Origin of the sequence: Clostridium sp. C105KSO13, assembly GCF_001517425.1 — a bacterium.
Classification (GTDB): Bacteria; Bacillota; Clostridia; order Lachnospirales; family Lachnospiraceae; genus Muricomes.
This window is the reverse complement of sequence record NZ_FBWL01000150.1, coordinates 1-48,261: the sequence shown is the minus strand read 5'-3', so window position 1 is coordinate 48,261 and position 48,261 is coordinate 1. Positions and strand designations below refer to the sequence as shown.

The window sequence follows — 48,261 nt, the reverse complement described above, 5'->3', positions numbered from 1 at the left end:
AATTTGTCTTAATTGCTCCTTTGCAATAGCCATAATAATAGGCTCCTCTCTGATAAGAATATTCATATTTAATTCTTACCAGATTGGAACCATTTATTACCAAAGACACAAAATTTATGACACTACCGTCCCAGTGAAATTTCAACCGATAAATACGGGGAATAGCAGCAGATGCACGGAAGGGCACCTGCTTACCATCAATCTCAATAGTCTGAATCATACTCATTATGCAGTACCTTCACTTTCCTCAGTCTCAGATGAATTGGGAGTGACCGCAGGTATATAGACAGCCTTGTACCAGTCGTTATAAACAGCGGCGCTTGTGGTATTGCCGGTCTTGGCTTTTACCATTCCTCCCGACAGGGGAGTAGCGTTAATTGTCAGCGTCTCTGTCTGTACCTCACGAGAGTCCTCGTTGGTCTTACCTTCGATACCCGGTCGGGAAGCTGCACAATTATAAAGCACATGACGAATATGCCTCTGATCGCCATCAAACTCGAATAACAGTGCAAAGGAAGCAAGCTCTACATCGGCGTTTTCAATCAATACGCCATTGTCGTCCAGTTGCTCTTTCAAGGCCTCTGTGCGAAAACTTTCCGGAATCATAGCAAACTCCAAATCGCCGTCATAGCCCATATTGTTATTGATGACATAGTAAGCGATACCGTCGGCATAGAAGTTTTCCGGCTCGCCATTGGCATCCAGGGAGGTGGAAACAGCGCCGGGCATTGGTGTTGGTGTACCATAAGAAACGCTACCATCCTCGCCAATACTGAGTAACGCATAATGGGTGTTTTTAAGGTTGTATTTCACCTTGTTATTTTTATCTGCCATTTGTCAGACCTCCATTTCAAAAGTGTATAGGATCTCATAAAGCTTTTCGCTCTCGATCCAGGTTTCGGATTTGTTATAAAAAATGCCATGCTCATCCAGCACGGCCTCAACAGCTGCTTCCATCGATAAATCCTTCAAATCGGTATACAGCTCAATATGAACGTTATTTACTTTGTAATAAACCTTGCCATCTGCAGAGAAATTGTTGCTATCAGGTAACAGATAGCAAATAAATGGTGGGTCAGGCGCTTCGCCCTCGGCAAAATGGTCATAAGCAAAAGGCATCTGAATTTTACCTAATATTTGTAGGATCTCATCCATGTTGTATTATCCTTTCAAGGCCTTCTCGATATCGCTTTCCAGCTGTTTCATACCAAGTTCTTCCGCAGGAGCAATATGCGCTTTACCAGATACCCGGCCGCCACCTCGCTTGGTATGGCCGAATTCTAGAAGATGTGCAAGCTGATAGCGGTTTCTTGAATACACGGTTACTTCCAGCGAGTTGGCGGTTTCTTTGGTGTTATTCACAGACCAACTCTTGGAATAAGTACCGCTGTTCTTAGGAGCATGTTCCTGTATTTCCTTTCGGACTGTATTTCCGGCTTTTTTTACAGACTTTTTCACATCCTCAGTAGCAAGGTCAGCATATTCAGTGAGGCCTTCCATGATGGCATCAGCCATCTCACTGATAGAGACACTTCTCGACATATCACAACCTCTCTTTCTCGCATTTAAATTTCAAAGCATGCTTCTTTAAATTTAAATGGTCAATTTTTACAATGTTATAGACCTCTTCGTTCCAGAGAATACGAAAATTGGTGCTGGAGACTGCCATAGCCTTTTTGCAGAAACGCACTGTAAAGCTAATATCCGAATGGTCAACAATGAGACCAGCGGCAGTATCTTCTGCAGAACTTTTGCCTGCCGAGTCGCTGATGGTTGCAAAGCAGGAATAGAATTCGCTCCAGCCATTTGTGTGATTACTTATTTTATCAACGATGACACCATTTTTCTGGAAATTGATTCGCACATTCATAGCCGCAATATCCATTAAAATCCCTCCTTGCGAATACCAAACAGAAGCGAGCGAAGTGTAAGGGTTAAGTCGTGGTGGTCAGCCTCCTCACGATGTTCGTATAGATAGGCAGCAGCGTACATCACGGCGATTTTAGCATTGCCTTCGGCAGCAAAGGTCTCCATATCATCAGTACGGGCCACATCCATGCAAAGCTTTAACCCACTTTCGAGAAAATAAGATAGTAAACTGTCATCATCATCAAAGTCCACGCGCAGATAGTTTTTAATTTCTTCTAATGTTACAGGCATTGTCTCACCTCTCGCATAAAAAGGCGATGCTGTGGTTAAGCGTAGCATCGCCTTTTCGTTGTTACTGTTTAACCGGCAGAGCCGGACTTCATCTTAAGAATTTTAACTGCTTCAGGAAGTACCAGCTTCCCATCTACACGTTCCTTGGCAACGAAGCCGATCATACCATTACCGGCAAAAAGCTCTTTAAGTTCAGCGAAGGAACGAGTACCACGGTCGCCGATGTTGTAATAGCTGAAATCACCAAAGGCGATAACAGGCTGATCAGAAGCAATGGTAGGAGCATAAGGAGAAGTCAACACTTCATAACCGAAAAGACGGTCTGGTTCACCAGCCTGTGCAGACGGCTGCCATAAATAATTACCGTTGCCATCTTTGAGCTTACGAACAGCAGCTACAGTTTGGTCATTCATGATAAACTTAGCCTTTTTACGGTAAGGGCGCTTTAGAGAATAGACTAAATTGATGATTTCATCTGCCGTGATTGCGGTAGCGGAAGCAGCCGTAACACCAATTTCTCCACCGCCAGTCTCAGCAAAGATTCCCAGCGGCTTGCCAGTTCCATCGCCATTCAGGAAGGCGTCTTCCTCAGCATTTGAAAGTGCCTTGGAAAACATATCGATAATATGGTTTTCAAGCTGGAAGGCGTTGTCATAAAGCAGTTCTTCTGTTACCTTTACAGCAACATGGAGTTTGTGTGCATCAAGGTTAATTTGTGCGAAGGTTGCATCACCAAAGGTCAGAGCCTCACCTTCATCAATCCAGGCAGCGGCAGGTTTCGTTGCGGCAATGTTGATTTTACGCTCGCCGCTGGTCGTAATTGTAGTAGCGAGACCACGGAAGATATTTTCCTCAGTTAGGGCATCAACCAGGCGATGGTCGTATTCTTCCGGGACAAGATAACCGCCATCGGCATCAACACCTTCCTGAAGCACATTACTTACGTTGCGGAAGTTAGAACGAAGGGCAGACATCATTGCTTTCTTATATTCGTCAGAGGAACGACCGGTTTTTCTTTCTTCAGTGTTGCCGGCAGTAGGCTTATGTGTAATTGGAGTTTCCCATGCTTTGTTACGCTTTTCACGCGTTTCTAAAATTGTACTCATCATTAATTACCTCCAATTTTTTATTAGGTTGAGCCTGTCCATGAGGGCGTCGGCTGAGATGTTGCTGTTGATTGGTTCTGTTTTTTGCTGAATTTTGCATTTGGCTGCAATCTTGTCAATCAGTGAGTTAGTTACAGCAGCCTTAGAAAACAGCATGGAAGTCTGTGGGATTTCCACATTATCACTATCTTCACAGCGTCCGATCATGGCGTCTGCAAAGCCCAGCTCGATTGCTTTGTTTGCATCCATCCAGGTTTCCGCATCCATGAGATGAGCCAGCTTAGTCCGAGACATTCCGGTTTTAATTTCATAAGCGTTGATAATGGATTCTTTTACTTCAGCCAGCATGTCAATGGCCTTTTGCATTTCTGCATGATCACCCCATGCAATCGTCGCGGGATTATGAATCATCATCATGGAAACCGGCGACATTAAAACCTTTGTTCCGGCCATAGCAATGACTGAGGCAGCAGAAGCGGCGATGCCATCTATTTTCACAGTGACATTACCCTTATATTCCATCAGCATATTGTAGATTTGAGCTGCGGCCACACAGTCGCCGCCCGGAGAGTTAATCCACACTGTGATATCTCCGGTGCCAGCAAGCAGCTCATCTTTGAAAAGCTGTGGTGTTACGTCGTCATCAAACCAGCATTCCTCTGCGATGGTTCCGTTCAGAAACAGCGTCCTTTCGGGCGCCTGCTGTGGAGTCGTCTGGTTCTTCCAGTTCCAAAACTTCTTCATCCGATTTTTCCTCCTTTCCGTTAGCGGCAGGTGTTGCCGCAAATATTCCTGCGTCCTCCAGTTTGGTCATATTGCCATTGATGAGATATAAGTCACCACCTTGTTCAGGAGGAATCAAGTCAAGGTTTTCTAGTTCTCGGATGTCATTTGCAGACATCCAGCCATTTTGCCTTGCAGTGGCGTAGCCGTTCATTCGGCTCTGATAATCACCACGAAGCAGGCCGTCAACATTGAACTTGATAAAGTAGTGGTTCTTGTCGGTTGCAGAAAGCAGTGAACGAACCATCGCCTGCTCCCAACGGCTGACCCACGGGTCGAGAGTGTATTTCACAAATTCCAGTGATTGCTGCTCGATATTAGAAAAGCTCGACTTTTCCAAATCACCAACCATGTGAGGCGGCACTCGGAAAATTCGAGCAATCTCATTAATTTGAAATTTTCTTGTTTCAAGGAACTGGGCTTGTTCCGGGCTGATGGAAATCGGTGTGTACTTCATGCCTTCCTCTAAAACAGCAACCTTATTGGCATTTGAGCTGCCACCAAAAGCGGTATTCCAGCTATCTCTTACACGCTGAGGATCTTTCACTGTTCCCGGATGTTCTAAGATGCCACCGGGAGTGGCACCATTCGCAAAGAACTTGGCACCATACTCCTCACAGGCAATGGCCATGCCAATCACATTCTTGGCCATAGCAATTGGTGAATATCCCACCAGACCGTCAAAGCCAAGTCCCGGAATATGAAGCACATCGGAGGGCTTGAGCTTTACAACAGTGCCGTTCATAGTGGGCGCATCGTCCTTGCTGGTGTTGTATTGGTAGTAGAGCCTTCCGTTTTCATCTCTGTCCACGGTCATGCGATTAGGCATAAGCGGATAGAGGGCGATGACTTCTCCTTTACCGTTACGAATAATCTGGGAATAGGCATTTCCCCACAAAAGCAGGTGGGTCATCAAGGTTTCACGAAAAACAAACGAGGTCATTTCTGGATTGGGTTCGTCGTGAAGCAGGAAATATAACGAGTGATTGCTTGCTTTTTCTTTGCCGCCTTCGTCGGTATAATGGAAAAGATGAAGTGGGAGACCAGCAATTGCTTCTGCCAGAATTCTCACACAGGAGTATACAGCGGTCATCTGCATGGCAGAGCGTTCATTCACGGGTTTTCCGGAGGTGGAGCCGCCCATAAAAAAACGATAAGAGCTGCCGGAGGTTGCATTGGTCGGCTTGTCTCTTGACCGAAATAATCCGCTCAATATACTCATATAGAATCACGCTCCTTTCAAAATGGCATGAAAAAAGCACCTATCGGCTGATAGATGCTTAAAATATTGTAGTGTTATTTATCGGTTCGTGTATAAAAGGTAGCCTTTCCTTTGCCGTGCCGTTCAATAAAATCTTCTTCCACCAGGCTTTTTAATGAATTTTCAATGGATGCCTTGCCGATGGTAGGGACAAGTTCCATTATCTCACTCTTGGTGAATTTGCCGATTTTTTCATTAATAGCATTTCGCACCTGTTCAAGTGCAGGAATTTTATCATCAGTTAGATTAATTCGGCTCTCAAAATCCCGATAGGCTGAAAGAATAATGCCAAGCAGATATTTAATAAATGGATTTGGATTGTTATTACCTTCATGCCAGTTGATACCGCATTGTTCCAACACATCATAGTACTTGGATTTTGTCTTTTCAATTTTGCTTTCAATACTGATATATCGGCCAACAACATATCCACATCGATAGAGCAGAAGAGTAGTAAGCAGTCGTGACATCCGACCATTTCCATCATTGAAAGGGTGGATACATAAAAAATCATTAATAAAAATCGGAATTAAAACAAGCGGATCAATCACGCAAGAGTCAATTACCTGACTAAAGCTTTCGCAGATAGCCTCAATTGCACCAGGAGTTTCGTATGGGTCTAAGGGCATAAACCGTACAGTTTGTGTACCGTCTGGAGCAGTTTCAGCAATTACATTTTGCGTATTTTTATATCTGCCGCCAATGCTTTTTTCGGAGTATTTGTAAAGGTCACGTTGCAGCTGCAAAATATAGGAAGAGCGAATCGGAATGTACTCGTAGCTTTCGTGAATTGTATTCAGTACATCACGGTAACCCATAATTTCCTCTTCATCTCTATTCTTTGGCGTGGTTTTATCCATACACAGCTGTTGGACTCTTGTGCTTGTAGTTACTATACCCTCAATTTTATTGGATGCCTCTGTACTTTGAATTTTAGCAATTTCAATCAGTTTATCCAATGCAGCTGGTTTTTGTTTTAAATATAGTTCCTGCCGCCCTTTGAACTCGTGAATTTGTGCGACCAATCCAAGAATTTCTGAATCCCACTGATGGTCTTTTAGTGTGGCATAATTAAAAGTTCTCATTCGCCTACCTCCATTCCTATTCGCCTAATCATAGCATTGATTTGGGCGAAAGTAAATGCCACGGGCGAAAAAAGCGCATAATTTAATATGGAAATTAGGCGTATTATTTCATGTTAGGAGTATTCATATATAGAATATCCAAGGCGGATAGAACAATACATCATATAAACAAAATGCCTCTGTCATCGTAGACAGAAGCTCCGGTATCGCTGCCACAGCGGATTGCACGGTCGAGGCCCATGATGGTTGCTACAGCACCGTCGATTTTTTCCGTGGATTTTTCTTTATCGGCTTTGATATTACCAGCAGGGTCAGTACGGATAAAGATGTTATCCATCATCCAGCGCAGTACCGGATGGCCGCCGTGTGCCAGCCTCTGTTCTAATGTCAGCTTCATCAGCTCTTTGGTAGGAGGAGACATGTCTTTGAAGCCCTGACCAAATGGAACGACGGTAAAGCCCATGCCCTCGAGGTTCTGCACCATCTGCACAGCTCCCCAGCGGTCGAAGGCAATCTCACGGATATTGAAGCGTTCTCCCAGCTTTTCGAATCTCTCAATGTAGCCGTAATGGACAACATTACCTTCCGTGGTCTGCACAAAGCCTTGTCGCTCCCACACATCATAAGGAACATGGTCACGCTTGACACGCAGGTCGAGTGTTTCTTCCGGTAACCAGAAATATGGCAAAACGGAATATTTATCGTCTTCATCCTGCGGTGGAAAGACCAGAACAAAAGCGGTGATATCAGTGGTGGAGGATAGGTCAAGACCGCCATAGCAGACCCGACCTTCCAACATTTCTTCATCGATCTTAAAGGAACAGGCATCCCATTTATCCATTGGCATCCAGCGAATTGCCTGTTTGACCCATTGATTGAGTCGAAGCTGCCGAAAGGCATTCTCTTCGCCGGGATTCTGCTGAGCTGATTCGCAGGCCGCTTTAACCTTGTCGAGACCAACTGTAATACCAAGGGAAGGATTCGCTTTCTTCCACACCTTCGGGTCAGTCCAAACATCAGCTTCATCGGCACCATAGATAACAGGATAGAAGGTGGAGTCATTCTTGCGGCCTTCCAAAATATCCTTTGCTTTCTGATGAGTCTCATAGCAAATGCTGTTAGTGTCAGTTCCGGCGGTGGTGATGAGAAAATACAGTGGCTGCATTCTGGCATCACCGGAGCCCTTGGTCATAACATCAAAAAGTTTTCTGTTTGGTTGTGTGTGGAGCTCATAAAAACAACACCGTGGATATTGAAGCCGTGTTTAGAGTAGGCTTCAGCCGACAGAACCTGATAAAAGCTATTGGTAGGCTGGTAGATGATACGCTTTTGGGAAGTAAGGATTTTCACTCTTTTATTTAGCGCCGGACACATACGCACCATATCGGCTGCCACATCAAATACGATGGTAGCCTGTTGGCGGTCAGCGGCACAGCCGTATACTTTAGCGCGTTCTTCACCATCCCCGCAGGTAAGAAGAAGGGCTATTGCATCAGCAAGTTCCGACTTTCCCATTTTCTTTGGTATCTCCACATAGGCAGTATTGAACTGCCGGTAGCCGGTTGGCTTGACAGTTCCGAAGACGTCTCGGATAATCTGCTCCTGCCAGTCAATCAGCTCGAATGGTTTTCCGGCCCAGGTGCCTTTGGTGTGACAGAGGCATTCAATGAAGCCAACAGCAAAATCAGCCATAGCTTTGTTATATACGGAGTCAGCTGCCATGAATCTGGTTGGCATCTATCCACACCGAAGATGATATTAAGCCCAGAGCCGTTGTCCCAGTTTACCAGAATGGAGCCGCTGTCATCGATTCCATAGACAGTGCCCTTGGTGCCGATGGGCGGTGCCTGCTGATCATCCATCTGGAGAAGCTCCACACGGGTACCAGTCGGGTAATGCGGGCGGATGCGTTCTAACTGCTCTTTACTCGGAAATCTCATCGCTTACTACCTCCTTTTTGGCTCCGGACTTGAAGGCGGAAGAGCCGGTCAGATTGCGGAGCAGGATTTTGCGCTCGGTCTTGAATTCATTTCCGATAAAGCCGAGCCGAAGAAGGAAGCAGCGGAAGGTATACTTCTCATTGTCCACCGGCTTTTCTGTAGCGCTGATGCGCTTCTGGTCTTTGCTCATCCTACAGAGTGCAGCAATGAAGTGGGTGTAGGCGTTAGTCTCATCAGGCTCCGGGAGAGTAGAAAACCAAGGGAAGGAAATAGTCTCTTCGGTGATGACAACGGGCGTTGCTTCGATGCCCAGTGCTTTCTTAATGAGGGTAGCTTTGGCGTTCAGCAGGTTGGTAAGGTTCCCGGCTGCGACCTTATCCAGCGGAAGGCTGACCGTCAAGCCGGTTGCTTCAGGGGTATCGTAGGCTGGGGGGCAATCCTCATCAGATTCCTCGCAGTCGATGTCTGGCTGTGGCTGGTCATATTCCATGTTTTCATACTGGAAGTCGTGCGCTGCAAGGGCTGTAAGTATACGCTCGATTTCTTCACTGTCGGCCATGTCATTGAAGGTCAGGTTGCCGTCTCTGGTGATAGTGAAGTAACTAACCTCGTAGGCGTAGGTCGGGGTCTTTTTGTAGACTGTTTTCATGCCGGTGATTTCTTCGAGGGCTTTTACAAAAGGTTTTCTGTCTTTCAAATTATAAGTGACTTTCATGTGGTGTTCCTCCTTCCAACTTTAGTACAAGCAGATGCCAACCACGTAGTCATATTAAATATTTACTGTTCTATAAGAAGTACATCTGGTGGTTGAAGATACCTTAATTTTTTGCAGTGTCTTGGTGATGTTCTTTATCCGCACGGAGACACCAACCAAATAGTTTACGCTGTTTTCACACAAAACATCTTTCAATGATGGCAATCTCAAGGGAGAATTTGAAAGAAGGTGAGGAAATGAAGAAAGCTATTAGTTTAAAGTTGTTAGTTTCGGATTTTGACGGTTGGTAACTAAAGTAAAAAGCAAATGGAGGCAAAACTTGAAATAATAGAAATTATGTCATCCTAATATAGGCAAAGTCTATTGTACATCTTACACATCTTATAAACATAATAATTTAATTACTATGCCCCCACGTCCCCAAACCTCCAGAAGCTTTGTAGTTTACCCGTTTCTTAGTGTAATTTAACAATTTCACAAAGCATTACTCAAGTACTTTGGATGATTCGCTTTTGTGCTTGCGGTATAGCGGAAAGGTATGGTTGAAAAATGTTAAGATTGAAAAAGTTCTTACCAATTATGATGGCTATTGTTATGACTTTTGGAATTAGTACAAATGCTTTTGCAGAGGAAAGCACTTCAAATGCAAATGAGCCTTCAAATGGTACAATTCAACAGATAAGCACTTCGGACTTTGATGAAGCGGAAAAAATTGAATCTCAGAAAATACAGGAAATTACAACGGATAATTTCAGTTTTCCACAATTGAATGTAGAGCCTGATTTAAAATTCGATAGTCAGAAAAAATCTGCTACTGCCAGCAATGCCGCGAGTGAGGCAGCTACAAATGGTATATGGCAGATTAATGACCCAGTATTTGTTGGAGATGGAAACTTAACGGGTTCCTACGACCTATATTTAGTTAATACTTCTTCCAATACAACTGCATTTTTAAAACTAGCTTCTAGCAGCTCAGAATTAATAGCCGTTTTATATAAGGTAGATGCTCAAGGTAATTTGATAAATACCGGATTTGGAGCATATGCAAATGGCAGTGATAATTTTGGAGTATTAGCAGCTGGCAATTATGCAATTGCAATCGGATCTTCCAGTGGAAATGTTACGGGCACATACACTTTAATGTGGAATTGCTCTAATCCTTCCGGAGCAAGCAGCATTATCGACAGAACAACAGATCTTTCGCGAGTCGTTTTATTTTATAGCAATAATGCAATTCGGAGTAATGGTACTAATATTATGACCGATTTAAAATGGGAAGAACATGAAACGTGGTATTTGCCTCTTGGATATAGTGCAAGAGATATGGTAATTGACAGTATAACATCAAGTGGCACCTATCTGGGTTCTTTCACAAGCAGCAAACCTTATACGGCCAATAATGCATTATTCATTGAGATATCAAGAGGTTCATATCTTTACTCTAATAGTTACTATAGAAATGATGAAGGTGAAGTAGTACATGTCATAGATTATACAGATCCTTCTGGTTTAAAGACTCCAAGATGGCTAGGGGATGCAGCTACAGATTTTAATTGGGGTAGTCACTATATTGTGATTGATCTTGATACGTTCCAAGTAGTGGAATTTTTAAGCCCGTTTAACTACCATTACACAAATGAAGGCGAAAGGGGTGTAGTATATGCAAATATCTGGTTTGGGCATGAAGCAGATGCCTTCTTTGTATAATTTTGCAAGACTTGGTCAGTCAAACTCTCGATTAAGTAAAAGCATTGGAGTATCATCTGAGACTACTTATACAAAAGAAGATGCGGTCATTTATCAGTATAATAGACAATACGATATTAACTTTACGATTGACGAGCTTGCAAGCGGCAAAGCTGAGGTAAAGGGCTTTGGGCTGCCAAATTCAGAAGATAATGATGCTTTTTTAAAGACAGTAGAAACCTTCCGCCAAAGTCTGGAGAAAAACGGCCTTGGGAATGAAATCAATTGGAATAGTGTGCAATATGACTTTTCTTCCACAGGTGTTGAACTAAATACCGTTGATCAATTCAGTAATAAAGCAGATTATATTGCCTCTCGCTATGCTGTATTGCAGGATCGCATTCATACCGATTATTCTGGCACAGAGTTGGAAGAGCAAATGGATAAACTGAATACCCTGTTTTCTAAGGCAAAAGAATTGCTTGCAGATTCTTATGTTGATGTAGTAGGCAGTTTTCTGGAGGAAAATGGTATAGGAGATGAAACCGCAAATTTAAGAGATAGTATTGATACTGGAATTAATAATCGTGTCAAAGAATATTCTGATTATATACTAAGCAATCGCAATTATGCCGAAATTGATTCGGATAGCGATAAATGGCTGCTTCAGGATGATGGTTATATGGCAGCGCAGCTACGGGAAAAGATGGATAATTCTCCTGTAATTGAGAAGACATCAGAAGAATTGAAAACAGCGGTGTATTCCCTGCGCGATCTCGAGGTTGCGGGTATCTATGTGCAGCAGACTTCGAAACAGTATGAATCCCTGGAGCATACAGGTTTTATCCGTAACGAGGAAGGCATTGGTCTTAATCTGGCAGTACAATCCATGAAAACCGATTACCTTACTAAAAATTCTGGTATCAGTAATAAGATGGCTTCCCTTATCAATCGTACGTTTGATGGATATATGGAAAACTATCTGGAAAAGATTGATGAGCAGTTAAAGAAAGATGCGAATCATTCGATGATTCCAAATAGTAAACAATTGTATGCTCCCTTAAATTATTCTGCAGTCTACGATGTTTATCAATACACAATGGATCAATACCAAAAGTCTGGTGACATACTGCAAGCTTTAGTGAGTGGAGCGCAGTATGGAAAAGAGCAGTATGATAAAAAAGTGGACAGCAGTATGGCACGTTATCAGAGCAATATACTCAACACATACACTTGGAATAATTTTTTCCAGAGCAGCCAAGATAATCCCTATGCTTTAAATATGAGTGATTTGCAAAAATATACGATAACAATTAATCATTTTAAACAGAGTATTGATAGTGGTGATATACAGAATGTAGATTTAATGCTTGGGAGTAATGGTGACATATCATCAGACCGGCTGAATTATTCAAATATTAACCAGTATGAACAAAATTACAATTGGGAGGCATATGCTTAATAAGCTATCACAAAAAGGGTTGCTTCCCAAAGAGGACAATAACAAAAAGACCTCCTGTTGTAGTGTAACTACGATAGGAGGTCTTGGAATGTCAGGGAAACAATCAAGTAGCCTATAGTCTCTATGTGGCATTTGCATTTAAAATATGATGCGAATTGACTTTGTGTCGGAACACCGATATAATGGAGGCAGGTGATGAAAATGACAATACAACAGCTTTTACAAAATATGCAGATGTCCCGCTATCGTTTATCTAAAATCAGCGGGATTCCCTGGGCAACTCTTTCAGATATTTATTCCGGAAAAACCAGGCTGAACCGATGCAGCGCCGGAACGCTTTCCAAGCTGTCCAAAGTACTTGGACTATCCATTGAGGAACTACTGGCACTGAAAACAGAGCCGGAAATAAACACAGTCACAGGAAAACCAAACAGAAAAACTTATCTGGAATCCGGACTGCCGGAGAGTGTCCAAAAAGCATTAAAAGAATATTTACAAGGAGAAAAGGCGCAGGTGCTCTATCTCGACTGTTTGTGGGGCGAATTATACGGAGCCATTAATTCCAATCTTTGGGCGGGCTTAATTACGGAGGAACAGGCAAGCTATCTGCGTGAAAAATATCTTGGTTCAGAGGGAAAGGAGAATAGCATATATGATTGATTTTACGTCGTGTGAGGTAAATAAATTCAGAGCTTACGGTGGAGCAAATGGAAATAAGATCAATATTCTTTATGAGGGCAATAGCTATATGCTTAAATTTCCGCCTGTCTCAAGCCGTAATAAAACCATGAGTTACACCAATGGATGTATCAGTGAATATCTCGCCTGCCATATCTTCGCTTCCCTCGAATTCAAAACCCAGGAAACATTGCTTGGGACCTATACTGATCCGCGTGGGAAGGAAAAGATCGTGGTGGCCTGCGGAGATTTTACCGAAAGCGGTAAAAGACTTATTGAGTTTGCCCATCTGAAGAATACCTGTATCAGCAGTGAACAAAATGGGTATGGCACAGAGCTCTCCTCCATCCTACAGGCAATAGACGAGCAGACACTTCTGCCTCCAGACCAGCTTCGGTATTTCTTTTGGGATATGTTTATTGCGGATGCGCTGCTCGGCAATTTTGACAGGCACAACGGCAATTGGGGCATTCTTGTAGATGAACAGTCAAAGACAGCTGAAATTGCTCCTGTTTACGATTGTGGTTCCTGCCTTTACCCGCAGCTTGCAGCCATGGATATGGAAACGGTTTTGAATAGTGAAGATGAGATTGACAGACGGGTATATGTTTTCCCCGCCTCGTCTGTTGAAGAAGATGGAAAGAAGATTTCCTACTTTGAATTTATTTCATCTCTGAAAAATCCAGACTGCACGGCTGCCTTGAAAAGAATTTCCGCACGGATTGATATGGAACAAATACGCAAGCTCATTAATGAAACACCGACACTGCTTCCAATACAAAAGGAGTTTTATAGTGTAATGATTTCAGAGCGAAAAGCAAAGATCCTTGATTATAGTATAGGACAGCTCATGAAACTGAACGGGCAGGAGCAAGAGGAAAATCAAAGCCTTGGTCAGCAGTTTACCATGTGACATAAATGCCCTATAAAAAGAAATGTGCTCTTTACGAGGAGAGTAAAATGGGAAAGAGAAAAATTCAAGGTCTCTACTGCAAAATATGTGGGCAGCGTAAATCGAATGAGAGCTTTTCAGGAACAGGACATGCAAATCATAATTGCAAGAGCTGTTCACGGTTATCCTCTGTGGAACAAGCGGAAGCTATTAAAATAAACCGTTTAATAAGCCTGCCTTGCCGCCGCCTTACTGAGGAAGATCAAAAGTGGCTGAAAAATCGCACAAAAGATTTTAGTGAAGAAGTACGGACTGTAGCACGAGAGATATATAAACAATGTTTTCCATATGCTGAAAGGAACAGCAGAAAAAAACAGCTTTCTGTCAGTGAACTGGAGTTTGTAGTGAACACCAGCGTTTGGGATGAGTTGGGTGATGAAATTCCGGTTCACTCTCGTTTTCATTTGAAGAAAGATAAGCCGGTAATTTCTATGCAGTCATTGTATGGTCCTCCTGAAAAGCTAAACGCAGAATTATGTCCAGGTGAGTTTAGCAAGCTGCTGAAAGCATTAATAAATTATTATGAGATTTTTTGCTGGAATGAGGATTACTCATTTAATGAATATGACGATGCAGATCATGAACTTGGAGCAGCCGAATCATCTGATTTAGATTTTTTTGATTGTGAGAAGACTACTGCTAATAATGATCCTACCTGGTGTGTGGTTATAAGGTATGGAGATGATACGGAACAAAGCATTATGGGATTACAAGAATATTTACCTGACAAAGTTGAAGAACTATTCTGGAATTTATTCCAATATTTTTATGAGGAAGAAAATGATTTTAAGGAGTAAGGCTGTTGTGCTTACTGTCCCGCATTTAAGTAAGAAATTGTAACGAATAAAGCCTTCAAAACTGAAAAGTAGTTTGAAGGTTTTATTGCTTACAATTTTAAAGAGTCAAAGTGTAAAGCAATTATTTTCCTAATCCTCCCATTACAACAGGAACATATTTGCGTGAAAAATTTTAAGGATCAGGGTAGTGTCCAAAAGAAAACATGTAGCTCATGGTGGGAACGTTATCCTGCGTTGCTTGCCGCAACGATTAATTTTGAGGTATTGTAAGGGGAGTTAAGGAGGAAAAAATATGTTTAGTGATAATCTTAAAAGTCTTCGTAAACAAAAGGGACTTTCACAAGAAGAATTGGCGGAACGATTACATGTTGTGCGTCAAACAATATCTAAATGGGAAAAAGGTCTTTCGGTTCCTGATGCAGACTTGCTTATTCGGATTGCTGATATTTTTGAGATATCAGTAAGCGAACTTCTTGGTGATGCAGTAGAAACTACCGAGGAAAAAAATATTATTGCACAAAAGCTGGAACAGCTTAATGCACTGTTGGCAGAAAGAAACAGACGTAATCGCCGTATTTGGAAAGGAATTGTGATTGTATTAATTTCTATTCTTGTGATTACATTATTGTTAATCGTATTGAGTATCCCTGTGTATAAGAGTTTTACGGTTGGCCCCGCCACTTCAGAACAAGTGGAACAAATAATAAATCCATAAATCAGCACTCAAACTATTTGTAGGAGTAGCTTAATTATTATTGGACTGCATACAGGTTAGGCTATGGCTCTTTGAGTCGGAAATCCGCCTATGGGCGTACGATTTCAAATGAAAATTGAACTCGGAAAGGCGTTTTTTAGAAGATAAAAGCCGCCTCCAAGGGGGTACCAGCGCCGAGGCCCATACTTTTTGTAGCCTCAAGGCATGTGGAGACGGTAGTCAAGTTGGTTAGAAAAACACCCGATACATATATCGACATTACCATTGATATGGATGAACTGGATTTGACTGCTTCGGAGGCGAAAGCAACTTATCAGAAAATTAAGGATTACATTAAGGAAAAGTATGATGTAAAGGTATCTTCTCTGTATATCGCACAGGTAAAGCAAAAGTACGGAATTATCGAAAGAGAGAATTACAATACAGCCAAGTCGGAAAATGCAAAACAGCCACAATGTCCGCCAGAGAAAGAAAAGTTGATTGAAGAAGCACTACGGCATTTTAAGATGCTTTCGTAGTTTGCTAAAAAGGAGGTTAATTATGGCAAAAGATTTGACAAATTCAAGGTTCATCTTTGGGTAGATTGGATGAATGTCCATTTCGCTCATGTAGCGGCGTGCTTTCCGGCGGCCACCATGATAACAACGAAGCTTCAACTGTGCTGACATCTGCCTGGCACCCCAGGTCGGATTATCTGTGTGAAGGTGATCAATGATCTCTTTACAAGCCAGTTCTTCCTCTGATACAGGCGTTCCTTTGTAATAAATGCTGGTGCGGTTGATATCCAGGAGCTTTGCCCCGACAGAAGCAGGTAATTCTTTAGTCGTCAAAAGGTTTTGGACTAAACTTACTCTCGTAGTCAGGTCCACAAACTTCTTCAGATTTTTTTTGAGCCAGTCAACCTGCATGGTTAACTGCCCAACCTTTTTGGCATACTCCGACTTCTCTTTGCGTTCTTCTGCAAGCGTATCTTTGAGGTTTTCCTCTCGCTTGTCGTCAAATGCTGCAGAAGCGTTGTTTAGGAATTCTTTCTTCCAGTTACGGAGTAAGTTGGGTTGAATATTATTTTCAGTTGCAAGGGTATTGAGATCTTTCTCTCCCTTAAGTAACTCAATCACAAGGTCTGATTTAAATTTGGCACTAAAGTTTCTTCTTTGTCTGGACATAGCAATGAATCCTTTCTTTCATACTGATTTTAGTATATCAGATTCATTAAAATCTGTCTGGGAAAGTGTCTTAATTTATGAGACCATTATACCAATGTATAAACAACTAAATTTGACAGTTCGGCATTAAGTTCAGTAAAGCACCAAATCGTTGGCAGGCCGTTATAAAACAGATAAGTGCTAAGAGCTCCGAAATCTCACTTTCTGTAAATACTTCTTTTAACGCACTGAATTCACTATCACTCATATGTATTTCTTTACTGGAAAGGTCTGCGACATGAGCCGCCAATTGTGTCTGGGCATCCATTATGATATCTGAAGGAGTTCCTTTGGCTTTGCAATACTCACATCCGTTATTAAAGGCCAAAGTGCGCCGAACCTCCTCTTTCAATTCTGCGGAAAATGTACTGCTGGAATAAAAGCAATCTTCCAGAGAAGTCCACTTCTCCAAAATGTTTTTATTATGTCCTAATAATTGCTGAAAAGGTGTAGACCCGTTCTGCGAAAAAGAGATCTTTTCCATTTTTGCTCCTCCTTAAAATAATATTTTAAATTGACAAAATAATTATAACAGGAATATAATTAAAAATATATTCCAAATGACATAATATATATATTATTTCATTCATTTTGACATATTTTATTTAGAAAGGAGTTTCAAATGAAAATTGACGAAATAGATGCACGGATTTTACATGAGTTGCAAACAGACTGCCGCATTTCCATAAGAGAGTTATCCAAGCGAGTGAAACTTTCGCCGCCTTCCGTTACCGAAAGGGTGAGAAGGCTTGAGGATAACAATATCATTGAGGGATATACTATCCGCCTCAATAAAAAAAATCTTGGCTTTACCATCGACTGTATCATTGAAGTCACAATGAGAGATGGACAATATAAGAAGTTTAAAAATTTTATTAAGGATTATAAGTACAGCGAATGGTGCTACAGAGTTGCTGGAGCATCGTGTTTTATCGTAAAATTGTCAGTTCTTTCTTTGGATGATATTGAACAGTTTATCAATGCTATATCCCCCTATGCTCTAACGGAGACATCCATTGTCTTTTCAAAGGCAGAGGTTAATGATAGTATAGATAAGTTTTTATAGTTTCCATAAATAACACCCTGTTTCTGAAAAACGGAAAAATGTATTCGTCTTACAGCAATATTACATAGCACGTATCCCATATATCTGTAGGTATGAGGTGCCGGGTATAAGACCCCAACTATTATTCTTTTGGCAGTTCTTCTGACCAAGGCGGGTATTTATCCAGTATCTCTGGATGGTTCAGATAATCGTTATTGGGCATGCTTTCCAGAATGTATTTCAGGTATGCATAAACATCCAGATCGTTGGCCCTGGCGGATTCTACTAATGTATAAAGAACGGCATTAGGGGCTGCTCCCTTAGGAGTATCGGCAAGGGGACTGAAGCCGTTATTGCAACTTGCTCTGGTGCAATGTAGCTTGGTAGCTTGCATCTAGCAAATGTAAATGGAGTAAAACGCTTGCAATTCTTACAATCATTATATAAGAATTGTAAGTTTTTTTGTATCCGTTATTTTATACATAATATTTATGTTGCTATTTTGGCTTTTTTCAAAAAACCCTATAGACAACCACACTATTGTGTGTTACTATATAGTAGTAGTAAGTAATACTGAATATATGTTATACGGAATAGCAAGGAGGGAATACATTGGAGAACCTTACGGAAATGCTCAAAGGTGTGCTTGAGGGCTGTGTCCTTGAAATTATAAGCCGCCATGAAACCTACGGCTACGAAATCACGCGGCGGCTGAACGCTCTCGGCTTTACGGACGTAGTAGATGGAACGGTCTATACCATCTTAGTGAGACTTGAGAAAAATAAGCTCGTGGACATAGAAAAAAAACCTTCCGATATGGGACCGCCGCGTAAGTTCTATACGCTCAACGATGCAGGGCGAGAAGAACTGCGGCGATTCTGGGGAAAATGGGAGTTCATATCATCAAAAATTAATGAGTTAAAGGAGAGAAGATAATGAATTTTTGGGATAAAATTACAGGAAACGATATGACTAAAGAATTGAAAGCTTTTGATTCCCGAGCCAAAAAGCTGCCGAATGATTATCAAGAGGCATGGGAAAAAATCAGTTTGAATCTTTGGCCGCACTCAGATTTCACCGGACGCAACCTCATGCCGATTCTTGATGGTGTGCTTGGTCTTCTCGAAGAGGCGGCAGCGGACGGTCAGAGTGTCCAAGAGGTTTTAGGTGATGACATCAAAGGCTTCTGTTCAGCATTGGCCGGCGAAGAAGGGGCAAATTCATATCGCGACAAATGGCGTGACCAGCTTAACAATAATATTGCTAAAAAGTTAGGTAAATAGGAGGATAAAATGAGAATACAAGATATTATCAAAGGCAAAAAAGAGTGGCGGTCGCACATGGCGCGTGTAAAAGTGCTCCCACAGGATTATCAGATTGTTTATAAAGAGATTCAAAAATATCTCTTTAAGGTCGGCCCTGTTGAGCTAACCGAAGGGACGGAACTGCTCTCGGGGATAGTCGAACTTTTTGAAGAGGGTGCGGCCTCGGGGAAAGGCGTGTTGGAAGTAACGGGCAGTGACGCCGCGGCTTTCTGTGACGAGCTAATCAAAGATTCCAAAACTTACGCCGACATCTATCAAGAATCTGTTGACAAAGGAGTTTACAAGGCCATAAAAAAGGTTACGGATAAAACAAAGTAAAGGGGGATATTGGGATGGAAAACGCAATTGAAGTTAAGCATATGCGAAAGTCTTTTAAAGACACAGAAGTCCTAAAGGGCGTCGATTTTGAAGTGAAGCGAGGTGAGATTTTCGCCCTGCTCGGCTCCAACGGCGCGGGCAAGACCACAATGGTTAACATCCTTTCGACACTTTTGAAACCTGACGGAGGAACCGCGAGCGTCTGCGGCTTTGACGTTTCGCGTCAGCCGGGCAAGGTGCGCGAAAATATCAGCCTGACTGGGCAGTTCGCCGCTGTGGACGAGATATTGACCGGGCGGGAAAACATTATATTGATCGCAAAGCTAAGGAGCGTTCCCAAACCAACCCAAGTTGCCGACGACCTGCTCAAACGTTTTGAGCTTACTGACGCGGCAAACAAACGGGCGGGTATGTATTCTGGAGGCATGAAGCGCAGGCTGGATATAGCGATGAGCCTTGTGGGGACGCCCGCAGTCATCTTTCTTGACGAGCCGACAACCGGACTTGACCCGGAGGGACGGCTTGAGGTCTGGAAAACTGTTAAGGAACTTGCTGACACTGGCGTGACGATTCTGCTTACAACGCAGTATCTGGATGAAGCGGAACAGCTTGCCGACAAAATCGCAGTCCTGAATGAGGGCAAAATTATTGCTAACGGGACGCTTGAAGAACTCAAAAAGATGTTCCCGCCCGGAAAAAAAGAATATATAGAAAAACAGCTGACACTAGAGGAGATTTTCCTCGCGATTATCGGTAAAGGAGGTCAAACAAAATGAAAAACAATACAGCCGTATTGACCGGGCGCTTGATGAAGCACATATTGCGCAGTCCGGACACAATTATCACGGTTGCGCTAACGCCGATTGCGATGATGCTTATGTTTGTCTATGTGTTCGGCGGTGCGGTAAAAATGAGTATGGGTGCTGATATAAATTATATTAATTACCAACTGCCGGGTATACTTTTGATAGCTATTGCGTCGGGCATTGCCTACACCGCCTATAGGCTGTTTTTGGATATGCAGAAAGGGCTTTTCTCGCGTTTTAATTCCATGCCAATCAGCCGTTCGTCGGTGCTGTGGAGTCATGTGCTGACCTCTCTTGTGTCCAATATGCTTACAGTCGTTATCATTTTCCTTGTTGCGCTTGTTATGGGCTTCCGCTCAAGCGCGGGAATACTTAACTGGCTCGCCGCAGCGGGAATACTCGCTCTTTACACACTCGCGCTGACATGGATCGCAGTTATTCCTGGTCTCACGGCAAAATCTATGGAGGGCGCGTCCTCGTTCTCATATATACTGCTCTTCCTGCCCTTTCTCAGTTCCGCTTTTGTGCCGACCAAAACGATGCCCAAAGTCGTCCGCTTATTTGCGGAGAATCAGCCCGTAACCTCAATTGTGGAGACGATACGCGCTTTGCTTAATTTTGAATCCGTTGGAAACAATATCTGGATAGCTCTCGCGTGGTGCGTCGGAATTATAGTTGTCGCGTACATTTTCGCGATGAAGGTGTATCAACGCAGGATATGAAAAAAGAGGCGAAGTACCGCATGTTCGTGATATTCTTTGGGTATTGCCATTAATTCGGGGCACTTCCGCAAAGACTTTAGCTTCACCAAACAAGGCACTCCACGGATTAATACGGCGGAGTGCCTCGTTCGTTTTTCAATCTTATTCATTTACATCTATCGACACGCTGGACTTGAATTCCACGATAAATTTATTCTCGTAGACAGTGACTTTTTCTTTTCATCACGCAGGCTGTAAATTTCGTTGCCGACCTTCTCATAGTCGCCCTGGGGGCTGGCCAGCTTCAAAAGCTCGGCTTGCTGTTTTGACAGTCGCTTGTCGATATCGTTAAGGGTCGCATTGTACGGAAAAACAGTCAAACAATGGAGAAGTGAGCATGAGGAGAAAAAGGGAAATATATAGTTTAAGAGGTAGAATAAATCAGTCGGCATAGAGGTGACATTTGTCTGAAGATAGAAGCATATGGCTCAGAAGCTTTGCGTAAAATAGTTCGTGAATTTCAAGGCGAAAATAGACAGCTGAAAGAAAAACTTACAAAAGCAAATATCAAGTTCCGTTTTCCAGTATTATATAATGGAATTGAAACAGAGGAACTGCGTTGGGACAAAGAAAGTACCGTGGAGACGGTATGTCTGAGGTGTCTGCGAATTAGCAGACAAGGTATCCTCACGCATATATCAATGCAATGTACAAGGGAGAACTTGCGGTGTGCAAAATTCTATGAGATAATAGTTGCGAGTATATTTGCCAAAAGCAACGCAGATGCTTGTAAAAACCTTGAGCACTTGGTAAACGAAGTTAAGAATTTATTTCTTTAACCATAGGAGGTTTTATATCATGGGAAGAATTTTCACTATTAGGCTCGGCGGCTGTGCAGTTTGCTGTTATCTGGTGGCTGGCAGTACAGACGGAATCTGCCGTTATGCTTACGATTTCCACCATCGTTGCCATGCTCCCCAATATGATAGTTGGTCCCTTTGCCGGAGTTTGGGTAGACAGGTATAATCGCCGTACTGTCATGATTGCAGCAGATGCACTGGTTGCATTCTCAAGCGTGATTTTAGGTATCGCCTTTTTGTGGTCGAGGCACCGCCAATTTGGTTCATGTACTGCATACTCTTTCTGCGCGGACTCGGAAACACTTTCCACGGACCTGCAATGCAGGCTGCCATTCCGACACTTGTGCCAACGAAAATGCTGAATGTTCCTGTTATGGCATATGTTCAGGAAACTACACCGCCAGAAGTTATGGGGAAAGTTTTTTCGTTAATGATGACGGCAATGCTGATGGCGATGCCAGTTGGTCTGCTCTTAGCCGGCTCCTTAAGTGATGTTATTGGTGTGGATACATGGTTTTTTTATTCTGGGATAGGTCTTATATTAACTGGGGTTTGGTGCAGATTTCGTACAAAGCCATATGATAAGGAGACTATGCTGCCGGAAGCGGAACTGGATAAATAATACCAACTCAAAAATAGAAATAGCATACACCGTTGCCGATGAAATATTCCAGCATAGAGAACTGAAAGAGAGGTCCACGTCCGACAGCTTTGCGCGGGACAGTATTGGCCTGTGGATGATTACTTTTATCCCGGAGAGCGAATTACCCATTTCCTTGGACGGGATGTCACGAAATAACACCATGGAGGAAATTTATGTTTAAAGAAAAAATTATGTTAGAGATGAAAGAGGTATTCAAAGAAATTCCCTTCGGTATAGATCATACTCTCAAAGTTTTGCAAAACGCAGAAGATATTATGAAAGGTGAAAATATCGGAGAGGAAGAAAAAGAATTCATCAGTATTATTGCTATACTACATGATATTGGTGCGGTTGAAGCACAAAAAAAATACGGTTCTATTGATGGTGTCTATCAAGAAAAAGAAGGGCCAGCAGTAGCCAGAGAAATATTACAAAAAGTAGGCTATGGTAAAAATATTGATCGAATATGCTTTATAATAGGCAATCATCATACTCCATCTAAAATTGATGGACTTGATTTTCAAATACAATGGGAAGCTGATTTGCTTGAGAATTTAACGGTTATGGATAAAGAAAAAGAACAGGACAAGATAAAGAAATGCATCAATGATAATTTTAAAACAGCTACTGGAAAAAAGATAGCCTATGAACGTTTTACTTTACATTAAAAGTAGATTTGCATTGATCTATGACGGGCAAGACCACGACAGTCAATCTCCTTTCAACAATGACAAAACAAGGCACTCAACGCGTCTTAATCTCGTAGAGTGCCTTGCTCGTTTTCAATTTTATTCTTCAACATCCATCGTCTGACCAGATTTACATATAAACATTCTTAATAATTTTTTCAAATATCTATTGACCTTAACGTAGCGTTAAGGTATAACATGGTTCTTGTAAGGAGGTGAAGCAATGTGGAATACACGATACAAAAATTAGCAAACTTGGCAGAAGTCAGTACTAGGACCCTTAGATATTATGATGAAATTGGGATTCTGAAGCCGGCCAGAATCAACTCATCCGGATATCGAATTTATGGTCAAAAACAGATCGATATTTTGCAGCAAATTATGTTTTACCGAGACCTAGGTGTACAACTAGAGAAAATTAAAGGTATTCTCAATGAACCTGACTTCGATGCAGTTAAAGCATTAATGGGACACCGTGAGAAACTTCTTGCAAAACGTGAACGAATGGACATATTAATTGCAAATGTAAATAAAACTTTGGATGAAAAAGAGGGGAGAGCCAAGATGTCTGATAAAGAAAAATTTGAGGGCTTTAAAAAAAGAATGATGGAATGCTAAGATTACAAAATCAATTTCACTTACTCGGAGCAATACCTTTGATCAGCAATTCTGTCCATTGAGCGGTATATGGGATAATCTTTTGATAGATGTGAGGGGTGGAGATACCTTCAACCAGGGCCTGTAAATAAATCAAAAGGAATTCATCCGAATATTTCAGATCAATCTTGCCTTCTTTTCGGCCGCGGTGGAATAAATCCAGCATGAGACTATAACTTTCTTTGGTGTATTGCTGCATCATCGAAGATAAGTCCTCATTATCCTTCGTCGTAATGAATTCCATTAAATCCAGATAAAACTGCTTATTGACTTTTTCCAGATAATTAATTTTGTTCTGGCTTATAGCAATCAGAGTTTCTTCGAAAGGTCTATTTTCAGCCATGATTTCGTGGGCTGTTTGTCCGATTTTATTTATGAAATCATTATAGACTTCATGTATCAGGTTTTCTTTAGTTCCAAAATACTTAAAAATCGATGTCTTACCAACATTGGCATTTTTAGCGATTTCATCCATTGTTAAATTTTCCATACCGGCATCTGTATTCATTAAATGGAAAGTTGATTCTAGAACTTGATGTTTCTTCTCCTGTGTTCGTTTTTCATAGCCGTTCATTCATAATTCCTGCTTTCTACTGATCATGTTTAAAGGTGTTTTTAGAATGCTTTTGGAACGTTTGATTCATTTCTTTCTTATGATTTCATTATATATTATCAGTTCTGAATTATCAAATAAATAATAATTATATTATGATATTTTAATTTGACTAGATTAATAAATAGATATATAATTGAATCTATAAATGACTTTTGGTTTAAAACAAGGAGTAATAAGCGATAATACGAATGATAATAATATTTTAGTTCGTAATGTATGTTTGGAATTTTAAACCTTGTTTTAAACTGGAAGGCACATTATAAAACTATTTCAAACTAATTATAGAAGGAGTTTTATTATCATGAAAGAAATCGTAAAAGTGCAAGGGTTACAAAAGAAATTTGGTAATTTTATAGCATTGCATGATGTGACATTCTCAGTAAATGCAGGAGAAGTTGTCGGCTTTATTGGACCAAATGGTGCGGGTAAGTCAACAACGATTCGTACTTTACTTGGGATTATCAATCGTGATGCCGGGGAGGTGAAAATTTTTGATAAGGATGTCTGGAAGGATAGCCTTGCGATACATGAGCGAATTTCTTATGTTCCGGGGGATGTGGCTCTTTGGGGCAGCTTAACAGGGGGCGAAATTATTGACTTATTTATTAAATTACATGGTGGAGGAGATAAGGGAAAACGTGACTATCTGATTCAACGTTTTGAATTAGATCCTAAAAAGAAATCAAAAAGCTATTCAAAAGGAAACCGCCAAAAAGTAGGCTTGATTGCGGCGTTGTCGGTTGACTCCGATTTGTATATATTTGATGAACCGACTTCTGGCCTTGATCCTTTAATGGAAGCTGTCTTCCAGGATGAAGTTGAAAAAATCAAGCATGCAGGGAAAGCAATTTTACTATCCTCACATATTTTAAGTGAAGTGGAACGTTTAGCAGATAAGGTGGCTATCATTCGTCAGGGAAAAGTTGTTGAAACCGGGACATTGGATGAATTGCGTCACTTAACGCGTTCTACAGTTACTTTGACAGCAGAAAGTGATGTGGCTAAGATGGCATCTGTTAAAGGTGTCCATGATTTCAAACAAAAAGGCAATCAAGCAACATTCTCTGCAGATAATGAATACATCAATGATATTTTGTCCGAAGCGGTAAAAATAGGTGTTAAGAAGTTTGAATCTGTTCCACCAACGCTTGAAGACTTATTTATACGTCATTATGAAGTCTAAGTGTCGGAAGGAGGAAAATAGGTTGAAAGAAAAATTTGCACGTTGGGGTGCACTATTTGCACAATATTTGAAACGTGATCGGAAAAAAATTATTATCTGGATTTTAGGTCTGGGCTTGTTTTCAGGTGGATTTATTCCGGCATTTGCGGAAATCGGCAAGGGACAAGGATTGATTGGGATGTATGAAACTATGAAAAATCCAGCCATGATTTCAATGGTTGGCCCGACACCGGCAGACACAGCGGCAGAGTATACATTAGGAGCCATGTATGCCCATGAAATGTTGTTGTTTTGTGGTTTGTTTGCCATGATTACGGCTGCTTTGCATGTTGTAAGCCATACTCGTAAGGAGGAAGATCATGGTCTAACTGAACTGGTGCGCTCCTTTAGGGTAGGTCGTCAGGCAAATTCTTTTGCTGTGATTGTCGAAGTTGTACTTATCAATATTTTATTGGCGCTTTTTACCAGCGTGGTTATGATTAGCTTTGGTGCAGATACGATTACGACTAAAGGATCATTTCTGTTTGGCGCATCTATTGGGATGGCTGGTATCCTGGGAGCTGTAATCACATTAGTTATGGCACAGATTATGTCAACTTCATCCGGTGCTACTGGTTCAGCTCTTGGAATGATAGGATTACTCTATATTGTCCGTGCCGGCACAGATGTGTCAGATGTTGATTTTTCGATGATCAACCCTATGGGATGGACTTATCTAACTTATCCATTTACTGAAAATAATTGGGTTCCTCTTATTTTTGCTGTAGTCTTTTGCATTATTGTAGTAATGATTGCCTTTGCCCTTGAAGGGGGGCGTGACATGGGAGCTGGTTACTTACCTGAAAGAGAAGGTCGTGCGTCAGCGAAAAAATCCTTACTGTCCGTACCTGGCTTGTTTATCAAACTTAACAAAGGCGTAGTGATTAGCTGGTTGATTGCCTTTGTAATCATGGGAGCAGCTTATGGTTCGATTTATGGAGATATGCAGACCTTCCTTAGAAGCAATGAAATGTTAACCCAGATGTTTACACAAGCTGGTATTTCAATTGAAGCATCATTTACCGGAACCATTATGATGGTAATGATTGGATTAGTTTCTATTTTGCCAATCACTATTGTGAATAAACTTTTTGCGGAAGAAACGCGGTTACATCTGAGCCAGCTTTATGCTACAAAAGTGACTCGGTCTAAACTCTATTGGACTAGTATCATTTTGGCAATTGCTGCAGGAGTAATTGGTATTTTACTGGCTGCGGGCAGTCTTGGTGGTACGGCAATTTCTGCAATGGGTGAGGGCTCATCTATGAAGATGGGCGATTTTATCGCTGCAGGCTATAACTTTCTGCCTTCTGTATTCTTTTTTAGCGGACTTGCAGCGTTGGCTTTAGGCTGGGCACCAAAACTGGGTAAAGTTATTTATGTATATCTTGGATATTCTTTTGCATTAAATTATTTTGGCAAAATTTTAGATTTACCGGAATGGTTTTCAAAAACAGCTGTACAAAGCTGGGTTCCACGTATGCCAATAGATAAGTTTGATGGAGTGATTTTTCTAACTATGACAGTCATTAGTATTGCCCTGATGATATTTGGCTATGTGGGATATTGCAGGCGGGATATGGTTGAAGGAGCTTAACTGGGTTAGTTGGTTTGTCTGCCTAGACTTTTTGCAAAAGTGGCCTAGTAAGCTTTCGAATGGTGGTCTACGGAGCATGGATTATTTTTTGAAGTACATTAGTTTATACTAGATCGAAGTGAGCACAAGGAATATTTGAAAGTTTAGGAGCACAGTGCCTCGCCCCTGACTTAAGTGCAAGGAGGATATGGAGATGAATGAAAAAGTTGTTATTACATCAAATGATTATGACCGTATAGATGGCAGAAATGCTTATAAATCTGACATTAAACGCTTAACGTTAGGCGCACCTATGCTGGAAGAAAATAAAGAAATGCAGATTGCAGCACAAATTTGGAAAGCTGATAAAGATGACAAATTGATTTTGGCTCAGGAGCTGCCTGTTCATCAAGTATTTGACATGATGATCCTTTTGTCCAGGACATTACTTTATTTCAAAGAGGCTTATAGATTTCCACTCTTATATGACCCGGAAAAGCCCACTGCAGAACGTATTGGAGTACAAGGTGGTGTATTACCCGTAGAGATATGTACTGATAATCAAAATATCGACGAAGATATCAAAGCATTTGCCCAGAGTCTGAATGATTTAGGGGAATTAATAGGGGAACGCCAACGAGTACTTGGCTGCATTTTAGAAGAACTGGAGTGTTATTAATATGAAACCGATATGTAATCAGTCACCTGCCAGACAACTGACTGAAGAGGAACAATCTCTTGTCTGGAAAAAACCGCCCTCACATATTGAAAGTGAAGCAGAAAGACGTATATATCAAGAAGCAGCAAGAAATTGGAACCGCGGAGAAATGAAAATCAGTACAATTTTGCTGGAAGGTGATGCAGGTTCTGGGAAAACCCAGCTTGCCAAAGCCCTCTCTGCTGATTTCCATCTGCCGTATACGAAGGTAACTTGTTTTGCAGATATGGATAAATCCGATGTGCTTGGTTCTATTCTTCCAGTATTGTCGGAAAAAGATGATAAATCAGATACTGTTGAATATCGATATTATCCGTCAGAAATTGTCCGGGCATATGAAAATGGATGGCTCTTGGAAATTCAGGAACCCACAGTTATTAGGGATGCTGCTGTTTTAATGGCTCTAAATTCCGCATTAGAACCAGATGGCAGTCTAAACCTGCCTACTCGTATTGTACACAGGCATCCTGATTTTATTGCTGTTATTACAACAAACCGTGGATATAATGGCTGCCGGCCTTTGAATGAAGCTTTGCGTGATCGAGTACAACATGCTGAAAAACTAGATTTACCCCCTAAAGCGGTTATGATAGAAAGAGCTGAAGCTAAGACCGGCTATCATTCTGAAAATGTTCTTTCTCTTTTAGCCGAAACTATTATTTTGTTAGATGAAACGGCCCGGGCTAATGCCATTAAGGGTGTAGCTGGGATGCGATCCTATATTTTTTGGGCTGATGCTGTTGCAAGTGGTGCTTCAGTACAAAGCACGCTATATTATAAGGTGCTCTACAAAATTACCACTGACCCACAGGAGCTTGCCATTTTAGAACAGGCACTGTTAAGTCATGGCCTGATAGATAAACTTGAGGAATTAGAGACGGTATCTCATTCTCCTGCAGATGGAGAGAATCCAGAAGTAATGGAACTTCATATTTCCGGTAATGGGGAATACTCTGCAGAAACAGATAAAGTTGATAAAAATGCAATCTGCCTGAGAAAATCAGCAGAAAGTGAAGGACATTCAGACACGAGCAGTGAAAAAAATACGGATGTTTCAAGCAATGATAATGGTGATAACGGCGCACCACTTTACCATGAGCTTAATCGATCCTTTACAAGCAAATCACAAAAAAAGGGATTTCGTAAACAGTTAAACAGGGAAGCGCGGCAAAGCACTCAGGGCACCTGCCATGCGGCAATCAAGCTTATTGTACATCGTCCGGAAACTACGCCCCAAAGCAGGGAGGAATATCACAACATGGCTGCTGACTTACTTCCGGTTATTCGGGAATTAATCCGCAAAACAAACCCGCTTTTGGAGCATGAAGTTTCTTCTGAATTTACTAAATCTCAGCTTTATGGCACAAAGTTCTGTGCAGATCGAGCTGCTATTCCGGACTTCCGCGTATTTGCCCGCAAGCGTCCTCCTGAGGAAGAACCATCCCTCGCAGTTGCTCTCAGGATTGATGAATCAGCATCTATGTCTGCCTTCGGGCGTTTAGAAGCGGCAAAACAGGCAGCAGTCGCTTTATATGAATTTTGTATGGGGTGTGGTATTCCGATAATGGTTTACGGTGATACAGCAGACCGCTCGAAACTGGAACAAATGTCTATTTATGCATACGTAGACTTTGAAAGTAAAGACCCGGATGACAAATATACCCTTATGAACATTCAGGCTCGCAGCAATAACCGAGATGGTATGGCATTACGTATTATTTCTGATAGATTGCTTCATGTACCTCAAAAAACCAAATTAATTATCAGCATCAGTGACGGGCAGCCTAAGGCTATGCCCGATTATACAGGTGAAAAAGCAGTTCATGATATGAAAGATACTTTACAGGAATTCAGGCGTAAAGGCATCCAATTTCTTGCTGCAGCTATTGGGCAGGATAAAGAGGCTATCTGTGAGCTTTACGGAGCTGAAAATACATTGGATATAACCGATTTAAAGCAGCTTCCGATAAGGTTGGTACAAATAATCACAAGATTTTTATAATGTTTTACTAAGAAAAAGGGCACCTGCCGTCATGACGGATGCCCTAAAATCTCTTATTGTATGCCCATACAATAAAACCACTTGCTAGGCGAGTGGTTCCCCTACCGGCTTTAGGCCTAGATAGAAAAGCCCCCACAGCTTGTATGCCTGTGTTTTTTCAATTATACTGTTAAGAGGAATTTGTTTTTTGGAGTAAAAAACAACAGGAGATACCGCCTTAAACTAATATCTGAATCTGAACCAATAAATGATTATGGAACAATATATATAGGGTTACCGAACTGGTTTAAAACAGTAATCCCTTTTTGCACTCATGGAGGCGGCGGGTTTGGGCAACAAGACGCTCCTAAAAAACAGAATCAAAGCACTTTATATTTCTAAGGCACTTCTTACGAATGATAAAACTGTAAATTATACAGAAAGGGAATTGAGAGAGGCTCTGCCCCCTGTGGTTTCAATCATAAATAAAACTACAAAAGCACAAAATAAATACGATAAAGGGACCTCACAATTCAATCGCTTTGAGCCTATAATACAGGCTATGCTCATTTCTAAAGCATTCATCGAGAGTCGAATAAACATTAAGAACACCAATGAATGAGATGAACCTTTATAATTTACAAGGAACGCTTTACCAGGTAGCAAGAGAGGTGTACTACCAGTTAAAACAGATATGGGTAAATCCCCAAAATGGACTGGAATTATGAATTATATTTGACATTTATGCAAGTAACAATTACAACACGAACATGAGATTAAGAAGATGAGGTGAAGATATGAATGAATGTCGCGATTGGACCAAAAACGATTCGCTTATGCTTGCTTATCATGACAACAGATGGTGCCAGCCTTGCCATGACGACACGGAGCTTTTCGCCATGCTTTGCCTTGAAGGGCAGCAGGCAGGACTGTCGTGGTCTACTATCATACATAAGGAAGCTGCGATCAGGAAGGCATTTGATGAGTTTGACATCAGTGCTGTTGCCCGCTACAACGATCAGAAAATTGAAGCGCTTCTGCAGAATTCAGAAATTATAAGGAGCAAGGCCAAAATCAAAGCTGCTGTGAGGAATGCTAAAGCAGTGCGGCAGATAATCTCTTCAGGTGAATTTAAATCATTCGATGATTATATCTGGCATTTCACGGAAGGGAAGCAGATTGTTCATCATTTGAAGTGTCTTTCAGAGATGCCTGCCAAAGATGAATTATCAGAAGCTGTAAGTAAAGACATGAAGAAACGGGGATTCAGTTTTGTCGGGCCTGTCATCTGTTATTCATTTCTGCAGGGAATCGGTGTGATAGATGACCATCTGGATGGATGTCCCTGCAAGACAGAAGGATAATTGTAAATTTCAACCTGTCGGAATTAATATAGGAGGAACAATTATCGGAAATAGAAATGAGGCTTCTTGATTTGCTGCCGGAAAGGTAAGAGAATAAATGAAATTAAAGAAAATAAGTGACAGGGTATTTTATTACCCACATCAACCGGAAACAGACCGTAAGTTGTTGTCACACTATCAGATATTCAATTTGAAAAAGAACTCTCTATTAATTTGGGCGGGTTGACTGCAAGGATTTTCCACGCAGAATCACCCCATTCAGAAGATACAGTGCTAATTTATGTGCCCGAAGAAAAAATATTGTTTTTGGGAGATTCAACAAGCGAAGATTTCTATAATAATTCATACATGAATAAAGCTAAATTAGAAATATTGATAAATTTGATAGAAAGCATAGAGTGCCAATATTGTATTTTAAGTCATGCAGAGCCATTAACGAAAGACGCGTTACTGCACTACTTGAAATCCGTATAAAAATTCATTATAAAAAATAGATATGATTATCAAAACCCCCCTCTTTATAAATGTAATTTTTAGAAACTATAAAATAAAAATTGCATTCTTAAGACAGTTCTGTTAAAATACACATAACAATAAAATTTAATTTTTGAAAGGCACATTTTTATATGGCTAAATTAAATGATATGATTAAGTTCGTAAGTGGTTCGCCACAGTTTAGGATTAAAGAAGTATTTGACACCAAAGCACCGCTATATACTTATTATGGACAACCAGACATTGAAGATGACCTGACCGGTATTGAGTCCGGCGGCAGTCACAGCAGACGAATACGAACCTTTGATAAGGTCAATACACTTTGTCGGGGAGATGTTGTCTTCAGCCTGATTTCAGGAAAATCTGCTATCGTCAGATGGTATCATCATGGATATCTGTACACGCAAAATTACGTTAAGCTGGTAACTGATGAAAAGATTGACTCAACGTATATTGTTTATTTGCTTAATGAGAACAACTTTATTAAAAGACAGTTTCAGGTGGGATTACAAGGTTCTCAAGTTCTAAAGTTTACTCTCAAACAGCTGAAGAGCCTTGAGGTGCCGGATTTACCAGTGATAGAAAAGCAAATAGCTATTGGTGAAATTTATTTTAATCAATTAAGAAGTGCGGCACTGAGAAAAAGAGATGCGGATTTAGAAACTGCAATAGTACTGGAAAAACTAAGAGGGATAAACGATCAATGAATGAGAACCAATTTGAAACGGAATTAATTCAATACCTTACAAGTGGTACAATTACAAATCAGAATCAGCTTGAAGGAATAGAGAATTTTCTTATGAAAGAATCAAATACTGACTATGTAGTGAAGACAAAATTGTGGAAGTATGAGCCACATATTAAAACCACAGAGCAGCTCTGGGATAATTTTAAAGAAATCCTGGAACAGCATAATCAAAATACATTGGATCATCCACTAAGCGTGGTAGAGTTTAATCAGATAAAAATGATTATCTCCAATCTTCAGACACCTTACGAGGCGGGGCAGTTCCTGTATGGTTTAAATGGAGTATCACAGATTGAGATTGATCTGGACGATGGACGTCATGTCTTTCTTACTGTTTTCGACCAAAAACAAATAGGGGCTGGAGATACAGTCTATCAGATTGTCAATCAGATTAAACGGCCGGCAGTTATTACGGGAAAGCAAAACAGAATTTTTGATACTACGCTTTTAATTAATGGTTTGCCCATGCTTCAGATTGAGGAAAAAAGAGATACCCGTGATGTGAATGAAGCTCTTAATCAGATGCACCAGTATGCTGATGAAAATCAATACAGGGACATTTTTTCGACGTTACAGCTTTTGGTAGCAATTACACCAAATAATGTGAAGTACATGGCAAATACTACATCGGATAAATTTAACAAAGACTTTGCCTTTAACTGGCAGCGCAAAAGCAACAATTCTATTGTGCGCAGCTGGAAAGAATTTGCGGACTCTATGCTTTCAATTCCGATGGCACATCAGATGGCAACAAACTACATGATTTTGGATGGGACAAAGAATAAACAAACACTAAAAGTTATGCGCCCGTATCAGGTGTATGCCACACAAAATGTCATTGAAGGCCTGAAGCAAGCTGATTTTGAACTTGGTATGAATAAAATTGGTTATATCTGGCATACAACGGGATCGGGCAAAACTATTACAAGTTTCAAAACAGCATGGCTTGCAAGCCGCATGCCGAAAGTGGACAAAGTTGTTTTTGTTGTGGATAGAATTGCGTTAACCAAACAGACAGATGAAAGTTACAGAGCTTATGATCCGGATGCCACAGAGGATGCATTTGGTAGTGTGCAGAACACAGGGAATACAACAGACCTGAGTCGAAAGCTTAAAAGTAAAGATAACAGTATCATTGTCACATCCGTGCAGAAATTAGATACTTTAGTAAAACGTAAATCCTTTAAGGCACCAAATAAGAACATCGTCTTCATTGTGGACGAAGCACACCGTTCAACAGGAGGGGAAACATTCAAAAACATCCAGAAAGCTTTTAAGAGATCTGCCTGGGTTGGTTATACCGGAACGCCTATGTTTGACGAGACCACTACCGGGCTTAGGACGGAAGACATCTTTGGGCCCCTATTACACGCTTATACCATTCGTGAAGCAATTGCTGACCGCAATGTTTTGGGCTTTAAAGTAGATTTTGAGACAACAATTGATGGAAAGCAGATGAAAGAAAAATATCTTTCTGAGTTTTACAGTAAGCACTACCCAAAATGGACAGAAGATCAAATTCAAAAGAAAATTAATAATCTCTCTCAGGAAGATATGGATGATGCGATTGAACCCAGTTTTTATGACGAGAATATAGATCACATTCAGCTGGTAGTTGAAGACATATTTAAAAATTGGCGTAATCGATCTAATGAAGGAAGATATAATGCTTTGTTTACAACTCACGTTGGCGGAGGAAAAGCAAGTACGCCAATGGCTATGATGTATTTTAATGAATTTCAGCGCGTTAACGCAGAAAATAGAAAGAACGGCGGTCAGACTTTGAAAGTTGCGGTTACTTTCAGCCAAAATTCATCCAACAATGACAGCATGCTTAGTACAAATCAAGGTTTATATAAAGCTATCAAAGTGTATAATGAAGAATTTGGCACATCCTTTGGGATGGATGATGTTTCGGGTTATACACAAGATGTAACCACGCGTTTAAATAAATCTGCTTTAGACGGAAAATTTTTGGATATAGTGATTGTGGTTGATCAGCTGCTGACAGGATTTGATGCTCCTGAACTTAATACACTTTATGTAGACAGAACATTGAAGGGTGCCGGATTAATTCAGGCATATTCCAGAACAAACCGTATTGCAGATATGCAAGAGAAACCATGGGGACGTGTGGTTAACTATCGCTGGCCTGCGCAAAATGAAAAACTAATGAATAAGGCCCTTGCCATTTATGCTAATAAAGATTCTGCTGATTTATCTGAGTCTGAACAGCGCGAATCTAATAAAAAAGAGGGGATTATTGCCAAGCCATTTGAAGATGTGTTTTATGAGGTAAAGCAATCCGTAGAAACCCTGCAGAGTTTGACCAATGGATTTGAACAATTGCCCCCCTCCGACAAACAGAAGGAATACATGCTTAATTTGCTTCGTTATTACAACAAAGGGGTGGCAAAACTAAAACAATACGGTCCGGGGGAAGAGAATGGCAAACAGGTTGGGTTTAACTATGACAACCCGGACGAGCTGATAGAAAAATTAGGAATGACTTCGGAGCAGGAGGTAGCGCTGACAACTGTTTTGACCAATGAACTTAAGACATATTTTGCCAAAAAGGAGAAAGTCCCATTTGACCAAATTGAGCTGCGTATGACTCATGTGAAGGATATCAAAGTAGATTATGATTATCTCACGGAACTTGTAGAACAATTGTTGAATCAGGTGCATGAAGGTAAAAAAGAAGAAGCCAAAGAGACACAGGATAAAATCAATCAGTTTGCGAACGGACTGGATGACCACAGCTATGCAGCTAAAATCGTGAATGCGGCAACTGCGATTGTTAAGGGGTACTACCCACCTGAGGGATCCGATTTCAAGTATCCTGTGAAATTAAACAATAGCGAAGAAGTTATTCAGCAGGCACACAACTTGAGTCTTGACAGAGTGTTTCTCGATTTTCGGGTGAAATGGGGAATAACAGATATCATTACAAGCGCACAGATGCGGGATTTGTTCAGCAGGCACCGGTACGGACTGCAGGATTTAGATGATACCGGGCAGATTCGGGATATCATAGCTCAGGCGAGTTCTGGCTATCTGACACTTGCTCATGCTGAAGAAGTACAAAAGCTGTCCAGAATTAAATACAGGAACGGCCTGCGTGCGGCAATTTATGAACTGGCAGATGAGCTGGCTGAGAATTAAAAGGTAGCAAAATAAAACACTGCAAGAAAATTTATCATCAGATAATGTGGGTTGACGAAAAGTGGTAAATGCAGAGAAGATACTTGCCATTTACCGTGGTATAATGCTCTTACTGTGTGAGATTTCTAGCCTAGAAAGATATATTAAGCACTTAGCGAGGCAGTTCATGAGATTAATATTTACGGCATAATTGAGGGGAAAATACAAACAAATTTAATGAAATAGTATAATTTGGCTGTGATCACTTTAGTTAGCGGCAGTACTGATTCTCAAAAGTGATGAAGAGCTACGTTCGGGCAACAGTTGTCCTGAAAACACACACAAAAGATGTCAAGAAAACATGAGGAGAACAGAAATGAGTGAAAACGAAGAAAATGTACCTAAAATAAGATTTCCGGGATTTAGTGATGCTTGGGAACAGCGTAAGCTTGGGGATATTGCTGATGTAACAAAACTGGCTGGTTTTGAATTTACAAAATACGTTACTTATTCTGATGAAGGTCAAATTATTGCCCTGCGTGGCCTGAACGTAAAAAATGGTCATTTGGTTTTAGAGGACGTGAAATACATTGACAGCAGTGATTTTTCAAAACTTAATCGTAGCAAGCTTTACAAAAACGATATTCTTTTCACTTACGTCGGAACAGTAGGTGAATTGGCAGTTGTTCCTGAAGATGATAAGTATTATCTGGCTCCAAATGTTGCAAGAATTCGAATGAACAAGGGTGCAAATTCACTCTTTGTAAGTCAAATGATGAATGGCAACGCATTCTACAATCGGATTATTTTCCCACTTATTGCAACATCATCACAGCCAGCATTAAGCATGGAAAATGTCAGGAAGTTCACTTTAAAGCTTCCTAGTGAAGAAGAGCAATCAAAGATTGCTGGTTTCCTAGGCACTTTAGATCACCTTATCACCCTTCATCAGCGTAAGTTGGCTGATGTGAAAAAATTGAAAAGCGGGCTGCTTCAAAAAATGTTTCCGAAAAATGGTGAAAATTTCCCGGAAGTCCGTTTTCCAGAATTTACTGACGCTTGGGAACAGCGTAAATTAGGCGATATGGCTGATATTATTGGAGGCGGAACACCAAGTACGTCAAATGAAGAGTATTGGGATGGTGAAATAGATTGGTATGCTCCTGCTGAAATTACTGACCAAATCTATGTGAACTCTAGTGAGCGAAAGATAACAGAAGCAGGATATAATAATTCTTCAGCAAAAATGTTGCCTGTTGGAACAGTACTTTTTACTTCACGTGCTGGCATCGGGAAAATGGCTATTTTGCACAAAGAATCATGTACTAATCAAGGATTTCAGTCTATTGTTCCTCATGAAAATGAACTTGATTCCTATTTTATTTTTTCACGTTCAGAAGAGTTAAAAAGATACAGTGAAATAGTAGGTGCAGGCTCGACTTTTGTGGAGGTATCAGGAAAACAAATGGCTGCCATGGATATTATGATGCCACCAACAATGGACGAACAGAAGAAAATAGGAGCATTTTTCGAAACGGTGGACAACCTTATCACCCTTCATCAACGTAAGCTGGAACACCTACAAGAACAGAAGAAAGCATTACTACAACAAATGTTTGTTTAAGAGAGGAAAACACAATATGAGCAATAATTTGCAAACAATTACAACAAAACTGTGGGCCATGGCGAATGAACTTCGTGGAAATATGGATGCTGCAGAGTATAAAAACTATATTTTAGCATTTATGTTTTATCGGTATCTGTCAGAACATCAAGAAGGATACCTGATTGAGAACAATGTCATCGATGTTGCTGAAGGTGAATCCATCAATAAAGCATATTTGGAACAGGCAAATGGTGATGATTTAAATGAATATCTGGCGGATATTTCTTCGAGTTTAGGTTATGCTATTTCGCCGATGGATACTTGGGAATCTCTGATACAAAAGATTAATAATAGTATGGTAATTCCAAGTGACTACCAGACACTTTTTGATAATTTTAATAAAAATGCTGAGTTAAACAAGGAGGCATTGAATGATTTTCGGGGAGTGTTTAACGATGTCAACCTTGGAGATTCCCGGCTTGGTTCTTCCACAAATGAACGTGCAAAATCACTAAACCGGATTGTGAAGCTCGTGGATAGTGTTGATTATAGAGGTGAAGACGGCCAGGATGTTCTTGGAGAGATATATGAATACTTAATCGGTCAATTTGCAGCAAACGCAGGAAAAAAGGGTGGGGAATTCTATACACCACATGAAGTTTCTAAGATATTGGCTAAAATTGTGACCGATGGTGTAGAGAAATCAGACCGCACCTTCTCAGTGTATGACCCAGCATGCGGATCAGGTTCCTTGTTGTTGACCGTTCAAAATGAACTTCCCGGTGGAGACCAGGCGGGAGCAATTAAATTTTATGGGCAGGAAAAGAATACAACAACTTACAACCTGGCTCGGATGAATTTGATGATGCATGGTGTCTCATTTAACAACATGACTTTGTCCAATGCCGATACACTTGAAAGTGATTGGCCGGATGGAAAAAATGCTGAGGGAATTGATCATCCGCGTTCCTTTGATGCTGTGGTTGCAAATCCCCCTTATTCTGCTCATTGGGATAATAGAGAGACAAAATTAAAGGATCCTCGCTTCAGTGAGTATGGCAAGCTTGCTCCAAAAACAAAAGCAGATTATGCGTTCATTTTACACAGCTTATACCATTTAAATGACAGCGGGAGAATGGCTATTGTCTTACCGCATGGGGTTCTGTTCCGCGGCGCAGCAGAAGGTTCGATACGTCAAACTATAATTGAGAAAAATTATCTTGACACAGTGATAGGACTGCCCGCCAACTTGTTTTACGGCGTATCTATTCCTACTACGATTCTAGTATTTAAGAAAAATCGTAAAACAAAAGAAATTTTGTTTATTGATGCGAGTAATGAGTTTGAAAAAGGTAAGAATCAAAACAGACTTACTAATGAAAATATTAATAAGATTATCAAAACTTACCAAGATCGTGTTGATGTTGATAAATACGCCCATGTAGCGGCGTTTGAAGAAATTAAAGAAAATGAATACAATTTAAATATCCCGCGTTATGTAGATACGTTTGAGGAGGAGCAAGCAATTGACCTTGATGAAGTGAATAAGCTATTAGAGCAAGACAAAAAAGAAATAGCTGCTCTTGAGACTGAGATTAATGAGCAGTTGAGAATCTTGGGTATCGATGTATAAGATTAATAAATCAGGAAGGAGCGTGTTAATTTTGAAACTTTTTCATGGAAGTAATATGAAGGTTGTAAATCCCCAAATCCGTTCTAATTTACGAGCTTTAGATTTCGGGGCAGGATTTTATCTAACTTCGAGCTATACTCAAGCGAATAAATGGGCAAAAACAGTCACAAGACGCCGAGGAAAAGGGAAAGCAACTTTAAATATTTATTCGATTGATTACAATGAGATATCGACTTTAAAAGTATTGAGGTTTGATACCGCAAATGGTGATTGGCTAGAATTTGTGGTAAGTAATCGTAAGGAATTGCTTAAGATTAATCCATATGATATTGTGATTGGCCCAGTTGCAAATGACTCGACTTTACCTGTTATTGATGATTACATGGATAGTGTATATACTAAAGAAGAGGCGGTCAGGCGTTTGCTGCCACAAAATTTGACAGACCAATATGCCTTTTTAACAGTAAATTCTTTGGAATTATTAACTTTTGAGGGGAGTGAGTTGTTGTGACAAATGTTGATACCAGAATTAGAGATTTTTTTGATCGTCATGTAACGCGTCTCATCATAGAAAAATATGGAATAGAGGAGATGCAGGCACTTCGTTCATTTATTGAATCACAAACCTATCAGATGTTGATCAGTCCGGAACTTGAGGTTTATAAACTGAGTCCAAGGATTGTATTCGACATGTGGGAAAGTGAGCGAGTGACAGGAGATCCACGTAACTCGCAATATTTAAGGAGTGATGAAGATGAGTAAAGAAGCAGATTTTTTCATCTACCTCATTGAGAGGTATGCTCAAGCTAAGAATATGACCGCTCAACAAGTGCTGAAGCAATGGGATTCACTTGGATTAACTGATATTATCTATGATATGTATGAGATATATCATGTTGAACGGTTGGAAAATGCATTTGATGATATTGATGATATGATTACGGGAAAAAAGGGCTGATGCTTGGGAACAGCGTAAGTTGATAGAAGTGCTTGATATACAAGATGGTGATAGGGGAAAAAACTATCCTAAAGAATCCGATTTTTTAGAGCGTGGACATACTATTTTCTTAAATGCATCAAATGTTACAACAAGTGGTTTTGCATTCCAAGATAATCAATATGTAACAGAAGAAAAGTCAAATAGCATGGGAAATGGTAAATTATATGAAGATGATATTGTTATTACATCACGAGGATCATTAGGGCATGTTGCGTGGTACAATACAGATATTGCTAAGGAAATACCATTTGCACGAATAAATTCAGGTATGCTAATTTTAAGAAATAAGAGCGATATTAATACTTCATATATGTATCAATTTATGAAGTCTGATAAAGGTCAAATTCAAATTTCTTTTATCAGTTTTGGAAGTGCTCAATCGCAGCTGACAAAAAAAGGCATGGAGAATTTGACAATTATATTTCCTAAATGTATTGAAGAACAAGAACGTCTTGGATGCTATTTCACCAACCTAGATCACCTCATCACCCTTCATCAGTGTGAGCCATGATTTCTGGATGATGGTTAACTTAATCCTGCCAAAGAACGCATTACTAGATCCACATCCTGGTTTTCCAGTTCCTGTATGATATGGAGATAAGTTTTCTGGGTGGTAGTCATGCTTGCGTGTCCCAATCGGCGAGCTACGCTTGCGATTGATACTCCTGCAAATAATAAAAGTGATGCATGTGTGTGCCGTAGGCCATGTATAGAAATTATTGGCACTTTTGACTTTTGACAAGCACGGCTCAATATGTTGTTTACTGTGGAATTATAGATCTTCCCTTTAGTATGTACGAAAATTGGCTCATCTTCCGGCAGTACTTTGAGTAGTTCGGAAAACTGAATTACCATTTGCCAGTCGAGCTGAATTTTGCGAATTGAAGACTGGTTTTTGGTGGGCAAAAATCCTCCGTTACCCTTATAATCCCAGGTTTTGTTGATGGACAACATTTGATGTGTAAAGTCAAAGTCTTTAGGTGTAAGTGCAAGAGCCTCTGAAAATCGCATGCCTGTTTTTGCTACGAGCAAAATAAACCAATCCCAGCTAATTTCTGGGGAAAGATTGAGACTGGTTAGCAAAGTATGAAGCTCAAACTGGTTGAGGTACTTCGGTTTCTTTTCCCGCGGCGTTTTTCCCTTGATGATGGCTTTGCGGGTCGGGTCACGTTTGATAAGTCCTTCATCAACTGCATCAAGTACTGCACCTTTTAATTGATGGTGAAAGTCCATTGTGGTTTGACGTTCATGTCCTGCTGCGTAGTCATTTAGCAATTGTTGATAAGAAATACGGGTAAGATCGCAGAGTTTAAGATTTGGTACAAGTTTGACGAGCCATTGCTGGGTCATCGAGTATTTAGCCATGGTGACCTTGCGGATTGCCCCTTCTTTATAGATGGTAATCCAACGTTTGTAATAAATATGGAAGAGCTCATTTTTGTTGTTTTCCTCTAACATACGAATATCCTCCTCAAAATTTATATTCGGCTCACACTGGTGAATGCTGGCATCAGCATAGCATGAAAAGGTTATTCTGAACAGATAGATCTGTGACTAGAGCTCACCTCCAAAGAGGGGCAAGCATAGGAACTGTGAAAATTGTGGAAATGAACATGTTAAACAAGCAAAGAATGCTCAATCAATAGGAAGATGTATCTATTAATGATACAATCAATACAGAGGAACACAAATATGAGATTCAGCGAGAGAGGAGAGAAGTTTATGAATGATAAAACTGTAGTATTAAACGCCGGCCTGGTAAATTATGATGGGAACGTTGATTACTCTAAAATTGCTTCTGAGGTGGTAATCTATGATGAAACGCCTGAAGATAAGATTTTGGAGCGGGTTGATGGTTTTACAATTGTTGTAACAAAAGAAATGAAGGTCAGCGGTGACATTATTAGAAAATTTCCTGATAGTGTAAAGATGATTTGTGAAGCCGGAACTGGCTATAACAATATAGATTTGGATGCGGTACGTGAAAAGGGAATTGTATTATGCAATATCCCAGCATACAGCACGAAACGAGTGGCGCATACTGCAATCCTTTTAATTTTAAATCTGGCAAGCTCAATGCAAAAACAGATTCGTATGCTTTCGAAAGGTAATCATGATAATTTTCATAAACACCTAATGGTAGATCACGTAGAATTAAACGGCAAAATATTGGGAGTTATCGGTTATGGAAATATTGGAAAGGAAATCATTAAAGTAGCTCAGGCACTGGGGATGAAAATTTTAGTATCCACCAGAACGCCAAGAAAAGATGCGGAGAATATTCACTTTACAACAAATGAGGAAGTTTTCAGGCAAAGTGATTTTATTTCCCTTAATTGCCCTTTAAACGAAGCAACAAGACATATGATTAATAAAGAAACTATAACAATAATGAAGCCGACAGCATTCTTAATCAATACTGCGCGGGGAGCACTGATTGATGAAAAAACATTGATTGAAGCCTTGCAGAATAAAGTGATTGCAGGTGCGGGATTAGATGTTCAGGAAGCAGAGCCGTTAGATGATGCAAGCCCACTATATACAATGGATAATGTGATCATTACACCACATATGGGATGGCGGGGGTTGGAAACAAGACAACGTTTGGTCTCATTGATTCAAGACAATATCACAGCTTTTTGCAAAGGACAGCCAATTAACAGAGTAGACTAAAAAGTCAGTTGGGCCGTCATTTGTATGAAATAAAGGAGCTTTGCACTGCTTACTTAATGCAAAGCTCTTTCTATACGCAGAAGTATTCAGGCTAGATAACCGGAAAGTTCAGCACGTAGTAACTGCGGATGGTTTCATCTGCAAGGTTTTCAATATCGTTCCAATTTTTTTCGGCGCTCTCATCGTATACACCAATGACATAAAAACCAGCATTCTTTGCTGTCTTGACAGCGTACAGAGCATCTTCATAAACAGCTGAATCGGCTGGGGATGCTCCCAGCTGTTTTGCTGCTGCAAGATACGCATCTGGTTTATCTTTGCCTGCACCCACTGTTTCGCAGGAGAGCAGGAAACAAAAATATTTCAGAATATCCAGACGCTTCAGGCAAGCCTCCATCAAAGGCTCTGCAGTCGCGGACACTACGCACATCTGAACACCTTTTTGATACAGAAAATCAAGATATTCTTTCACGCCGCTTTTTAAAGGAATGTTCTTGTGGTAATGTTCATCCATCATAGCATTCATTTCCATAGCGATGCTTTCGGGGGTGCCGTTCAGAGAGAATTCCTGTCTAAATAATGCCGCCGATTCTGTCATTGTCATCGGTTTAATTTTCTCCAGAATGTCTTCTGAAATCTGAGTAACACCTTTGCTTTCAAGAAACTCTTCGGCAAGGTGTTTCCAATACATCATAGAGTCAATCAATGTACCATCCATGTCAAAAATCGCGTAGTGTTTGTTCATGACGTTATGGGCTGCTTCTTCAGAAAACTTCATAGCAAATACTCTCCGCAAGTTGTGTTTCGGTTAAATTGAATACTGCATCAATGAGGTCTGTGCGAAAGGTGGCATTACCGGTTTTGTTTATCAGCCGTCTTTGTTCTGCCAATTCACCGCATACACCCATTACCGCCATTGCAGTGACTGTTGCGGTAAAAGGGTCCCCCGGCATAGCTCCGCAAAATGTTCCGACGAGAGAGGTCAGCATACAGCCACTCCCTGTGATGCGTGCCATAGTCCTACAGCCATTTCTAAGAACTACTGTCTGCTCCCCGTTGGTAATCAGATCCAGTGCGCCGGAAACTGCAATCACGCTTTTGATTTTGCGGGCCAGCGCTTTCGCCATTTTAACAGCAGCAGGAAGATTTTGTTCTGTAATGGCATCTCCGGCACTCGTATCAACGCCGCTGCCCGTTGACTGCCGGCCGGCAAGAAAGCAAATTTCAGAGGCATTCCCCCTAATCGCGGAAAAATGAACTTCATTTAGCAGCTCCCGGGCAGCCTCTCTGCGCAGCTGTGTTCCACCAGCCGCAACCGGGTCAAGCACAACAGGTTTGCCCAGGAAATTGGCTTGTTTTCCGGCCAGAATCATAGAATCAACGAAATCGATTGCCCCCATATTGCAGACCAAAGCCTGAGCTCCTTTCACCGATTCCTCGACTTCGCGGCTATCCTGAGACATGGAAGGTGAACCTTCTGCGGCCAAAATAATATTTGCACAGTCATTGACGGTAACAAAGTTTGTAATACATTGAACAAGCGGCGCATTCTGGCGCACACAACGTAAGGAATGAATATAATCAATCATTTTCCCCTCCTAGTTTAGCTCACTTATCATTCGTCTCAGGGTACCACTTCGTTTTAAAATCAATACCACAGCGACTCCCATTGCTCCACCTACTATGGCAGCTGGTGTGTAGAACGGTATGTAGTAGAACGGAGATTGAGCATCAAGACCATAAAACCATTTCATCAGGGGATAGGATGCCATAGCTCCCAAAAATCCGGTGCCGATTACTTCACCGATGAATGTCAGGTAGATATTTTGGGTTCTCCGATAAATCAAGCCTCCGAGAATCGGACCAAAAACCGCTCCGGTGACTGCCTGGATCGTGCGTCCGGATAACATTCTCAATATTCCACAGATCAATGCAGCAGCAAACCCGTACCAGGGACCTACAAGTACAGCGGCAAGCACATCCACAAAATGCTGAAACGGTGCCATAGCTGGAAAATACACAAAAGTGTTTAACACAAAGGACAGACAGGCCAGCATGGCGGTTAATACCATTTTTTTCGTAACATTATTTGTTTTCATTGTAACACTCCTTTGTTATACAGAGAAAACGGTCGATTACAGCGACGCTTCCCTGAAATAGATACAGTTCAGTTCTCTTCTGGAGAGCTGGAAGGTCGGTCGAAGCTTAACTGGCTTCCTCTCACGCCGGAATACGGCTTCCCATCGCTGTAATACAAGGCCTAAGGGCGCTCCCCCTTAAGTCCGGCACGGACTTACCGTGCATGTCGAACGCTCTCCTTTCGCAAAAAGTGCAACAAAAACAGGAGACATTTGATCGGTGCCTCCTGTAAAAAACGTTAATTGTAACGACTTCCTACGGCGGCATTACCCGCATCAGGTTAAAGGGTCGAAGTTGAAAACTTCCTCTCAGCCTGTATATACAAGCTCCCCTGTGTTTTATTGTAAATATGATTGTACACTCAAAAGTTTGTAATTGCAAGTGATTTTATAACAATGTTAAAAAAGAGTTGAAATAATAGAATGTTTGTTTTGTATAAAGGAATGCTAACCAGTAAGAAAATGAGCCTGGTATTGAAGCAGGATATGGCATGTGATATTATTAGTTCATTGAAGAAAGAGATAGTGTATATCATTCATTTCTGAAAACATTGATGAGCCGTTTGTCAGATTGGATTATAAAAGCTAGATTTTAGGAGGTAAGGGCAATGGAATATCGAATTGAACATGACACTATGGGCGAAGTGCGGGTGCCCAAGGAGCATTTCTGGGGCGCGCAGACTCAGCGCAGTCTGCAGAATTTTATGATTGGGGAGGAAACGATGCCCCGTGAGGTTATACGTGCCTTTGCATACCTCAAGAAGGCAGCTGCCTCGGCAAACCGGCATTTCGAAAAGCTTGATGAAGAAAAATATACGGTCATTACAAATGCCTGTGATCAGATTCTTGCTGGAGAGCGGTGGCAGGAATTTCCGTTGAAGGTCTGGCAGACCGGGAGCGGTACGCAGTCTAATATGAATGTCAATGAGGTAATCGCTCATTTGGCCGGAGGGGAAGTTCACCCTAACGATCATGTCAACATGTCCCAAAGTTCCAATGATACATTTCCTTCAGCAATGAATATTGCAGCAGTTCTTGCTGTGACGGAGCAGGTTCTGCCGGCTTTGAGACGTCTTACAGATGAATTCACCCGCCTGGAAAAAGAAAATGAGGGAATCATAAAGAGCGGACGTACCCATCTGATGGATGCTACGCCAATTGCGTTTTCTCAGGAAATCAGTGGGTGGAGAGGAATGCTGGAAGAAACAGAAAGCATGCTCTGTGCATCCCTAAATCATCTGCACAAGCTGGCTATCGGCGGGACGGCAGTAGGAACCGGTATTAATGCGCCCAAGGGCTTTGACGAACAGGTGACAAAACACCTGACAGAGTTAACTGGAGTGGAGTTTATTCCGGATAACAATAAATTCCATGCGCTGACGAGTAAGGATGCCTATGTATTTGCTCATGGTGCCTTGAAGGCTTTGGCGGCAAACCTGATGAAGATTGCAAATGATGTAAGGTGGATGGCCAGCGGCCCGAGATGCGGTCTCGGCGAAATCCAGATTCCGGCCAATGAGCCGGGATCTTCCATTATGCCGGGCAAGGTTAATCCGACGCAGTGTGAGGCGGTGACAATGGTGGCAGTCCAGGTCATGGGAAATGATGCGGCAATTGGTATTGCTGCGTCCCAGGGAAATTTTGAACTTAATGTATTCATGCCGGTATGTGCCTACAATTTCCTGCAGTCTGCAAGGCTGTTGGCTGATGTGATGGATTCATTTTGCACACATTGCGTGAAAGGCATCCGTGCAGATAAGGAGCGCATGGAAAGTTATCTAAACAATTCGCTTATGTTGGTGACAGCCTTAAGCCCGTCAGTCGGCTATGAGAACGCTGCAAAGATTGCAAAGACAGCTTTTGCCGAGAATATTTCTCTGAAAGAGGCTGCTATGAAAATGAAGCTGATCTCAGAGGATGAGTTTGACCGGCTGATGCACTATGAGGAAATGATTTAATACAGAAATAGAGAATTTGGAGTTATATCAATGGATAATCTGATTTTTTGCCTGAATGCTACAGTGCCCATTTTTTTACTAATGATTCTGGGACTTATTTTGAAGAAAATAGGATGGACAGATGATGTATTTGCTGAAAAAATGAATGAATTTGTCTTCCTTGTGCCGTTGCCGGTTTTACTGTTTGAGGACCTTGCAACGGTGGATTTTGCGGAGGTGTGGAATCTAAAGTTTGTGTTGTTCTGCTTTGTGACTACATTCATCAGCATCACTCTTGCCGCGGCAGTCTCTTTTTTGTGGCGGGACAAAAGTATTCAGGGGGAGTTCATACAGGCATCTTACAGGAGCAGTGCAGCTCTTCTTGGAATTGCATTTATTCACAATATATACGGAAATGCCGGAATGGCTCCATTGATGATTATTAGCAGCGTCCCGCTCTATAATGTTATGGCTGTGGTGGTGCTTTCTTTTTTTCAGCCGGATAGGAAGAAACTGGACAGGGGAGTTTGGATTGCCACATTGAAAGGAATTGTCAAGAATCCGATTATTATTGGAATTGCTGCCGGATTTCTCTGGTCGGGACTGAAGTTACCGCTGCCGCCTGTCATGGAGAAGACAATCTCCAACATTGGGGCAGTGGCAACTCCGATGGGGCTTATGGCTATGGGAGCAACTTTTGATGTAAGAAAGGCATTTGGAAAGGCAAAACCTGCCATAGTGGCAGCAGCGATGAAACTGGTTGGATTCACTGCGATTTTTCTGCCGCTGGCTGTCTGGATGGGGTTCCGGGGGGAGGAACTTGTGGCTATTCTGATTATGCTTGGCTCCGCATCGACAGTGAGTTGTTTTGTGATGGCAAAGAACATGGGGCACGAGGGGGTACTGACATCCAGTGTAGTGATGTTGACCACGATGTTCAGCGCACTTACGGTCACAGGGTGGCTGTACATATTGAAAAGCTTTTCAATGATATAAACATAAGATTAAGACAGCATTTGAAATGTGAGTTTTTAAGACCAGCCTATAATCAAACCATCTGGAATCTTCTAGTTAGGTACGGCTCACCGGGCGAGCTTGCAAATGTTGCTCTTTTCCTTGCTTCAGATGATTCCAGTTTTGTGAATGGTGTTCATTTTCTTGTGGGAAACCTGGGGGATCGAAGGAAGTAATGGTTATTACAAATTCCTATCCCATAACAGGTTTACCAACAGGATTTAAGGTTATTGGGAGGGGATATGCGGGCCCTATGCCGGTGCCCGTTATTATTATGATTGTTTGTTATGTGATTGGGTTTATTGTGTTAAAGTATACCAAATATGGAAGAAGTGCATATGCAATCGGAGGAAATATAGATGCAGCCAGGATTTCTGGGCTTCCTGTGGAACGCAATAAAGTTTTGATTTATATTTTATGTGGAGTAACAGCAGCCATGGCGGGAATCATTCTAGCATCCCGAATGTTTTCTGGGCAGCCAAGCGCAGGAACAGGGCTGGAGTTAGATGCAATTGCTGCCTGTGTTATTGGAGGTACAAGTACAACGGGCGGAAAAGGACGTTCAGCTGTATTTACAACAGACTGTGCACCACAATGGGCCCCTCCAGAATTCTGCAATTGGAGCAATTATAATAAGCTATTTCAGAATATTGCCGGATGGCTGATGAAGTATTGAGGAGAAGTTTGAAACAAAAAGGTAGCGGTTAAAGAAAAAGTAGGGTATAGCAAACAAGCCATCTTTCGCTGGCTTCAAAAAAGAAATATAGACACAACACTTAATTCATGGCAGGAGCGGCTTCATCCTTG

The 48,261-nt window shown here is 41.2% G+C and carries 49 protein-coding genes, 7 pseudogenes and 1 riboswitch; of the genes and pseudogenes, 35 read left to right on the top strand and 21 right to left on the bottom strand.

What is annotated here, in order from left to right:
* From BN3456_RS03525 to BN3456_RS03465, 13 genes and pseudogenes are all read right to left on the bottom strand, one after another.
* Positions 1-226: pseudogene (locus BN3456_RS03525) on the bottom strand (hypothetical protein); the annotation flags it as partial.
* The gene (locus tag BN3456_RS03520) at positions 226-834 is read right to left on the bottom strand and encodes a major tail protein (protein WP_089982766.1); all 609 of its coding nucleotides are present in this window, start codon (positions 832-834) and stop codon (positions 226-228) included. The pseudogene BN3456_RS03525 and the gene BN3456_RS03520, both read right to left, overlap by 1 nt.
* A 3-nt stretch (positions 835-837) precedes the next feature.
* Complete coding sequence (locus BN3456_RS03515; RefSeq protein ID WP_089982765.1) at positions 838-1,155, bottom strand: hypothetical protein; 318 nt, start codon at positions 1,153-1,155, stop codon at positions 838-840.
* 6 nt (positions 1,156-1,161) lie between these two features.
* Positions 1,162-1,542, bottom strand: coding sequence for an HK97 gp10 family phage protein (locus tag BN3456_RS03510; RefSeq protein ID WP_089982764.1), 381 nt, complete (start codon positions 1,540-1,542; stop codon positions 1,162-1,164).
* 1 nt (position 1,543) lies between these two features.
* Positions 1,544-1,885 carry a phage head closure protein gene (locus BN3456_RS03505; protein ID WP_089982763.1) on the bottom strand — a complete coding sequence of 114 codons (342 nt, stop codon included), beginning with the start codon at positions 1,883-1,885 and terminating at the stop codon, positions 1,544-1,546.
* On the bottom strand, positions 1,885-2,160 hold the full coding sequence (locus tag BN3456_RS03500) for a head-tail connector protein (RefSeq protein ID WP_089982762.1): 276 nt from the start codon (positions 2,158-2,160) through the stop codon (positions 1,885-1,887). Before BN3456_RS03500 ends, BN3456_RS03505 begins: the two co-directional genes overlap by 1 nt.
* A gap of 68 nt (positions 2,161-2,228) precedes the next feature.
* Positions 2,229-3,266 carry a phage major capsid protein gene (locus tag BN3456_RS03495; RefSeq protein WP_089982769.1) on the bottom strand — a complete coding sequence of 346 codons (1,038 nt, stop codon included), beginning with the start codon at positions 3,264-3,266 and terminating at the stop codon, positions 2,229-2,231.
* A 6-nt stretch (positions 3,267-3,272) separates the two neighbouring features.
* On the bottom strand, positions 3,273-4,010 hold the full coding sequence (locus tag BN3456_RS03490) for a head maturation protease, ClpP-related (protein WP_089982761.1): 738 nt from the start codon (positions 4,008-4,010) through the stop codon (positions 3,273-3,275).
* Complete coding sequence (locus BN3456_RS03485) at positions 3,910-5,271, bottom strand: phage portal protein (RefSeq protein WP_089982760.1); 1,362 nt, start codon at positions 5,269-5,271, stop codon at positions 3,910-3,912. Before BN3456_RS03485 ends, BN3456_RS03490 begins: the two co-directional genes overlap by 101 nt.
* Before the next feature lie 74 nt (positions 5,272-5,345).
* A complete protein-coding gene (locus tag BN3456_RS03480; protein ID WP_089982759.1) occupies positions 5,346-6,395 on the bottom strand; it encodes a Fic family protein in 1,050 nt (349 codons plus the stop codon).
* A 160-nt stretch (positions 6,396-6,555) separates the two neighbouring features.
* Positions 6,556-8,132, bottom strand: a pseudogene (locus BN3456_RS03475) (terminase TerL endonuclease subunit).
* Positions 8,133-8,134: 2 nt separating this feature from the next.
* Positions 8,135-8,335, bottom strand: a pseudogene (locus BN3456_RS03470) (DUF4314 domain-containing protein); the annotation flags it as partial.
* Positions 8,319-9,050, bottom strand: a complete 732-nt coding sequence (locus tag BN3456_RS03465; protein WP_089982758.1) for a virulence protein — start codon at positions 9,048-9,050, stop codon at positions 8,319-8,321. The gene BN3456_RS03465 and the pseudogene BN3456_RS03470, both read right to left, overlap by 17 nt.
* A 549-nt stretch (positions 9,051-9,599) precedes the next feature.
* Between BN3456_RS03465 and BN3456_RS03460 the strand changes: the two genes are divergently transcribed.
* The 7 genes from BN3456_RS03460 (at position 9,600) to BN3456_RS03430 (ending at position 15,858) form a co-directional block, all read left to right on the top strand.
* Complete coding sequence (locus tag BN3456_RS03460; RefSeq protein ID WP_141654490.1) at positions 9,600-10,757, top strand: hypothetical protein; 1,158 nt, start codon at positions 9,600-9,602, stop codon at positions 10,755-10,757.
* Positions 10,711-12,198 (top strand): hypothetical protein, encoded by a 1,488-nt coding sequence (locus BN3456_RS03455; protein WP_141654489.1) that lies wholly within the window; start codon positions 10,711-10,713, stop codon positions 12,196-12,198. The genes BN3456_RS03460 and BN3456_RS03455 overlap by 47 nt, the downstream gene beginning before the upstream one ends.
* Before the next feature lie 201 nt (positions 12,199-12,399).
* Positions 12,400-12,858, top strand: coding sequence for a helix-turn-helix domain-containing protein (locus tag BN3456_RS03450; RefSeq protein ID WP_089982768.1), 459 nt, complete (start codon positions 12,400-12,402; stop codon positions 12,856-12,858).
* On the top strand, positions 12,851-13,789 hold the full coding sequence (locus BN3456_RS03445; RefSeq protein WP_089982755.1) for a HipA domain-containing protein: 939 nt from the start codon (positions 12,851-12,853) through the stop codon (positions 13,787-13,789). The genes BN3456_RS03450 and BN3456_RS03445 overlap by 8 nt, the downstream gene beginning before the upstream one ends.
* A 170-nt stretch (positions 13,790-13,959) precedes the next feature.
* Positions 13,960-14,625: a hypothetical protein gene (locus tag BN3456_RS16205; RefSeq protein WP_242862792.1), complete on the top strand. Its 666-nt coding sequence runs from the start codon at positions 13,960-13,962 to the stop codon at positions 14,623-14,625.
* Positions 14,626-14,917: 292 nt separating this feature from the next.
* Positions 14,918-15,340 carry a helix-turn-helix domain-containing protein gene (locus BN3456_RS03435; RefSeq protein WP_089982754.1) on the top strand — a complete coding sequence of 141 codons (423 nt, stop codon included), beginning with the start codon at positions 14,918-14,920 and terminating at the stop codon, positions 15,338-15,340.
* A 224-nt stretch (positions 15,341-15,564) separates the two neighbouring features.
* Positions 15,565-15,858, top strand: a complete 294-nt coding sequence (locus BN3456_RS03430; RefSeq protein ID WP_242862791.1) for a 23S rRNA methyltransferase — start codon at positions 15,565-15,567, stop codon at positions 15,856-15,858.
* Here BN3456_RS03430 and BN3456_RS03425 read toward each other — a convergent pair.
* Positions 15,832-16,506 (bottom strand): transposase, encoded by a 675-nt coding sequence (locus BN3456_RS03425; RefSeq protein WP_242862790.1) that lies wholly within the window; start codon positions 16,504-16,506, stop codon positions 15,832-15,834. The genes BN3456_RS03430 and BN3456_RS03425 overlap by 27 nt on opposite strands.
* 106 nt (positions 16,507-16,612) lie before the next feature.
* On the bottom strand, positions 16,613-17,029 hold the full coding sequence (locus tag BN3456_RS03420) for a carboxymuconolactone decarboxylase family protein (protein WP_089982752.1): 417 nt from the start codon (positions 17,027-17,029) through the stop codon (positions 16,613-16,615).
* 138 nt (positions 17,030-17,167) lie between these two features.
* Between BN3456_RS03420 and BN3456_RS03415 the strand changes: the two genes are divergently transcribed.
* Positions 17,168-17,611 (top strand): Lrp/AsnC family transcriptional regulator, encoded by a 444-nt coding sequence (locus tag BN3456_RS03415; RefSeq protein ID WP_089982751.1) that lies wholly within the window; start codon positions 17,168-17,170, stop codon positions 17,609-17,611.
* A gap of 121 nt (positions 17,612-17,732) precedes the next feature.
* On the opposite strand, the gene BN3456_RS03410 is transcribed toward BN3456_RS03415, so the two are convergent.
* Positions 17,733-17,984 (bottom strand): transposase domain-containing protein, encoded by a 252-nt coding sequence (locus BN3456_RS03410; protein ID WP_242862789.1) that lies wholly within the window; start codon positions 17,982-17,984, stop codon positions 17,733-17,735.
* 236 nt (positions 17,985-18,220) lie between these two features.
* Between BN3456_RS03410 and BN3456_RS03405 the strand changes: the two genes are divergently transcribed.
* The 8 genes and pseudogenes from BN3456_RS03405 to BN3456_RS03360 all read left to right on the top strand — a co-directional run.
* On the top strand, positions 18,221-18,526 hold the full coding sequence (locus BN3456_RS03405) for a PadR family transcriptional regulator (RefSeq protein ID WP_176699088.1): 306 nt from the start codon (positions 18,221-18,223) through the stop codon (positions 18,524-18,526).
* On the top strand, positions 18,526-18,873 hold the full coding sequence (locus BN3456_RS03400) for a DUF1048 domain-containing protein (protein WP_089982749.1): 348 nt from the start codon (positions 18,526-18,528) through the stop codon (positions 18,871-18,873). The genes BN3456_RS03405 and BN3456_RS03400 overlap by 1 nt, the downstream gene beginning before the upstream one ends.
* A 9-nt stretch (positions 18,874-18,882) precedes the next feature.
* Positions 18,883-19,233 (top strand): DUF1048 domain-containing protein, encoded by a 351-nt coding sequence (locus BN3456_RS03395; RefSeq protein ID WP_089982748.1) that lies wholly within the window; start codon positions 18,883-18,885, stop codon positions 19,231-19,233.
* A gap of 14 nt (positions 19,234-19,247) precedes the next feature.
* Positions 19,248-20,009, top strand: a complete 762-nt coding sequence (locus BN3456_RS03390) for an ABC transporter ATP-binding protein (RefSeq protein WP_089982747.1) — start codon at positions 19,248-19,250, stop codon at positions 20,007-20,009.
* Positions 20,006-20,761: an ABC transporter permease gene (locus tag BN3456_RS03385; protein WP_089982746.1), complete on the top strand. Its 756-nt coding sequence runs from the start codon at positions 20,006-20,008 to the stop codon at positions 20,759-20,761. Before BN3456_RS03390 ends, BN3456_RS03385 begins: the two co-directional genes overlap by 4 nt.
* 808 nt (positions 20,762-21,569) lie before the next feature.
* Positions 21,570-21,961, top strand: a pseudogene (locus BN3456_RS16195) (MFS transporter); the annotation flags it as partial.
* Between the two features lie 455 nt (positions 21,962-22,416).
* Positions 22,417-22,911: an HD domain-containing protein gene (locus tag BN3456_RS03365; protein ID WP_089982744.1), complete on the top strand. Its 495-nt coding sequence runs from the start codon at positions 22,417-22,419 to the stop codon at positions 22,909-22,911.
* Positions 22,912-23,157: 246 nt separating this feature from the next.
* A pseudogene (locus tag BN3456_RS03360) lies at positions 23,158-23,544 on the top strand (MerR family transcriptional regulator); the annotation flags it as partial.
* 22 nt (positions 23,545-23,566) lie between these two features.
* On the opposite strand, the gene BN3456_RS03355 reads toward BN3456_RS03360, so the two are convergent.
* Entirely contained in the window at positions 23,567-24,163 is a 597-nt protein-coding gene (locus tag BN3456_RS03355; protein WP_089982742.1) for a TetR/AcrR family transcriptional regulator, read from the bottom strand.
* A 343-nt stretch (positions 24,164-24,506) separates the two neighbouring features.
* Between BN3456_RS03355 and BN3456_RS03350 the strand changes: the two genes are divergently transcribed.
* From BN3456_RS03350 to BN3456_RS03275, 15 genes and pseudogenes are all read left to right on the top strand, one after another.
* Positions 24,507-25,388, top strand: a complete 882-nt coding sequence (locus tag BN3456_RS03350; protein ID WP_089982741.1) for an ABC transporter ATP-binding protein — start codon at positions 24,507-24,509, stop codon at positions 25,386-25,388.
* Positions 25,389-25,410: 22 nt separating this feature from the next.
* Complete coding sequence (locus tag BN3456_RS03345; RefSeq protein WP_089982740.1) at positions 25,411-27,024, top strand: ABC transporter permease; 1,614 nt, start codon at positions 25,411-25,413, stop codon at positions 27,022-27,024.
* Between the two features lie 193 nt (positions 27,025-27,217).
* Entirely contained in the window at positions 27,218-27,682 is a 465-nt protein-coding gene (locus BN3456_RS03340) for a DUF6530 family protein (RefSeq protein WP_176699087.1), read from the top strand.
* Position 27,683: 1 nt separating this feature from the next.
* Positions 27,684-29,723 (top strand): AAA family ATPase, encoded by a 2,040-nt coding sequence (locus BN3456_RS03335; RefSeq protein WP_089982738.1) that lies wholly within the window; start codon positions 27,684-27,686, stop codon positions 29,721-29,723.
* 219 nt (positions 29,724-29,942) lie between these two features.
* A pseudogene (locus BN3456_RS16190) lies at positions 29,943-30,059 on the top strand (flavodoxin); the annotation flags it as partial.
* Positions 30,052-30,324: a hypothetical protein gene (locus tag BN3456_RS03325; protein WP_242862794.1), complete on the top strand. Its 273-nt coding sequence runs from the start codon at positions 30,052-30,054 to the stop codon at positions 30,322-30,324. The pseudogene BN3456_RS16190 and the gene BN3456_RS03325, both read left to right, overlap by 8 nt.
* Positions 30,325-30,499: 175 nt before the next feature.
* Entirely contained in the window at positions 30,500-31,066 is a 567-nt protein-coding gene (locus BN3456_RS03320; protein ID WP_089982737.1) for a DNA-3-methyladenine glycosylase I, read from the top strand.
* A gap of 626 nt (positions 31,067-31,692) precedes the next feature.
* On the top strand, positions 31,693-32,268 hold the full coding sequence (locus BN3456_RS03310; RefSeq protein ID WP_089982736.1) for a restriction endonuclease subunit S: 576 nt from the start codon (positions 31,693-31,695) through the stop codon (positions 32,266-32,268).
* Positions 32,265-35,474 carry a type I restriction endonuclease subunit R gene (locus tag BN3456_RS03305; RefSeq protein ID WP_089982735.1) on the top strand — a complete coding sequence of 1,070 codons (3,210 nt, stop codon included), beginning with the start codon at positions 32,265-32,267 and terminating at the stop codon, positions 35,472-35,474. The genes BN3456_RS03310 and BN3456_RS03305 overlap by 4 nt, the downstream gene beginning before the upstream one ends.
* 355 nt (positions 35,475-35,829) lie before the next feature.
* Positions 35,830-37,077, top strand: a complete 1,248-nt coding sequence (locus BN3456_RS03300) for a restriction endonuclease subunit S (protein WP_089982734.1) — start codon at positions 35,830-35,832, stop codon at positions 37,075-37,077.
* 16 nt (positions 37,078-37,093) lie between these two features.
* Positions 37,094-38,692: a type I restriction-modification system subunit M gene (locus BN3456_RS03295; protein ID WP_089982733.1), complete on the top strand. Its 1,599-nt coding sequence runs from the start codon at positions 37,094-37,096 to the stop codon at positions 38,690-38,692.
* Entirely contained in the window at positions 38,685-39,203 is a 519-nt protein-coding gene (locus tag BN3456_RS03290; protein WP_278280260.1) for a DUF3990 domain-containing protein, read from the top strand. Before BN3456_RS03295 ends, BN3456_RS03290 begins: the two co-directional genes overlap by 8 nt.
* On the top strand, positions 39,200-39,454 hold the full coding sequence (locus tag BN3456_RS03285; protein ID WP_089982731.1) for a hypothetical protein: 255 nt from the start codon (positions 39,200-39,202) through the stop codon (positions 39,452-39,454). Before BN3456_RS03290 ends, BN3456_RS03285 begins: the two co-directional genes overlap by 4 nt.
* Positions 39,447-39,650, top strand: a complete 204-nt coding sequence (locus BN3456_RS03280; protein WP_089982730.1) for a DUF3791 domain-containing protein — start codon at positions 39,447-39,449, stop codon at positions 39,648-39,650. The genes BN3456_RS03285 and BN3456_RS03280 overlap by 8 nt, the downstream gene beginning before the upstream one ends.
* 13 nt (positions 39,651-39,663) lie before the next feature.
* A pseudogene (locus BN3456_RS03275) lies at positions 39,664-40,203 on the top strand (restriction endonuclease subunit S); the annotation flags it as partial.
* Positions 40,204-40,217: 14 nt separating this feature from the next.
* Here the strand turns inward: BN3456_RS03275 and BN3456_RS03270 are convergent.
* A complete protein-coding gene (locus tag BN3456_RS03270) occupies positions 40,218-41,150 on the bottom strand; it encodes a site-specific integrase (RefSeq protein ID WP_089982728.1) in 933 nt (310 codons plus the stop codon).
* A gap of 264 nt (positions 41,151-41,414) precedes the next feature.
* On the opposite strand from BN3456_RS03270, the gene BN3456_RS03265 reads away from it, so the two are divergent.
* A complete protein-coding gene (locus BN3456_RS03265; protein WP_089982727.1) occupies positions 41,415-42,365 on the top strand; it encodes a 2-hydroxyacid dehydrogenase in 951 nt (316 codons plus the stop codon).
* Positions 42,366-42,456: 91 nt separating this feature from the next.
* Here BN3456_RS03265 and BN3456_RS03260 read toward each other — a convergent pair whose 3' ends face one another.
* From BN3456_RS03260 to thiW, 3 genes are read right to left on the bottom strand one after another with little or no spacing between them, the layout of a single operon-like run.
* On the bottom strand, positions 42,457-43,143 hold the full coding sequence (locus tag BN3456_RS03260; protein WP_242862787.1) for an HAD family hydrolase: 687 nt from the start codon (positions 43,141-43,143) through the stop codon (positions 42,457-42,459).
* On the bottom strand, positions 43,130-43,954 hold the full coding sequence (thiM, locus tag BN3456_RS03255; protein ID WP_089982726.1) for a hydroxyethylthiazole kinase: 825 nt from the start codon (positions 43,952-43,954) through the stop codon (positions 43,130-43,132). Before thiM ends, BN3456_RS03260 begins: the two co-directional genes overlap by 14 nt.
* 9 nt (positions 43,955-43,963) lie before the next feature.
* Positions 43,964-44,464: an energy coupling factor transporter S component ThiW gene (gene thiW, locus BN3456_RS03250; protein WP_089982725.1), complete on the bottom strand. Its 501-nt coding sequence runs from the start codon at positions 44,462-44,464 to the stop codon at positions 43,964-43,966.
* A 274-nt stretch (positions 44,465-44,738) separates the two neighbouring features.
* A riboswitch (TPP riboswitch) is annotated at positions 44,739-44,847 on the bottom strand.
* 264 nt (positions 44,848-45,111) lie between these two features.
* On the opposite strand from thiW, the gene fumC reads away from it, so the two are divergent.
* From fumC to BN3456_RS03235, 3 genes are all read left to right on the top strand, one after another.
* On the top strand, positions 45,112-46,461 hold the full coding sequence (fumC, locus tag BN3456_RS03245; RefSeq protein WP_089982724.1) for a class II fumarate hydratase: 1,350 nt from the start codon (positions 45,112-45,114) through the stop codon (positions 46,459-46,461).
* A gap of 30 nt (positions 46,462-46,491) precedes the next feature.
* The gene (locus BN3456_RS03240) at positions 46,492-47,436 is read left to right on the top strand and encodes an AEC family transporter (protein ID WP_089982723.1); all 945 of its coding nucleotides are present in this window, start codon (positions 46,492-46,494) and stop codon (positions 47,434-47,436) included.
* 193 nt (positions 47,437-47,629) lie between these two features.
* Entirely contained in the window at positions 47,630-48,130 is a 501-nt protein-coding gene (locus BN3456_RS03235) for an ABC transporter permease (RefSeq protein ID WP_089982722.1), read from the top strand.
* Positions 48,131-48,261 lie beyond the last annotated feature (131 nt).

Bases quoted from the DNA above. Each gene is read 5' to 3' on its own strand.
- BN3456_RS03520 (WP_089982766.1), bottom strand. From the start codon at position 834: ATGGCAGATAAAAATAACAAGGTGAAATACAACCTTAAAAACACCCAT.
- BN3456_RS03515 (WP_089982765.1), bottom strand. From the start codon at position 1,155: ATGGATGAGATCCTACAAATATTAGGTAAAATTCAGATGCCTTTTGCT.
- BN3456_RS03510 (WP_089982764.1), bottom strand. From the start codon at position 1,542: ATGTCGAGAAGTGTCTCTATCAGTGAGATGGCTGATGCCATCATGGAA.
- BN3456_RS03505 (WP_089982763.1), bottom strand. From the start codon at position 1,885: ATGGATATTGCGGCTATGAATGTGCGAATCAATTTCCAGAAAAATGGT.
- BN3456_RS03500 (WP_089982762.1), bottom strand. From the start codon at position 2,160: ATGCCTGTAACATTAGAAGAAATTAAAAACTATCTGCGCGTGGACTTT.
- BN3456_RS03495 (WP_089982769.1), bottom strand. From the start codon at position 3,266: ATGAGTACAATTTTAGAAACGCGTGAAAAGCGTAACAAAGCATGGGAA.
- BN3456_RS03490 (WP_089982761.1), bottom strand. From the start codon at position 4,010: ATGAAGAAGTTTTGGAACTGGAAGAACCAGACGACTCCACAGCAGGCG.
- BN3456_RS03485 (WP_089982760.1), bottom strand. From the start codon at position 5,271: ATGAGTATATTGAGCGGATTATTTCGGTCAAGAGACAAGCCGACCAAT.
- BN3456_RS03480 (WP_089982759.1), bottom strand. From the start codon at position 6,395: ATGAGAACTTTTAATTATGCCACACTAAAAGACCATCAGTGGGATTCA.
- BN3456_RS03465 (WP_089982758.1), bottom strand. From the start codon at position 9,050: ATGAAAGTCACTTATAATTTGAAAGACAGAAAACCTTTTGTAAAAGCC.
- BN3456_RS03460 (WP_141654490.1), top strand. From the start codon at position 9,600: ATGTTAAGATTGAAAAAGTTCTTACCAATTATGATGGCTATTGTTATG.
- BN3456_RS03455 (WP_141654489.1), top strand. From the start codon at position 10,711: ATGCAAATATCTGGTTTGGGCATGAAGCAGATGCCTTCTTTGTATAAT.
- BN3456_RS03450 (WP_089982768.1), top strand. From the start codon at position 12,400: ATGACAATACAACAGCTTTTACAAAATATGCAGATGTCCCGCTATCGT.
- BN3456_RS03445 (WP_089982755.1), top strand. From the start codon at position 12,851: ATGATTGATTTTACGTCGTGTGAGGTAAATAAATTCAGAGCTTACGGT.
- BN3456_RS03435 (WP_089982754.1), top strand. From the start codon at position 14,918: ATGTTTAGTGATAATCTTAAAAGTCTTCGTAAACAAAAGGGACTTTCA.
- BN3456_RS03425 (WP_242862790.1), bottom strand. From the start codon at position 16,506: ATGTCCAGACAAAGAAGAAACTTTAGTGCCAAATTTAAATCAGACCTT.
- BN3456_RS03420 (WP_089982752.1), bottom strand. From the start codon at position 17,029: ATGGAAAAGATCTCTTTTTCGCAGAACGGGTCTACACCTTTTCAGCAA.
- BN3456_RS03415 (WP_089982751.1), top strand. From the start codon at position 17,168: ATGAAAATTGACGAAATAGATGCACGGATTTTACATGAGTTGCAAACA.
- BN3456_RS03410 (WP_242862789.1), bottom strand. From the start codon at position 17,984: ATGCAAGCTACCAAGCTACATTGCACCAGAGCAAGTTGCAATAACGGC.
- BN3456_RS03405 (WP_176699088.1), top strand. From the start codon at position 18,221: ATGCTCAAAGGTGTGCTTGAGGGCTGTGTCCTTGAAATTATAAGCCGC.
- BN3456_RS03400 (WP_089982749.1), top strand. From the start codon at position 18,526: ATGAATTTTTGGGATAAAATTACAGGAAACGATATGACTAAAGAATTG.
- BN3456_RS03395 (WP_089982748.1), top strand. From the start codon at position 18,883: ATGAGAATACAAGATATTATCAAAGGCAAAAAAGAGTGGCGGTCGCAC.
- BN3456_RS03390 (WP_089982747.1), top strand. From the start codon at position 19,248: ATGGAAAACGCAATTGAAGTTAAGCATATGCGAAAGTCTTTTAAAGAC.
- BN3456_RS03385 (WP_089982746.1), top strand. From the start codon at position 20,006: ATGAAAAACAATACAGCCGTATTGACCGGGCGCTTGATGAAGCACATA.
- BN3456_RS03365 (WP_089982744.1), top strand. From the start codon at position 22,417: ATGTTTAAAGAAAAAATTATGTTAGAGATGAAAGAGGTATTCAAAGAA.
- BN3456_RS03355 (WP_089982742.1), bottom strand. From the start codon at position 24,163: ATGAACGGCTATGAAAAACGAACACAGGAGAAGAAACATCAAGTTCTA.
- BN3456_RS03350 (WP_089982741.1), top strand. From the start codon at position 24,507: ATGAAAGAAATCGTAAAAGTGCAAGGGTTACAAAAGAAATTTGGTAAT.
- BN3456_RS03340 (WP_176699087.1), top strand. From the start codon at position 27,218: ATGAATGAAAAAGTTGTTATTACATCAAATGATTATGACCGTATAGAT.
- BN3456_RS03335 (WP_089982738.1), top strand. From the start codon at position 27,684: ATGAAACCGATATGTAATCAGTCACCTGCCAGACAACTGACTGAAGAG.
- BN3456_RS03320 (WP_089982737.1), top strand. From the start codon at position 30,500: ATGAATGAATGTCGCGATTGGACCAAAAACGATTCGCTTATGCTTGCT.
- BN3456_RS03310 (WP_089982736.1), top strand. From the start codon at position 31,693: ATGGCTAAATTAAATGATATGATTAAGTTCGTAAGTGGTTCGCCACAG.
- BN3456_RS03305 (WP_089982735.1), top strand. From the start codon at position 32,265: ATGAATGAGAACCAATTTGAAACGGAATTAATTCAATACCTTACAAGT.
- BN3456_RS03300 (WP_089982734.1), top strand. From the start codon at position 35,830: ATGAGTGAAAACGAAGAAAATGTACCTAAAATAAGATTTCCGGGATTT.
- BN3456_RS03295 (WP_089982733.1), top strand. From the start codon at position 37,094: ATGAGCAATAATTTGCAAACAATTACAACAAAACTGTGGGCCATGGCG.
- BN3456_RS03290 (WP_278280260.1), top strand. From the start codon at position 38,685: ATGTATAAGATTAATAAATCAGGAAGGAGCGTGTTAATTTTGAAACTT.
- BN3456_RS03280 (WP_089982730.1), top strand. From the start codon at position 39,447: ATGAGTAAAGAAGCAGATTTTTTCATCTACCTCATTGAGAGGTATGCT.
- BN3456_RS03270 (WP_089982728.1), bottom strand. From the start codon at position 41,150: ATGTTAGAGGAAAACAACAAAAATGAGCTCTTCCATATTTATTACAAA.
- BN3456_RS03265 (WP_089982727.1), top strand. From the start codon at position 41,415: ATGAATGATAAAACTGTAGTATTAAACGCCGGCCTGGTAAATTATGAT.
- BN3456_RS03260 (WP_242862787.1), bottom strand. From the start codon at position 43,143: ATGAAGTTTTCTGAAGAAGCAGCCCATAACGTCATGAACAAACACTAC.
- thiM (WP_089982726.1), bottom strand. From the start codon at position 43,954: ATGATTGATTATATTCATTCCTTACGTTGTGTGCGCCAGAATGCGCCG.
- thiW (WP_089982725.1), bottom strand. From the start codon at position 44,464: ATGAAAACAAATAATGTTACGAAAAAAATGGTATTAACCGCCATGCTG.
- fumC (WP_089982724.1), top strand. From the start codon at position 45,112: ATGGAATATCGAATTGAACATGACACTATGGGCGAAGTGCGGGTGCCC.
- BN3456_RS03240 (WP_089982723.1), top strand. From the start codon at position 46,492: ATGGATAATCTGATTTTTTGCCTGAATGCTACAGTGCCCATTTTTTTA.
- BN3456_RS03235 (WP_089982722.1), top strand. From the start codon at position 47,630: ATGGTTATTACAAATTCCTATCCCATAACAGGTTTACCAACAGGATTT.